This is a genomic window from Paraburkholderia hiiakae (assembly GCF_904848665.1).
Classification (GTDB): Bacteria; Pseudomonadota; Gammaproteobacteria; order Burkholderiales; family Burkholderiaceae; genus Paraburkholderia; species Paraburkholderia hiiakae.
The window spans coordinates 57672-113606 of record NZ_CAJHCQ010000003.1; the positions used below are offsets into that span (position 1 = coordinate 57672).

At 65.5% G+C, this 55935-nt stretch carries 51 protein-coding genes, 1 tRNA gene and 1 riboswitch (1 of these 53 cut by a window edge); of the genes, 19 read left to right on the plus strand and 33 right to left on the minus strand.

The window, feature by feature from the left end:
* The 12 genes from JMY28_RS07345 to JMY28_RS07400 form a co-directional block, all read right to left on the minus strand.
* Window positions 1-246 carry the 5' portion of a M48 family metallopeptidase gene (locus tag JMY28_RS07345; protein WP_201695599.1) on the minus strand. It extends 633 nt beyond the left edge of the window, so the window shows 246 of its 879 coding nt (coding positions 1-246); it begins with the start codon at window positions 244-246; its stop codon lies beyond the left edge, outside the window.
* A 178-nt stretch (window positions 247-424) separates the two neighbouring features.
* Entirely contained in the window at window positions 425-1186 is a 762-nt protein-coding gene (locus JMY28_RS07350) for a lysophospholipid acyltransferase family protein (protein ID WP_201695263.1), read from the minus strand.
* A gap of 41 nt (window positions 1187-1227) precedes the next feature.
* Complete coding sequence (gene gmhB / locus JMY28_RS07355) at window positions 1228-1791, minus strand: D-glycero-beta-D-manno-heptose 1,7-bisphosphate 7-phosphatase (RefSeq protein WP_201695264.1); 564 nt, start codon at window positions 1789-1791, stop codon at window positions 1228-1230.
* A 20-nt stretch (window positions 1792-1811) separates the two neighbouring features.
* Entirely contained in the window at window positions 1812-3911 is a 2100-nt protein-coding gene (glyS, locus tag JMY28_RS07360) for a glycine--tRNA ligase subunit beta (protein ID WP_201695265.1), read from the minus strand.
* A gap of 16 nt (window positions 3912-3927) precedes the next feature.
* Complete coding sequence (gene glyQ / locus JMY28_RS07365; protein WP_201695266.1) at window positions 3928-4935, minus strand: glycine--tRNA ligase subunit alpha; 1008 nt, start codon at window positions 4933-4935, stop codon at window positions 3928-3930.
* A gap of 238 nt (window positions 4936-5173) precedes the next feature.
* Window positions 5174-6865, minus strand: coding sequence for an apolipoprotein N-acyltransferase (lnt, locus tag JMY28_RS07370; protein WP_201695267.1), 1692 nt, complete (start codon window positions 6863-6865; stop codon window positions 5174-5176).
* 197 nt (window positions 6866-7062) lie between these two features.
* The gene (locus JMY28_RS07375) at window positions 7063-7956 is read right to left on the minus strand and encodes an HlyC/CorC family transporter (protein WP_201695268.1); all 894 of its coding nucleotides are present in this window, start codon (window positions 7954-7956) and stop codon (window positions 7063-7065) included.
* A 191-nt stretch (window positions 7957-8147) separates the two neighbouring features.
* Entirely contained in the window at window positions 8148-8837 is a 690-nt protein-coding gene (locus tag JMY28_RS07380; RefSeq protein ID WP_201695269.1) for a gamma-glutamylcyclotransferase, read from the minus strand.
* 9 nt (window positions 8838-8846) lie between these two features.
* Complete coding sequence (gene ybeY, locus JMY28_RS07385; RefSeq protein WP_201695270.1) at window positions 8847-9308, minus strand: rRNA maturation RNase YbeY; 462 nt, start codon at window positions 9306-9308, stop codon at window positions 8847-8849.
* Between the two features lie 35 nt (window positions 9309-9343).
* Entirely contained in the window at window positions 9344-10480 is a 1137-nt protein-coding gene (locus JMY28_RS07390) for a PhoH family protein (RefSeq protein WP_201695271.1), read from the minus strand.
* A 45-nt stretch (window positions 10481-10525) separates the two neighbouring features.
* Window positions 10526-11899 (minus strand): tRNA (N6-isopentenyl adenosine(37)-C2)-methylthiotransferase MiaB, encoded by a 1374-nt coding sequence (gene miaB, locus JMY28_RS07395; RefSeq protein WP_201695272.1) that lies wholly within the window; start codon window positions 11897-11899, stop codon window positions 10526-10528.
* 277 nt (window positions 11900-12176) lie between these two features.
* Entirely contained in the window at window positions 12177-13148 is a 972-nt protein-coding gene (locus JMY28_RS07400; RefSeq protein ID WP_201695273.1) for a LysR family transcriptional regulator, read from the minus strand.
* Between the two features lie 115 nt (window positions 13149-13263).
* On the opposite strand from JMY28_RS07400, the gene JMY28_RS07405 reads away from it, so the two are divergent.
* The 4 genes from JMY28_RS07405 to ribB all read left to right on the plus strand — a co-directional run bounded on the left by JMY28_RS07405 (window position 13264) and on the right by ribB (window position 17008).
* Window positions 13264-13668 (plus strand): VOC family protein, encoded by a 405-nt coding sequence (locus JMY28_RS07405; protein WP_201695274.1) that lies wholly within the window; start codon window positions 13264-13266, stop codon window positions 13666-13668.
* A 47-nt stretch (window positions 13669-13715) separates the two neighbouring features.
* On the plus strand, window positions 13716-14903 hold the full coding sequence (locus tag JMY28_RS07410; protein ID WP_201695275.1) for an MFS transporter: 1188 nt from the start codon (window positions 13716-13718) through the stop codon (window positions 14901-14903).
* A 177-nt stretch (window positions 14904-15080) separates the two neighbouring features.
* Window positions 15081-15794 (plus strand): helix-turn-helix domain-containing protein, encoded by a 714-nt coding sequence (locus JMY28_RS07415; RefSeq protein WP_201695276.1) that lies wholly within the window; start codon window positions 15081-15083, stop codon window positions 15792-15794.
* Between the two features lie 146 nt (window positions 15795-15940).
* Window positions 15941-16114: riboswitch (FMN riboswitch) on the plus strand.
* Between the two features lie 165 nt (window positions 16115-16279).
* Window positions 16280-17008, plus strand: coding sequence for a 3,4-dihydroxy-2-butanone-4-phosphate synthase (gene ribB / locus JMY28_RS07420; RefSeq protein WP_201695277.1), 729 nt, complete (start codon window positions 16280-16282; stop codon window positions 17006-17008).
* 101 nt (window positions 17009-17109) lie between these two features.
* Here ribB and JMY28_RS07425 read toward each other — a convergent pair whose 3' ends face one another.
* Together JMY28_RS07425 and glpK are read right to left on the minus strand one after the other, a co-directional pair.
* Window positions 17110-17796 (minus strand): HAD family hydrolase, encoded by a 687-nt coding sequence (locus tag JMY28_RS07425; RefSeq protein ID WP_201695278.1) that lies wholly within the window; start codon window positions 17794-17796, stop codon window positions 17110-17112.
* A 134-nt stretch (window positions 17797-17930) separates the two neighbouring features.
* Entirely contained in the window at window positions 17931-19466 is a 1536-nt protein-coding gene (gene glpK / locus JMY28_RS07430; RefSeq protein ID WP_201695279.1) for a glycerol kinase GlpK, read from the minus strand.
* Window positions 19467-19685: 219 nt separating this feature from the next.
* Between glpK and JMY28_RS07435 the strand changes: the two genes are divergently transcribed.
* Complete coding sequence (locus JMY28_RS07435; RefSeq protein WP_201695280.1) at window positions 19686-20063, plus strand: hypothetical protein; 378 nt, start codon at window positions 19686-19688, stop codon at window positions 20061-20063.
* A gap of 293 nt (window positions 20064-20356) precedes the next feature.
* Here the strand turns inward: JMY28_RS07435 and JMY28_RS07440 are convergent, their stop codons facing one another.
* On the minus strand, window positions 20357-20554 hold the full coding sequence (locus JMY28_RS07440) for a hypothetical protein (RefSeq protein WP_028205977.1): 198 nt from the start codon (window positions 20552-20554) through the stop codon (window positions 20357-20359).
* Window positions 20555-21186: 632 nt separating this feature from the next.
* Between JMY28_RS07440 and JMY28_RS07445 the strand changes: the two genes are divergently transcribed.
* A complete protein-coding gene (locus JMY28_RS07445; RefSeq protein ID WP_328809379.1) occupies window positions 21187-22020 on the plus strand; it encodes a ferritin-like domain-containing protein in 834 nt (277 codons plus the stop codon).
* A gap of 67 nt (window positions 22021-22087) precedes the next feature.
* Here JMY28_RS07445 and JMY28_RS07450 read toward each other — a convergent pair whose 3' ends face one another.
* From JMY28_RS07450 to JMY28_RS07465, 4 genes are all read right to left on the minus strand, one after another.
* Window positions 22088-23746 (minus strand): DEAD/DEAH box helicase, encoded by a 1659-nt coding sequence (locus JMY28_RS07450; RefSeq protein ID WP_201695281.1) that lies wholly within the window; start codon window positions 23744-23746, stop codon window positions 22088-22090.
* A 258-nt stretch (window positions 23747-24004) separates the two neighbouring features.
* Entirely contained in the window at window positions 24005-24625 is a 621-nt protein-coding gene (trhA, locus tag JMY28_RS07455) for a PAQR family membrane homeostasis protein TrhA (protein ID WP_201695282.1), read from the minus strand.
* 215 nt (window positions 24626-24840) lie between these two features.
* Entirely contained in the window at window positions 24841-26136 is a 1296-nt protein-coding gene (locus JMY28_RS07460) for a c-type cytochrome (RefSeq protein WP_201695283.1), read from the minus strand.
* Window positions 26137-26157: 21 nt separating this feature from the next.
* Window positions 26158-26925 carry a c-type cytochrome gene (locus tag JMY28_RS07465; RefSeq protein ID WP_201695284.1) on the minus strand — a complete coding sequence of 256 codons (768 nt, stop codon included), beginning with the start codon at window positions 26923-26925 and terminating at the stop codon, window positions 26158-26160.
* 641 nt (window positions 26926-27566) lie between these two features.
* Between JMY28_RS07465 and JMY28_RS07470 the strand changes: the two genes are divergently transcribed.
* Window positions 27567-28493, plus strand: coding sequence for a copper resistance D family protein (locus JMY28_RS07470; RefSeq protein WP_201695285.1), 927 nt, complete (start codon window positions 27567-27569; stop codon window positions 28491-28493).
* 28 nt (window positions 28494-28521) lie between these two features.
* Here JMY28_RS07470 and JMY28_RS07475 read toward each other — a convergent pair whose 3' ends face one another.
* Window positions 28522-28821, minus strand: a complete 300-nt coding sequence (locus JMY28_RS07475) for a hypothetical protein (protein WP_201695286.1) — start codon at window positions 28819-28821, stop codon at window positions 28522-28524.
* A 281-nt stretch (window positions 28822-29102) separates the two neighbouring features.
* The gene (gene dgoD, locus JMY28_RS07480) at window positions 29103-30251 is read right to left on the minus strand and encodes a galactonate dehydratase (RefSeq protein WP_201695287.1); all 1149 of its coding nucleotides are present in this window, start codon (window positions 30249-30251) and stop codon (window positions 29103-29105) included.
* 72 nt (window positions 30252-30323) lie between these two features.
* Here dgoD and JMY28_RS07485 point away from each other — a divergent pair, with 72 nt between their 5' ends.
* Complete coding sequence (locus JMY28_RS07485) at window positions 30324-31079, plus strand: FadR/GntR family transcriptional regulator (RefSeq protein ID WP_201695288.1); 756 nt, start codon at window positions 30324-30326, stop codon at window positions 31077-31079.
* Window positions 31080-31242: 163 nt separating this feature from the next.
* Window positions 31243-32259 (plus strand): sensor domain-containing diguanylate cyclase, encoded by a 1017-nt coding sequence (locus JMY28_RS07490; protein WP_201695289.1) that lies wholly within the window; start codon window positions 31243-31245, stop codon window positions 32257-32259.
* Window positions 32260-32379: 120 nt separating this feature from the next.
* Here the strand turns inward: JMY28_RS07490 and JMY28_RS07495 are convergent, their stop codons facing one another.
* The 3 genes from JMY28_RS07495 to JMY28_RS07505 form a co-directional block, all read right to left on the minus strand.
* A complete protein-coding gene (locus JMY28_RS07495) occupies window positions 32380-33471 on the minus strand; it encodes a M14 family metallopeptidase (RefSeq protein WP_201695290.1) in 1092 nt (363 codons plus the stop codon).
* 6 nt (window positions 33472-33477) lie between these two features.
* Entirely contained in the window at window positions 33478-34668 is a 1191-nt protein-coding gene (locus JMY28_RS07500) for a M20 aminoacylase family protein (protein ID WP_201695291.1), read from the minus strand.
* Window positions 34669-34750: 82 nt separating this feature from the next.
* The gene (locus tag JMY28_RS07505; protein WP_201695292.1) at window positions 34751-36076 is read right to left on the minus strand and encodes an MFS transporter; all 1326 of its coding nucleotides are present in this window, start codon (window positions 36074-36076) and stop codon (window positions 34751-34753) included.
* Between the two features lie 179 nt (window positions 36077-36255).
* Here JMY28_RS07505 and JMY28_RS07510 point away from each other — a divergent pair, with 179 nt between their 5' ends.
* Window positions 36256-37128 carry a LysR substrate-binding domain-containing protein gene (locus JMY28_RS07510; protein WP_201695293.1) on the plus strand — a complete coding sequence of 291 codons (873 nt, stop codon included), beginning with the start codon at window positions 36256-36258 and terminating at the stop codon, window positions 37126-37128.
* Between the two features lie 67 nt (window positions 37129-37195).
* On the opposite strand, the gene JMY28_RS07515 is transcribed toward JMY28_RS07510, so the two are convergent.
* The 4 genes from JMY28_RS07515 to JMY28_RS07530 form a co-directional block, all read right to left on the minus strand.
* Window positions 37196-37272 (minus strand) — tRNA-Met (locus tag JMY28_RS07515).
* 116 nt (window positions 37273-37388) lie between these two features.
* Entirely contained in the window at window positions 37389-39047 is a 1659-nt protein-coding gene (locus JMY28_RS07520) for an MFS transporter (RefSeq protein WP_201695294.1), read from the minus strand.
* A 322-nt stretch (window positions 39048-39369) separates the two neighbouring features.
* A complete protein-coding gene (locus tag JMY28_RS07525; protein ID WP_201695601.1) occupies window positions 39370-40965 on the minus strand; it encodes a sensor histidine kinase in 1596 nt (531 codons plus the stop codon).
* A 69-nt stretch (window positions 40966-41034) separates the two neighbouring features.
* Window positions 41035-41799 carry a response regulator transcription factor gene (locus JMY28_RS07530; RefSeq protein WP_201695295.1) on the minus strand — a complete coding sequence of 255 codons (765 nt, stop codon included), beginning with the start codon at window positions 41797-41799 and terminating at the stop codon, window positions 41035-41037.
* Between the two features lie 236 nt (window positions 41800-42035).
* Here JMY28_RS07530 and recA point away from each other — a divergent pair, with 236 nt between their 5' ends.
* The 8 genes from recA (at window position 42036) to JMY28_RS07570 (ending at window position 50632) form a co-directional block, all read left to right on the plus strand.
* Window positions 42036-43112, plus strand: a complete 1077-nt coding sequence (gene recA / locus JMY28_RS07535; protein ID WP_201695296.1) for a recombinase RecA — start codon at window positions 42036-42038, stop codon at window positions 43110-43112.
* 131 nt (window positions 43113-43243) lie between these two features.
* A complete protein-coding gene (gene recX / locus JMY28_RS07540) occupies window positions 43244-44056 on the plus strand; it encodes a recombination regulator RecX (protein WP_201695297.1) in 813 nt (270 codons plus the stop codon).
* 119 nt (window positions 44057-44175) lie between these two features.
* Entirely contained in the window at window positions 44176-44871 is a 696-nt protein-coding gene (locus JMY28_RS07545; RefSeq protein WP_201695298.1) for a DUF2889 domain-containing protein, read from the plus strand.
* A 50-nt stretch (window positions 44872-44921) separates the two neighbouring features.
* Window positions 44922-46088, plus strand: coding sequence for an ADP-forming succinate--CoA ligase subunit beta (sucC, locus tag JMY28_RS07550; protein WP_201695299.1), 1167 nt, complete (start codon window positions 44922-44924; stop codon window positions 46086-46088).
* A 97-nt stretch (window positions 46089-46185) separates the two neighbouring features.
* On the plus strand, window positions 46186-47067 hold the full coding sequence (gene sucD / locus JMY28_RS07555; RefSeq protein WP_069262862.1) for a succinate--CoA ligase subunit alpha: 882 nt from the start codon (window positions 46186-46188) through the stop codon (window positions 47065-47067).
* Window positions 47068-47230: 163 nt separating this feature from the next.
* A complete protein-coding gene (locus JMY28_RS07560) occupies window positions 47231-47953 on the plus strand; it encodes a TerC family protein (protein ID WP_201695300.1) in 723 nt (240 codons plus the stop codon).
* Window positions 47954-48079: 126 nt separating this feature from the next.
* Window positions 48080-48691, plus strand: a complete 612-nt coding sequence (locus tag JMY28_RS07565) for a pilin (protein WP_268960625.1) — start codon at window positions 48080-48082, stop codon at window positions 48689-48691.
* A gap of 99 nt (window positions 48692-48790) precedes the next feature.
* Window positions 48791-50632: a PglL family O-oligosaccharyltransferase gene (locus JMY28_RS07570; protein ID WP_201695301.1), complete on the plus strand. Its 1842-nt coding sequence runs from the start codon at window positions 48791-48793 to the stop codon at window positions 50630-50632.
* Between the two features lie 62 nt (window positions 50633-50694).
* Here JMY28_RS07570 and JMY28_RS07575 read toward each other — a convergent pair whose 3' ends face one another.
* The gene (locus tag JMY28_RS07575; RefSeq protein ID WP_201695302.1) at window positions 50695-51045 is read right to left on the minus strand and encodes a nucleotide pyrophosphohydrolase; all 351 of its coding nucleotides are present in this window, start codon (window positions 51043-51045) and stop codon (window positions 50695-50697) included.
* A gap of 4 nt (window positions 51046-51049) precedes the next feature.
* A complete protein-coding gene (gene moaC, locus JMY28_RS07580; RefSeq protein WP_201695303.1) occupies window positions 51050-51529 on the minus strand; it encodes a cyclic pyranopterin monophosphate synthase MoaC in 480 nt (159 codons plus the stop codon).
* Between the two features lie 184 nt (window positions 51530-51713).
* Between moaC and JMY28_RS07585 the strand changes: the two genes are divergently transcribed.
* A complete protein-coding gene (locus JMY28_RS07585; protein WP_201695304.1) occupies window positions 51714-53513 on the plus strand; it encodes a M48 family metalloprotease in 1800 nt (599 codons plus the stop codon).
* A gap of 8 nt (window positions 53514-53521) precedes the next feature.
* Here JMY28_RS07585 and JMY28_RS07590 read toward each other — a convergent pair whose 3' ends face one another.
* From JMY28_RS07590 to JMY28_RS07600, 3 genes are read right to left on the minus strand one after another with little or no spacing between them, the layout of a single operon-like run.
* Window positions 53522-54154, minus strand: a complete 633-nt coding sequence (locus JMY28_RS07590) for a DUF2946 family protein (RefSeq protein WP_201695305.1) — start codon at window positions 54152-54154, stop codon at window positions 53522-53524.
* Window positions 54147-55226, minus strand: coding sequence for a YheT family hydrolase (locus JMY28_RS07595; RefSeq protein ID WP_201695306.1), 1080 nt, complete (start codon window positions 55224-55226; stop codon window positions 54147-54149). The genes JMY28_RS07590 and JMY28_RS07595 overlap by 8 nt, the downstream gene beginning before the upstream one ends.
* Before the next feature lie 28 nt (window positions 55227-55254).
* Window positions 55255-55701: a nuclear transport factor 2 family protein gene (locus JMY28_RS07600; protein WP_201695307.1), complete on the minus strand. Its 447-nt coding sequence runs from the start codon at window positions 55699-55701 to the stop codon at window positions 55255-55257.
* Between the last annotated feature and the right edge of the window lie 234 nt (window positions 55702-55935).

Consider the following 55935-nt stretch of genomic DNA (forward strand, 5'->3'; position numbering starts at 1 on the left):
CGATTTGCGCGACGAACGCTTGAGCCGGTAATGCAGCGTGTGCGTGCCAAGCACGACAGTGCGCAGCCGCGTGCCATCCGGCGCGAGCGGTGCCTTGCCGGGCTCGCCTGGAGGTGTTCGAGTCGGTGGGAGGGAAGGGGATGGCGACGCAGGCGCCACAACAGGCGCCGGTTCAGCAAAGAGCGGCAAGTCGAGCTGCCGGTTGTCGAGTGCCGCGTTTGGGCGCGGCGCGGAGGACTTCTGCATCGTCAGGTCTGGTGCGGATGGGCGTGCGCGGCGTGGGCATTTGCCGCTTTTCGCAGGGCGTTTGCGCGGGGCTTCTGGCGCAGCGTTGCGCGGCGCGCTCAGCCGTGCGGCGAACAGCGCCAACACTCGCGCGCCAACCCTCCGCGCAACGCGAGCCAGCACTTCAAGCATCGGTGTCTCAAATCCGCGCTGCTTTCGCCGCTGCGCCATCCGTTTCGCGATACGCCTCAGGATCGATGCGTCGCATTTCCGCTTCAATCCACTGCTCCACGCGCGTGTTCACTTCGTCGGGCGTGAGTCCGGTCGTCTCGATCGGCTTGCCGATCGACACCGTGACTATACCCGGATATTTGATGAACGAGTTTCGGGGCCAGACGTGGCCCGCGTTGTGCGCGATCGGCACCACGGGCGCGCCCGTTTCAATGGCGAAGCGCGGGCCGCCGGTCTTGTACTTGCCCTGCTTGCCCACCGGTATGCGTGTGCCTTCGGGGAACATGATCACCCATGCGCCTTCGGCCATGCGCTGCTTGCCCTGGCGTATCACTGAGGTGAAGGCGTTCTTGCCTTCCTTGCGGTTGATGTGGACCATCTTCAGCATGCCCAGCGCCCAGCCGAAGAACGGCACGAACAGCAACTCACGCTTGAACACGTAGCACATCGGCCGCGGCATGAGCGCGGGGAACGCCAGCGTTTCCCAGGCGGACTGGTGCTTCGAGAGCAGCACGGCCGGCCCGTTGGGCAGGTTCTCCATGCCCTCGATGCGGTAGCGAATGCCATTGAGGTAGCGCGCGACGAAGAGCGTGGAGCGGCACCAGCCCACGGCCATCCAGTAGCGCCGCGTCGCACTCATGAACGGAAACGCGATAAAGCATGCCGTTGCGTACGGCATCGTGTAGACGATGAAGTAGATGAACAGCAGCAGGGAGCGGAGAAAGCGCATCGGTCGAGCCGGGTTAATGTACGCGTGAACTGCCTGCGTCTTCACGCAGGGGAGTTCGCGAGAAAATCGAGCGCGAAAGCGCGCAAGTTGTCGTGGATCATCGTGCCTTCAGGCAAGCCGCCGGCGGCTAGCGTTTTCTCGCCTTTGCCCGAGCGCACGAGGTGCGTGCGAAAGCCGAGCGCCGCGCCCGCTTGCAGGTCGCGCAGCGAGTCGCCCACCACCGGGGTATCGGCGGGTTCGATCTCGAAGCGTTCCGCGATCATCTTGAGCATGCCCGGCAGCGGCTTGCGGCACTCGCAATGATCCTGGGCCGTGTGCGGACAGAAGAACACGGCGTCGATGCGCCCGCCCACGGCCGCGGCCTGGCGGTGCATCTTCGTGTGCATGGCGTTGAGCGCGGCCGTGTCGAACAGTCCGCGCCCGATGCCCGACTGGTTCGACGCCACCGCGACGCGATAGCCCGCCTGGTTCAGGCGCGCGATCGCTTCGAGGCTGCCGGGAATCGCGATCCATTCGTCCGGCGACTTGATGAACGCGTCGGAGTCGACGTTGATCACGCCGTCGCGGTCGAGGATCACGAGTTTTCTGGTGGTGCTGTTCGGCATGACGTCTCGCTTAGTTCAGCTTATGCAGCGAGGCGCGAGATATCCGCGACGCTGTTCATCTGGCGATGCAGCGCCTTGAGCAGCGCGAGGCGGTTCGCTCGCAGCGCCGGGTCTTCGGCGTTGACCATCACGTCGTTGAAGAACGTATCCACAGTTTCGCGCAGCGCCGCGAGTGCGGTGAGCGCGCCCGTGTACTCGCGCGCGGCGAGTTGCGCTTCCACGCGCGGCGCGACCTGTTCGAGCTGCGCGTAAAGCGCCTTCTCGGCGGCTTCGACGAAAAGGGCGATCTGCACGCCGGCGTCTTCCGCACCCTCGGACTTTTTGAGGATGTTGGAGATGCGCTTGTTGGCGGCAGCGAGCGAGGCCGCTTCCGCGAGCGCTGCGAATTCGCGCACCGCGTCCAGACGCGAGACGATGTCGTCGAAGCGCGTGGGGTTCAGTGCGAGCACGGCGTCCACTTCGGTCGCCGCAAAGCCGCGTTCGCGCAGCATGCCGCGCAGGCGGTCCATGCAGAACTCGTAGATAGCCTGGGTCGATTCCGTCACCGCCTCGATGCCCGCGAATTGCGCATACGTGGCGCGCAGAAGCTCGACCAGGTCGAGCGGCAGTTGCTTCTCGACGAGAATGCGCAGCACGCCCAGCGCGTGGCGGCGCAGCGCGAACGGGTCCTTCTCGCCCGTGGGCGCGAGGCCAATGCCCCAGATGCCGACAAGCGTTTCCAGCTTGTCCGCGAGCGCGACGATCGTGCCCGTCGTGGTAGCGGGCAGGGCGTCGCCGGAGAAGCGCGGCTGGTAGTGCTCGGAGCACGCAATCGCCACTTCTTCCGGCTCGCCGTCGTGGCGCGCGTAGTACGTGCCCATCGTGCCTTGCAGCTCGGGGAACTCGCCGACCATGTCGGTGAGCAGGTCGGCCTTCGCAAGGCGTGCGCCACGTTTCGCGAGCGCCGCATCGGCGCCGCTCAGTTCGGCGATCTGGACGGCGAGCGCTTCGAGGCGCTCCACGCGCTGCAGCGTCGAGCCGAGCTTGTTGTGATAAACCACGTTCGCGAGCAGCGGCACACGGTCGGCCAGCGGCTTCTTCTTGTCCTGCTCGAAGAAGAACTTCGCGTCGGCCAGACGCGGGCGCACCACGCGTTCGTTGCCTTCGACGATCTCGTCGGGCGTATGCGTCGCGATGTTGGAGACGATCAGGAAGCGCGAGCGCAAGCGGCCCTGGTCGTCGGTGAGTGCGAAGTACTTCTGGTTCGTCTGCATCGTGAGGATCAGGCATTCCTGCGGCACTTGCAGGAACTCGTCCTCGAACTTGCACGCGTACACGACCGGCCATTCGACGAGCGAATTCACTTCGTCGAGCAGCGAATCGGGCATCACGACCTTGTCGCTGCCAGCCTGTTCGATGAGTTGCGCGCGGATCGACTCACGGCGGTCGGCGTAGCTCGCGACCACGAAGCCCTTGTGCTGGAGCGTGTGCGCGTACTCGTCGGCGTGCTGGATGGCGATCAGGCCTTCGGAGAGGAAGCGGTGGCCGCGCGTGGTGTCGTCGGCGTCGACGCCGAATGCCGTGACCGGCACGATCTGCTCGCCGTGCAGCACCGTGAGGCGATGCACCGGGCGCACGAACTGCACGTTGCTGCCGTCCGGGCGCTGGTAAGTCATGACCTTCGGGATCGGCAGCTTGCCGAGCGCTTCGTCGAGCACGGCTTGCAGGCCGTCGGCGAGCGTGGCGCCCGGCGCCGAGTAGCGCAGGAAGAACGCTTCGTTCTTGCCGTCGCTTGCGCGTTCGAGGTCGCTCACGGGGAAATCGGGAAAGCCGAGCGCCGCGAGCTTCTTCGCGAGCGGCGCGGTGGGCTGGCCGCTCGCGTCGAGCGCGACCGAAACGGGCAGCACTTTTTCGCGCACCTGCTTTTCGGGCGCGACGCTGCGCACGTTCTTGATCGTGACGGCGAGGCGCCGCGGCGTGGCGTAACGTTCGAACGAGAGATCGCCTTCGATCAGGTCGCGCGCGGCGAGGCGCTGCGCGATGCCTTCGGCGAACGCGTCGCCCAGGCGCGCGAGGGCCTTCGGCGGCAGTTCCTCGGTCAGCAGTTCGACGAGGAGAGTGGCGTGATGAGCTTGCGTCATTGTTCTTGAGATCCGGTCATTCCTCGTCGAACTTGCGTTCGACCTTCAGCGGCGGCGCCCAGGCGGGCATCGCGGCGTCCTGTTCGTCGGTGGTGAGGCCAGGCACGCCGTGCACGGGGTTGCCGAGCATCGGGAAGCCGAGCTTCTCGCGCGAGTCGTAGTACGACTGCGCCACGCTGCGCGAAAGCGCGCGAATGCGGCCGATGTACGCTGCACGCTCCGTTACGGAGATCGCGCCGCGCGCGTCGAGCAGGTTGAACGTGTGGCCGGCCTTGAGCACGAGCTCGTAGGCGGGCAGCGCGAGCTGCAGATCGATCATGCGCTTCGCTTCGCCTTCGTACGCGTTGAAGAACGTGAACAGCAGGTCGACGTTCGCGTGCTCGAAGTTGTAGGTCGATTGCTCGACTTCGTTTTGGTGATAGACGTCGCCATACGTGAGGCGGCGCATTTCCGGGCCGTTCGGGCCTTGTTCTTCCCACTCGGTCCAGACGAGGTCGTAGACGTTCTCGACCTTCTGCAGATACATGGCGAGACGCTCGAGACCGTAGGTGATTTCGCCGAGAACCGGCTTGCAGTCGATGCCGCCCACCTGCTGGAAGTAGGTGAACTGCGTGACTTCCATGCCGTTGAGCCACACTTCCCAGCCGAGGCCCCAGGCGCCGAGCGTGGGGTTCTCCCAGTCGTCTTCGACGAAGCGCACGTCGTTCTGCTTCAGGTCGAAGCCGAGCGCCGCGAGCGAGCCGAGATACAGGTCGAGAATGTTCTCCGGCGCGGGCTTGAGCACCACCTGGTACTGGTAGTAGTGCTGCAAGCGGTTCGGGTTCTCGCCGTAGCGGCCGTCCTTCGGGCGGCGCGAGGGCTGCACGTAGGCCGCGCGCCACGGCTCGGGGCCGATTGCGCGCAGGAAGGTGTGGACGTGCGAGGTGCCGGCGCCGACTTCCATGTCGATCGGCTGAAGCAGTGCGCAGCCCTGCTTGTCCCAGTAAGACTGGAGCGTCAGGATGATTTGCTGAAACGTGAGCATGTGTGCCTGCAGTGTCTTTCGGGCTTTCGTGAGCGGAATGTGGCGGGCCGCCCAAGCGAGCGTGCCGGCGGGGTGGCGATTCCCCGCCTTGCCCCTTCCCCCTGCGTGGCCCGGGCCGGGAAGCGGCCAGGTGCTAAAACCCTGAATTTTACCGGATTGCCGGAGCCTTGAAACCTGGACGGGGTTCCGGCGGCCGGCATCGGTGTGGTTGCGTCGTCGGCGTGACGTTGCGCGCGCGTTATTTTCCGTTAGCCGGCTTGCGTGCCTTCCTGCCCTTGAAGGCTGGTCCGAACGCAAAGCCGAGCGCCAGCAGCAGCAACGAAATGGCGATCACGGTGTTGTTGCCGCTCGTCACATAGGGCGTGAAGCCGCTCGTGCCTTCCACCTTCACGTCGAGCGAACCCACCGTGAACGTAGGCAGACGCGCGATCACGCGGCCTTTCGCGTCGATGGCGGCGGTCGCGCCCGTGTTGGTCGCGCGCAGCATCGGCCGGCCGGTTTCTAGCGAGCGCATACGTGCGATCTGCAGATGCTGGTCGAGCGCGATGGTGTCGCCGAACCACGCGAGGTTCGTCGAATTGATGAGGATGCCCGGCGAGGTCGGGCTCTCGCGCACCGTGCGCGCGACCTCCTCGCCGAAGATGTCCTCGTAGCAGATGTTCACGGCCACGAGCTCACCGTGCACGCGGAAGGGCGGCTGCACGGACGCCCCGCGCGCGAAGTCGCCGAGCGGGATATTCATGAGATTGACGAACCAGTGGAAGCCCCAGGGCACGAACTCGCCGAAGGGCACGAGGTGATGCTTGTCGTAGCGATAGAGGCCGTTCTGGCCCGGCGTGATGCCGAACAGGCTGTTGGTGTAGTCGATCACGCGTCCGTCGGACGTGATCGTGCCGCCCACGGCACCGAACAGGATGGCCGTGTTCGTGCCGTCGGCGAAGGCGCGGATATCGCGGCCGAACTTCTCGGGAATCTCCTGCACGAGCACCGGCACCGCGGTTTCGGGCGTGACGACGAGATCGGCGGGCTTTTCGGTGATGAGCTTCTGGAACTCGTTGAGCGCGTCGTTCATGCCCGACTCGGAGAACTTCATCTCCTGCTTGACGTTGCCCTGCAGCAGACGCACGTTGAGCGGCGTGCCGGAGGGTTGCGTCCACGAAACGAGCGAGAGCAGCAGGCCGGCTGCGATCACGGCGACAGCGAGCAGCGCTGGCGTCGCGACCGCGCTGCGCGAGGGCGCTGCGGGCGCCTGGCGATTCACGTCTCGCACGCGCAAAACCGCCTGTGCGATGAGCGCTGCGACGAGCGCGAGCACCCAGCCCACGCCATAAACACCGACGATCGGCGCGAAACCGGCGAGCGGACCGTCCACCTGCGCGTAGCCGCTCGAAAGCCAGGGGAAGCCTGTGAACACATAGCCGCGCGCCCATTCGCCGAGCGCCCACGCGCTTGCGAACGCGAAGGCGCCGTGCCACGTCGGCGAAAACGGCAACTCGCCGCTGCGTCCATTCTTCGCATGTCCCGCGCAGAACGACCAGATGAGCGCGGCGAGCGCCGGATATACACCAAGGTAGAGCGAGAACAGCACGAGCGCGGCGCCCGCGAGCACCGCGGGCATGCCGCCGTAGAAGTGCATGCTCACATAGAGCCACCACACGCCGCTCACAAAGTTGCCGAAGCCGAATGCCCATCCGGTGAAGAGCGCGCTCCTCCAGCCGGTTGTGCGCGTGAGCCAGACGTAGAACAGCGCGAAGATCGCAATGGCGAGCCAGCCGCCGTGCGGCGTGGGCGCGAACGACAGCGTGTTGAGCGCGCCCAGCGCGGCGGCGGCGAGATAGTGCCAGAAGGGCAGCGCGCGGCGCGCGGCGCCGGTGGTGGTTTCGGTCGCGCGCGTCTCGGTGCGCGAGCGGGTATCGATCGGTTCGGCCATGCGGTGCGGTGGAATGCGATGAAAAGCGCGATGAAGGGCGCGAGCGCGGATTGCGCGACGAGCGCAACGATAGCACTTTCGTGCGGCGTTACCGGGATGGTCTCCTGGGGACGGATCGGGGCTTCAGCGCGCTCGAAGCAAAAACGCCAGCCCGAAGGCTGGCGTCATCTGCGCATACGAGGCGCGCTCGCGTAACGTCAGGTGCCCGGCGGCTGCAGCACGGCTTCGCGCTGTCCTGCCATCGGGTCGCGCCGCACGAGCAGCATGTGGACCTGGCGCGCGTCGGCGCGCAGCACCTCGAAGATCAGATCGTCGATGCGTACTTTCTCCCCGCGATGCGGCACGTGCCCGAAGTGGTTCGTCACGAACCCGCCGATCGTATCGACTTCCTCGTCCGGATAATGGGTGCCGAACGACTCATTGAACTGCTCGATTTCGGTGAGCGCCCGCACGCGGAAGCGCCCGTCGGGCGAGGCGATGATGTTGCCGCTTTCCTCGTCGAAGTCGTACTCGTCCTCGATGTCGCCGACGATCTGCTCCAGTACGTCCTCGATCGTGATGAGACCGGCCACGCCGCCGTATTCGTCCACGACGATGGCGATGTGGTTGCGGTTCTGGCGAAAGTCGTGCAGCAGCACGTTCAGGCGCTTGGACTCGGGGATGAACACGGCCGGGCGCAGCATGCCGCGCACGTCGAATTCCTCTTCGGCGTAGTAGCGAAGCAGATCCTTCGCGAGCAACACGCCGATCACGTTGTCGCGGTTACCGTCGTACACGGGGTAGCGCGAGTGTTCTTTCTCCAGCACGAACGGAATGAATTCGTCAGGACTTTCGGCGATGTTGATCGCGTCCATCTGGGCGCGCGGGATCATGATGTCGCGCGCGCAAAGCTCGGACACCTGGAACACGCCTTCGATCATCGAAAGCGAATCGGCGTCGATCAAGTTGCGCGCGTGCGCGTCCTGGAGGATTTCGAGAAGCTCGCTGCGCGAATCGGGCTCGGGCGAGATGAAGTCGGTCAGCCGCTCGAGTAGAGAGCGCTTTTCCTGCGGTTTGTCGGTCTGGCGTCGACTGGGATAGGAGTCGTTCATGGTGGTGCGCCCGTTGCCGCTTGGGGGCAGGGCGCGCTGTTGCGGAGGGTTAAGGATACAACATGCCTGTGGCGCGACCGTGTAATGGCATACACACGGCACACGTACGGTAAGCACCGGCAGATCAATCCTAACGCAGATGCGGCGTGGCCGCCCGGTGGACGAAAATGGCCTGCGCCGTTACACGGAGCTTACGCGCAGCGCACGAGCAACCGCTCCAGCGCACGGTCGCGCATGCCGCTCTCGCGCAGCGCGTCCACGGTGCGGCGCACGTAGTCGAGCGTCGTGCCGTAGCGGCCCGACGCGCAGCCGAACACGGTGCGCACCGTCGCTTCGGAAAGCTTGCCGGTGTACGACGGCACATCGCGCCGCATGACGAAGGCGAGCGCGTCGATGTGGCGGCCGTCGGCGAGCACGCACGGCAGCCAGGCGGGGCGGTAGGAGCCCATCGGCATCTCGCGGCGCCAGAGCGCTTCGAGGTGCGGCATCACGCCTTCAGCCGCAAGACGGAACGCGACGCCCGCGCACGAGCCGCCGCGGTCGAGCGCGAGTACGAGGCCCGGTTGCTCGGGCGTGCCGCGGTTCACGCGCGACCACAGGTAAAGCCCGCGATGGTAGCCGTGCACGCGCGAACGCACGTTCTCGACGGTGGGCAGGCCTGGGTTCCAGATCAGCGAGCCATAGCCGAAGAGCCAGATGTCGCTTGCGCCGTCCCAGCCTTTCACTTTGAGCGTGCAGTCGAGTGAGGCGCGCAGCTCGTCTTCGCTCAGGAGCCGCGACTCGCCGAGCGCCGGCGGATAGCCGGGGCAGGGCACGCTCGCATCGCCCGCCTCGGGCAGTGCTGAGGGTTCGGCGAAGTCGGGCGTGCGTTTGTCGTTCATGGCGGGGGCTTACTTGTACGGATCAGGAAAGCCTAGTGAGTTGAGCACCTCGGTCTCGATGCCTTCCATCTCTTCGGCTTCGGCCTCGACCTCGTGATCGTAACCCTGCGCATGCAGCGCGCCGTGGACGAGCAGGTGCGCGTAGTGCGCGGCGAGCGGCTTGCCCTGCTCGGCGGCTTCCTTCTCCACCACGGGGCAGCACAGGATCAGATCGCCCGTGACCGGATCGTCCTCGCTCTCCGCATAGGCGAAAGTGAGCACGTTGGTCGCGTAGTCCTTGCCGCGATAAGTGCGGTTGAGCGTGCGGCCTTCCTCGGCGTCGACGAAGCGCACGGCCAGTTCCGCGTCCGCGAAGAGCGCGGCCTTGAGCCACGCCGCCACGGTGGCGCGCGGCAGCGCGGCCTTGTGCTTGGGGAACGCCTTCGCGGCGGGGAACTGCACGGTCAGTTTGAGTTTCGGTGCGCGGGGCATGGGGCTAAAACAATGAAACGACGCAGGCGGCGGCGTTACCGCGCGTCGCCAACGCCTGCGTCCTTTTTCGAATGCGCGTCATAAGCCTCGACGATACGCGCGACGAGCGGATGGCGCACGACGTCCGCACTCGTGAAGTGCGTGACGGCGATGCCGCGCACGTCCTTCAGCACATGCTGCGCCTCGATCAGGCCGCTCTTGTGGCCGCGCGGCAAGTCGATCTGCGTGGTGTCGCCGGTCACGACCGCCTTCGAGCCGAAGCCGATACGCGTGAGGAACATCTTCATCTGCTCGGGCGTGGTGTTCTGCGCCTCGTCGAGAATGATGAATGCGTGATTGAGCGTGCGCCCGCGCATGTAGGCGAGCGGCGCGATTTCGATCATCTGGCGCTCGAACATCTTCGCGGTCTTGTCGAAGCCGAGCAGATCGTAAAGCGCGTCGTACAGCGGACGCAGATACGGATCGACCTTCTGCGAGAGATCGCCCGGCAGGAAGCCGAGACGCTCGCCCGCTTCCACGGCCGGACGCGTGAGCACGATGCGTTTCACCTGGTCGCGCTCGAGCGCGTCCACGGCGCAGGCCACGGCGAGATAGGTCTTGCCGGTGCCCGCGGGCCCGATGCCGAACGTCACGTCGTGCGAAATGATCTGCTTGAGGTACTCGCGCTGCGCGGGTGTACGCCCACGCAGGTCGGCGCGGCGCGTGTAGAGCTTCGGGCCCAGTTCTTCGACATCGACGCCTTCGCGCGCGGGTTCGTCGAACGGATGATCGGGGTCGCCGCGGAATCTGACATCTCGCGGGTCGATCTCGGAGGCGTCGTTGCTGCCGTTGCCACCGGCATTACCGCGCACGCCGCCGTTGCCACTGCCGCGCGGATCGTTTGCCGAGTTGCTCCCGAAGTTCGCCGGGTGTCGTGCTTCGACGAGCGCGAGTTGAATGTCGTCGACGGAAAGCGGATCGCGCGACCGGTTGTAGAAGTTCTCGAGCGCCGCGAGCGCCAGCTTGGCGCCGCGCCCGCGAATGGCGATGCGATGGCCGCGCCGCGCGAGCGTCACGTCGAGCGCTTGCTCGATCTGCCGCAGGTTTTCGTCGAGCGGGCCGCAGAGGTTGGCGAGCCGCGCGTTGTCGTCGCGCGGCGCGGTGAATTCCAGATGCTGCTGATTAGGCTTCAAGGTGTCTCTGAACTCCTGAATTCCTGGCCGGGTGCGCCGAGCCGATTAATGCGCGAGCGACGAGGCGTCCTCGTGCGTGAGCACGAGTTCGCCGCGCAGCGAGTGCGGGTACGCGTGGTTGATCTTCACGTCGATCATCTGGCCGATCAGGCGCGCGTGCGAAGCGAGCGGGGCCGGGAAGTTCACGACACGGTTGTTCTGTGTGCGGCCCGACAGTTCGCTCGGGTCCTTGCGCGAAGGGCCTTCCACGAGAATGCGCTCGACCTTGCCGACCATCGACTGGCTGATGCGCGCCACATTCTCTTCGATCGTGGCCTGCAGGTGCTGCAGGCGCTTGAGCTTCACTTCGCGCGGCGTGTCGTCTTCGAGATTCGCGGCGGGTGTGCCCGGGCGCGGGCTGTAGATGAACGAGAAGCTCGTGTCGTAGCTCATCTCTTCGACGAGCGCCATCATCTTTCCGAAGTCCTCTTCGGTCTCGCCGGGGAAGCCGACGATGAAGTCCGTGGAGAGCGACAGGTCGGGGCGGATCGCGCGCAGCTTGCGGATGATCGACTTGTATTCGAGCACGGTGTAGCCACGCTTCATCGCCATGAGCACGCGGTCCGAACCGTGCTGCACCGGCAGATGCAGGTGGCTCACGAGCTTGGGCACCTTCGCGTAGGTGTCGATCAGGCGTTGCGTGAATTCCTTCGGGTGCGAAGTCGTGTAGCGGATGCGCTCGATGCCGGGGATTTCCGCGACATATTCGATGAGCGTGGCGAAGTCGGCGACGTCGTGTGCGCCGCTGGTCAGCGCGCCAAGATAAGCGTTCACGTTCTGGCCGAGCAGCGTGACTTCACGCACGCCCTGGTCCGCGAGGCCGGCGATTTCGGTGAGCACGTCGTCGAGCGGACGCGAGACTTCTTCGCCGCGCGTGTAGGGCACGACGCAGTAGCTGCAGTATTTCGAGCAGCCTTCCATGATCGAGACGAACGCGCTCGGACCTTCCACGCGCGCGGGCGGCAGATGGTCGAACTTCTCGATTTCGGGGAAGCTGATGTCCACCTGCGCGCGGCCCGAGGCGCGGCGCGCGTCGATCATCTGCGGCAGGCGGTGCAGCGTTTGCGGACCGAACACGAGGTCCACATACGGCGCGCGCGCGACGATCGCCGCGCCTTCCTGGCTCGCCACGCAGCCGCCCACGCCGATGAGCAGGTTCGGGTTCGCTTCCTTCAACTCGCGCACGCGGCCGAGGTCGGAGAAGACCTTCTCCTGCGCCTTTTCGCGCACCGAGCAGGTGTTGAAGAGAATGACGTCCGCGTCTTCGGGGGTGTCGGTCTTCACGAGACCTTCGGCGGCGCCGAGTACGTCGACCATCTTGTCGGAGTCGTACTCGTTCATCTGGCAGCCAAAGGTCTTTACATAAACTTTCTTGGTCATCGGGGTTCGCCGTTCGCAGTGGTTGACCTGGGGGCGTCGTCCGCTTGATGCACGCGCGTGATGCACGGTCTGCACGTCAGGACTACGGTGTTTTATGGGGCTGAATCGGGAGGCGGGAGACCGGCTATGAGACCGGCGTCGGCATCCTGTTTCTGGTAATGCGCGGTTGGCGACTTTTTGCCAACTTGAGACGTTCCGCTTTGCTTTCCGCTTCATTTGCCGACGCGCATTTACCCATGCTGATGCGGCTGCGGATCGCCTTCTGCGCAGTCGGACATTATATCCGTTTGCGCCTTCGGCTTTGCGTCTCAACGGCGGGATCCGTGCAGGGCGCGAGCGCCTCCAGTTCGCCCGAAGTCTGCGCGAAACGCTCGGTGAGGAAATCGAGCAACGCGCGCACACGCGGCGCGAGAAAGCGGTTGCGGTGATAGAGCGCGTGCAGCGGCGCGTCGGGGTAGCGCCACTCGGGCATCACCGTCTTTAGCCGCCCGGCGCGCAGATCGTCGGCGACATCCCAGATCGACTTCACCGCAAGTCCGTAGCCGCACAGCGCCCACTGGCGCACCACTTCGCCATCCGTGGATTCGAGCGCGCCGTCGAGCGGCACCGTGTAGGTCTGCGTTTCGTCGCCGCGCGTGAAGCGCCATTCGTTCACCGGCCCCGCCGCAGAACCGATCACGATGCAGTCGAAACGGGCCAGATCGTTCGGCTCACGCGGTTCGCCGCGGCGCGCGAGGTATTCGGGCGAGGCGCACAGCACGCGGCGGTTCGGTGCGAGCCAGCGCGCCACGAGCGAGCTGTCCTGCGGCGTGCCGAAGCGGATCGCGAGATCGATGTCTTCGAGCACGAGGTTCGAGAGCGAGTCGGTCAGCATCAGCGCGAAACGCACGTCGGGGTAGAGGGCGCGGAATTCGTCGAGCCAGGTCATCAGCAGGTTGCGGCCGAAATCCGAGGTCGCCGAAATGCGCACCTTGCCGCGCACCGCGTTCTGGCCCTCCTGCAACGCCGCCTTGGCGTCGTCGAGTGAGCGCAGCGCGTGCTCGCTGCAGGTGAGGTAGAGGCGCCCTTCGTCGGTCAGGCGCAACTGGCGGGTGGTGCGATCGAAAAGACGCGCATGAAGCTCCGCTTCGAGCCGCGCAAGCCGGGCGCTGGCCGCCGCGGGCGTGAGGCCGAGTTTGCGGCCCGCCGCGGAAAGGCTGCCGAGGCGGGTCGCTTCCACGAAAAGGCGCACGTCACCGAGGTTGTCCATCGCGTGATTATTAGAAATTGATTGAAAATGATTCAAATGCTACGCCAATTATCAAATTTGAGCGTAGCCGCGACAATGCGCGTGTTCTCAGGACAATCGCCTCGGCCCGCACGCCATGCAACTCGATCACGTCACCCTCGTCACGCCCGACCTCGAAGGCACATGCCGCTTCTTTTGCGACATCGTCGGTCTTGCCGACGGCCCGCGTCCGCCGTTTCGTGTGGACGGTCACTGGCTCTACGCAAACGGTCGCCCGGTTATCCATCTGGTCGATGCGACCGTGCCCGCGCAGTTGCCAAATGCGTCGTCCGCGCTCGTTGCGCCGCGCATCGATCACGTGGCGTTTCGCGTGGCGCCCGGCGAAGCGTGGCGCGCGCTCGTCGAGCGGCTTGCCGCGCACCGCGTGCCGTACCAACTGGCCGAGGTGCCCGCGAGCGCGCAAGTGCAGCTTTTCGTCGCTCTCGCGCCGGGCGTAGTCGTCGAGTTCGTGACGTCGATGCCCGCTGGCGCTGCGGCCTGATTGCCATAGAAGCCAACTTGAATCCAGGCTGATTTTCGGAGATTTCGATGCCTATCCCCTTGCTCGCGCTGGCCATCAGCGCCTTTGCCATCGGCACCACCGAGTTCCTCATCATGGGCCTGTTGCCCGACGTCGCGCGCGATCTGAACGTGACGATTCCCGCCGCGGGCCTGCTCGTGACCGGCTATGCGCTCGGCGTGGCGGCCGGCGCGCCGCTGCTCGCCGCGCTCACGAGCCGCATGCCTCGCAAGCTCGCGCTGCAACTGCTGATGGGCGTGTTTATCGTCGGCAACGTGATGTGCGCCGTCGCGTCGAACTATTCGCTGCTGATGGTCGCGCGCGTCGTCGCTTCGTTCGCGCACGGTTCGTTCTTCGGCATCGGCGCCGTGGTGGCGGCCTCGCTCGTGCCGCAGGAAAAGCGGGCGAGCGCCATCGCGCTGATGTTCACCGGGCTCACGCTTGCCACCGTGCTGGGCGTGCCGTTCGGCACGGCCATTGGCCAGCAGTTCGGCTGGCGCGTGGCGTTCTGGATCGTGAGCGGCTTTGGCGTGATTTCGCTGATCGGCGTGACCGCACTGGTTCCCAACCATCACGACAGCGGCCCCGCAGGCCTCGGCCACGAAGTGCGCGTGCTGCGCGACCCGCAGGTGTGGCTCGCGCTCGGCATGACGGTGCTGGGCTTTGGCGGCGTGTTCGTCGTGTTCACCTACATCGCGCCGATTCTCGAACAGGTGGGCGGCTTCTCTCCGCGCGGCGTGACGCTGATGCTCGTGCTGTTCGGCGTTGGCCTCACACTCGGGAACACGCTCGGCGGCAAGCTCGCGGACCGCGCGCTGATGCCTTCGCTCATGGGCATTCTCGTGATGCTCGCCGTGGTCATGGCCATCTTCACGAAGACGAGCCATGCCATGTGGCCAGCCGCGATCACCGTGTTCGTGTGGGGCATCGCCGCGTTCGCGACCGTGCCGCCCTTGCAGATGCGCGTGGTCGCGAAGGCTGCGGCGGCGCCGAATCTCGCTTCGACGCTGAACATCGGCGCGTTCAACGTGGGTAATGCGATGGGCGCATGGATGGGGGGGCTCGCCATTGCGCACGACGTGCCGCTCGATTCGCTGCCGTGGGTGGCCGCGGCTGTTTCGGTGGCGGCGCTCGCGCTCACCTGGGCGGCGGCGCGGCTCGACACACGCAACGCACCGGTGCGCCATGCGAGCGTGGCGGCGCGGCAGAATACGTGAGGGCCTTATGAAGGCAATGCGCCTTATGCGCCGCGCGCGAAAGCAATCCCGGATTCGCGCTCTGCAATGCTGATAACAGTGTGAAGATAACTTCGTTGGGCGCGGCAAATCGCGATGCTAGTCTTGCCTCCATTCATGCTCTTGCGCCGCAATGACGCGGCGCGCCTGGAGGCAGCCATGCATTCACCCCTCGCGCTCGTGCGCGACGCACAGCCCAATATTGCGCACATCGAAGGATCTTACGAGGCGCTCGAACATCTCGTAGGCGTGAACCTCGCCCGCCTGCGCGCCGAACGCCAGCTTTCGCTCGATGCGCTCGCTCGCGCCTCGGGTGTCTCGCGCGCGATGCTCGCTCAGGTCGAGTCGGCGCGCAGCGTGCCGTCGATCAAGGTGCTGTGCAAAGTGGCGGCGGCGCTCAAGGTTTCGGTCTCGGCGTTCCTGCGGCGGCATGCGGTGAACGGCTTCGAGCATTTGCCAGCCGAACGTGCGTCACGCCTCGTTTCCGCCGACGGCCGTTATTCGGCACGCGCGCTCTATCCGGAAGGGGAGCCTGCTGCAGTTGAGTTTCACGAGTTGCGCATTGCGCCGCTGCACACCGAGCCCGGTGTGCGCCGCCCGCCCGGCACGACGGTGAACCTCGTGGTGAGCGAGGGCACGCTCGAAGTGAGCGTGCACGATCGGCGCCAACTGCTTGCCACCGGCGACGCGATTCTTTTCGATGCCGATCAGCCACATAGCCTGCGCAACCCGGGCGACACCGAGGCGCGCGTGTTTCGCGTGACGCTCAACGCCGAGACGCCGCCGCGCTGGGACGTGCCCGCCGCGTCGGCTGGCGGCGAGGCGGCATCGGCAGTCGAAGCGGTCGCCGCAGTGGCGGCGCAGCCGGCATGAGCCGCGTCGCATCTCGCATGGCGGCACGCGTGCCGATGCGGCATCGCACAAAACCCGTTTCGAGAAAATTGTCTAGTCGTACTTTTTCGCGCTGCACGGTTTTGCGACCTGTTGTATTCTTTGCCCGCCGGATGATCCGGTAATCAGTGCGTCTTCAGGGCGGGGTGCAATTCCCCACCGGCGGTATGCCGGCCGCGCCGAAAGGCAACGCCGACGAGCCCGCGAGCGCCTGCGCGAGCCTCATGATGTGATGCGCAGGGTCAGCAGATCTGGTGCGAAGCCAGAGCCGACGGTCATAGTCCGGATGAAAGAAGATGTGCAGATGGTCATGTTTGCCCATCCGCCGCGGCGTTTCGGTCAATGCGTGTGCGTCCCCATTTTTTTGGACGTACCGCATGTTTGCCGAATGACGCGTGCCGGGGATTCCTGTCTGTTTGCAATGCCCTGAAACGTTTTTCGCCTAACTCTCGCGAGGAGCGTTTCACATGTCCCTTACTGCCAGTACCACTCTCGCCTCATCCCAAGGCGCGCCGCTCGACGCCGCCGTCGATCTCCCGTTCATCGATTCCGAGCCGGTGCCGCCGCGCATTGCCGCCGCGTTGCAAGCCATGCGCGAAGGCCGCCCGGTCGTGCTGCAGGACGACCACGACCGCGAGGACGAAGCCGACCTGATCGTCGCCGCCGAACGCCTCACGCCCGAAACGATGGCGCTTTTCATCCGCGAATGCAGTGGCATCGTGTGCCTGTGCCTCTCCGACGAGAAAGTGCGCGCGCTCGAACTGCCGCCGATGGTGGCCCACAACGAAAGCCGCAACCGCACCGCGTTCACGGTCTCGATCGAAGCGCGCGAGGGCGTCAGCACGGGCGTTTCGGCCGCCGACCGCGTGACGACGATCCGCGCTGCGATCGCTCCGAACGCGAAGCCTGCCGATATCGTGCGTCCCGGCCACGTGTTCCCGCTGCGCGCGCAGTTGGGCGGCGTGCTGGCGCGCCGCGGCCATACCGAAGGCACCGTCGATCTGGCGGTGCTCGCGGGCCTCGCGCCTGCCGGCGTGCTGTGTGAGCTGATGAATCCCGATGGCACGATGGCGCGCGGCAAGCAGGTCGACGACTTCGCGAAGCTGCACAACCTGCCGATGCTCACGATTGCCGAGCTGGTCGCGTTTCGCGAGTCGCTCGCCACGGCGCGCGAGCGCTGCGCCGAGCCGGCCTGAGGTGCGTTGAAGTAGCGGGGTGAGAGACGGGGCGCCGCCAGGCGCCGCGTCTCGTTTTCATTGCGGCTCGTGCGGTCTGCGCGCCTGCCGCACGCGCAGCCTTACGACTGCACGTCGCCGAATTCGCCGCGCACGCCGGCCTCGACGAGCGCCGGCAGTTCTTCCATGTGCGCCATGATGCGCGTGATGCCCATCTCGCGCAGCACGTCGGCGTAGCCCAACGGAATGTGGCTCGCGCCCACGAACGCGATCGTCTTCATGCCTGCCGCGCGCGCGGCGTTCAAACCCGAAATGCTGTCCTCGACGACGATGCAACGCGCCGGCTCCACGCCGAGTTGCTTCGCCGCGTGCAGATAGACGTCCGGATAAGGCTTGGGCCGCGCGACCTGCTCGGCGCTGAAGATACGCTCGCCGAAGATCGTGTCGAGCCCGGCGCGCCGCACCGAAGCGTGCACGCGCGTGAGCCGGCTGTTCGAAACGACGGCGGCGGGAAGCGTCACCTGCCGCAAGGCGTCGCGCACGCCGTTGATCGGGCTTACCGACTCGGCGATGGCCGCTTCGCAATGATGTTCGATAGTCTCGAGAAAGTCCTCGGGCATCGTGAGGTTGAAGCGCGCGGCAACGTCAGCGAGAAAGCGCGAGGTCTGCTGGCCAAACGCTGCGTTCACGGCGGCGTGAAAATCGATGCCGGGAAAGGTGCTGCTGAGCATTTCGAAGAGAACGCGGTCGGCGATGACTTCGCTGTCGACGAGCACGCCGTCACAGTCGCAGATGAGATGGTCGATCATGCGTGAAACGAGAGGTCGGGCAGCGCGCGGCCGGGGCCGGCGCGCGCGCCTGAGCCAGGCAGGCGGGAAGGTGGAAACCCCCAATCATACGTGCTTTTGCTTTTTGTACGCAGCGCACGCGCGGTCCACGACGCTCAGCCGTCGTCCGCTGCGTTTGCCTCGCCGGCGTTGGCCCACGCTTGCGCTGCGCCTATCGCGCGCTGCCAGCCGGCCAGACACCTCGCGGCATCGTCGCGCGCCAACGAAGGTGTGAAGCGGCGCTGGAGGCTCCAATGCTGCTGGAGTTCGTCGATATCACGCCAGAACCCCACCGCTAGCCCGGCCAGATATCCCGCGCCCAGTGCGGTGCTCTCGCTCGAGCGCGGCCGCAACACATTCACACCCAGCAGATCGGCCTGGAACTGCATGAGCAGATCGTTCGCGCTGGCGCCGCCGTCCACGCGCAGTTCGTTCACCTGCATACCCGAATCGGCTTCCATGGCGGCAAGCACGTCGAACGATTGATACGCGATGGCGTCGAGCGCTGCGCGTGCGATATGCGCCGCGGTGGTGCCGCGCGTGAGCCCGAACAACGTGCCGCGTGCGTGCGCGTTCCAGTGCGGCGCGCCGAGTCCTGCGAACGCAGGTACGAGGTACACGCCGTCGCTGTGCGCCACGCTGGCAGCAAGCGGTTCGATTTCCGCGGCGGTGCGGATGATGCCAAGCCCGTCGCGCAGCCATTGCACCACGGCGCCCGCGATAAAGATGCTGCCCTCCAGCGCATATTGCGTTTGCCCCAGCGCTTGCCACGCGATCGTGGTGACGAGGTTGTGGCTCGACTCGATAGGCTGCGCGCCGGTGTTCATCACGAGAAAGCAGCCAGTGCCATACGTGTTCTTCACCATGCCGGGCTGCAAGCACATCTGCCCGAAGAGCGCCGCATGCTGGTCACCGGCCACGCCGGCAAGCGGGATTTCAGCTGCGAAGAGCGACGCCGCCGTGCGCGCGTAGACCTCAGACGACGAGCGCACCTCCGGCAGCATGCTGCGCGGAATCTCGAAGAGCTCGAGCAGGTCGTCGTCCCAGCGCAGCGTGTGGATGTCGAAGAGCATCGTGCGCGCGGCGTTGGTGACGTCGGTGGCATGCAGCGCGCCACGTGTGAAGTGCCACAGCAGCCAGCTGTCCACCGTGCCGAACGCAAGCTGCCCGGCACACGCTTTTTCGCGCGCCCCTTCGACATGTTCGAGAATCCAGCGGATTTTCGTGGCCGAAAAGTATGCGTCGATCGGCAGGCCGGTTTTCGCGCGCACTGTCGGTTCGAGGCCGCGCGCTTTCAATTCGTCGCAATAGCCGGCCGTGCGGCGGTCCTGCCAGACGATGGCGTTGTACACGGGCTGACCCGTTGCACGTTCCCACACGATGGTCGTTTCGCGCTGGTTCGTGATGCCGATGCCCGCAATCGCGGCGGCCCCGACGCCCGCGCGCGTGAGCGCCTCCGCCGCGACGCCTGCCTGGCTTGACCAGATGTCGCGCGGGTCATGCTCGACCCAGCCGGGCCGCGGGTAAAGCTGCGCGAACTCCTTCTGCGCGAGCGCGACGATCGCGCCGCTACGGTCGAGCAGCAGGGCGCGTGAGCTCGTCGTGCCCTGGTCCAGCGCGAGGATGTACGACTCAGCGTGCGACTGGGACATCGCGCAGTCTCCTTGGGTGGCGCGCGGCGGTACGCATTGCGGCGACCGGCCAACGGCAGGATCGCGCCGAGGGGCGTGGCATCGAACCCAGCATAGCCCGAAAGCGATGTGCGCTCGACTCGGCCGAACGGCCAGGGTGTCGCTGGCGCGGCGCGGTGCGACAATAACCGAGTCGGGATGCAGTCGTTCCAACGAGTCGAAAACGATAACGAGGCAATCATGCGTGGAATTGCAATGTTCGGTGCGGCCGTGCTGCTTGCGGGGTGCGTGGGCGCGCCACCGGGCCCGGAAGGCGGGGGGCGCGCACCGTCGCTCGCCGCTTTGCAGCAGATGTGCGGCGGCCAGGCGGTCGATTTCGGTGCGTATGCGCCGGGCGTCTACGCGGCCATGTTCGACGCCTGGGTCGCCAATCGGCGCGGCAGGCTGCCCCAGGACCAGTTTTGCGGCTTCCAGGCGCAACTCGCGCAGCAATACACCAAGCTCGGCAAGAGCGGTAACGGGGAGGCGCGGGGCGAGTGGGTGAACTTCCTCAATACCCAGCGCGCGCAGGCGCTGAGCTGGCGCGCGGCTGCCGACCCCACGCTGCGAGCGGGGTAGGCGGGACGAGGCGTGGCAGGACGTATGCGTCCGCGCGTGCGTTGAGACACGCGTGGTGCGAGCCAACGTGCGCCGCGCGGGAGGGAATGCGAAGGCGCAAAAAAATGGTCACGCGGGCATGAAGCGCGCGGGTCCGCGTGACCATGCACTGCAGGCGCGTACGTCTACTGCCGTGCGCCTGCATCGGGGACGTGCCCGACTAGCCGGGCTGGCGGACGATCCATACGTCCGCGCAAATCGATAGAGGGCAATGGAGCCTGTGGCTGGGCGGGCACTTGGCCCGCGGGATCAGGCTACGAACACCGTTTGATGGCGCGCAACGCAGAGTCGCCGATTTCGGTTAGTCGCCATTGCTGAAGGCCGGATGCAAGGCGCTCCAGTTGGACGAGCTGTCGTTCGAGCAAGGCGTCCAGTTCTTCTCGCTCCATGTCGAGCTGGTTGGGGGCGTCCTGTACTAGCAGCAGGGTGGCGAATTCATGCGGACTCAGCATCGTTCTCTCCGTGTTGCCGCATCAGAGGTCGCTGGTTGCGGCCCGCAGGGCGGCGCAGCGACAAGAATGCGGTGGTATGAGCGAAAGCCTGCGACCGTGGCAGATCGACTGGCCGGCGGGACCGACCGCCTGGACCGCCTGTGCGTGGCCAAAACGGCATCCAGCCCGGGATCTACCTCGGGGAACTGGAGTGTAGTCAACGCCGCTGCGTTGTACAAACCACGCCCCCAAAATATTCCCTTTGACATTCGATCACGCTTGAAGCGGTGGTGCGAGCCGTCCTGATTCACGAAATCACTTGAAGTTCTTACCGCACCGCGGCACGCAGCGAGCGAATCCACGTCGATCTGCTATGCATCACGCGCTCGCTATCTCCCGCAGGTATTCCGTTTGCGCCGCGGCCCGTGAGCGTCACATGACGTAATGCGGGGAAGTCGTCTATTCCCGGAACTGTGGGGCCCGGGCCCGGTCTGTGCTTTGTGACTGCAGCTACGCGAAACTACGGCTAAGATTCAAATAGGGATGGCTGGTAATGCTCGCCACGCGTGACTGGCGCAGTTCGCCGGGCCTCTGGGCTTCCGGCCATGCGCCGCGCGTCGTAAGCGAAGATACCGCTTCGGGAGTCGGACACAATGCGTAACGAAAACGAGCCTCGCCATGTGATGCCATGGCGCATCGAAGACATCGATCTCACACGTATCGACCGTCAACGTGCCGCCGCCAACGAAGATCTGATGCTGCTGCTGAGCGCCTCGTCGTTCATCGAAAGCGGTTCCGATCTTTACACCAGCAACCTGAACGTGTTCTTCAACGGCGACCCCGAGGTCTCCGAGTGGCTCAACCGCGAATGGGAGCCCGAGGAGCTTCAGCATGGGCGCGCGCTGAAGACGTACATCCAGTACGTGTGGCCCGAGTTCGACTGGGACGCGGCCTTTCAGAACTTCATCGAAGAGTATTCAAAGACCTGTTCGTTCGAGGAGTTCGAGAAAACGCGCGCGCTCGAAATGGTCGCGCGCTGCGTGGTCGAAACCGGCACCGCCACGCTTTACCGCGCGATCGGCGAATACTCGGATGAGCCCGTGCTCAAGGAAATCACCGACAACATTCGCAGCGACGAAGTGCGCCACTACAAGCACTTTTTCCGCTATTTCAAGAAATACAACCAGATTGAAGGGCACGGGCGTCTCGCCGTGCTCGGCGCGCTCATGCGCCGCGTGATGGAAATCAAGAACGAGGATTCCGAGATCGCGCTGCGTCATGTGTACGCGTGCCGCTACCCCGACCGTGTGCGCGACGAGGCCTACAGCCGCGAACTCACCGCGCGCGTGAACAATCTGGTGCGCCACAATCTTTCCGCCGACATGTGCGTGAAGATGCTGCTCAAGCCGCTCAACCTGCCCGCGAAGATTCGGCCGGGCGTGCACTATCCGCTCGCGAAGATCACGCAGCACGTTTTCTTCCGCTAAGCGTCGGCGCGCGCGAAAACAAAAAGCCCGCTGCTAGAGCGGGCTTTTTCGTTTCTGGACGCGAAGATCAGCGATCGCGCTGGCCGTTGCCGTCGCGGCGCGAATTGCCGCCTGGGCGGCCACCGAGCAGCGCGCCCGGGTTGCCTTGTGGCTTGCGTTGTTGCGGGCGGCCCAGTGCGCTTTCGTGCGTAATGCCGCGCTGGCTTTCGCGACGCGTATGCTCGCCGCGCGCGCCTTGTGCGCCGTGATTCGCGCCTTGCTGTTTCACGGGCTTGGCGGTGCGCACACCGCCATTCGAGGCCGGCTTGGCCGGGCGCTGGCCGCTGTTGCCGCCGCCATTGGCTGCTTGCGCGCGGTTGTTTTCACGGCCGCCTTCGCGGCTGCCTTCGCGATTACCGTCGCGATTACCGTCGCGGCCACCTTCACGATTCCCGCCGCGCGGCTCACGCGATTCACGTGCCTGCGCGGGCCGACCGCCGTTCGTGGCATTCGCGCCATTCGACGCACCGCGGCCGGGGCCTTGCCCCTGGCGCGGCGAGCGGCCTTGCGGCTGGCTGCGACGCTGGATCGGCTCAGGCTTCGCGTTCGGGTCCGGCTCGAAGCCCGGAATGACCTCTTGCGGCACCGCACGCTTGATAAGCTTTTCGATGTCCTTGAGCAGTTGATGCTCGTCCACGCACACGAGCGACACGGCTTCGCCCGTCGCGCCCGCGCGGCCGGTGCGGCCGATGCGGTGCACGTAGTCCTCGGGCACGTTCGGCAGATCGTAGTTGACGACGTGCGGAAGCTGGTCGATATCGATCCCGCGCGCGGCGATGTCCGTGGCGACGAGCACCTGGAGCGTGCCGTCCTTGAACTCGCTCAAAGCGCGCGTGCGTGCCGACTGGCTCTTGTTGCCGTGAATCGCGAGCGCACTGATGCCGTCCTTCGCGAGCTGCTCGGCGAGGCGGTTCGCGCCGTGCTTGGTGCGCGTGAACACGAGCACCTGAAACCAGTTGTGCTGGCGGATCAGGTGCGTGAGCAGGTCGCGCTTGCGGTCGCGGTCGACGGGATAGATCTTCTGCGCGATGGTTTCGGCCGTCGTGTTACGGCGCGCGACTTCGATGAGCGCGGGCGAGTCGAGCAGGTTGTCGGCGAGCGCCTTGATCTCGTCGGCGAAGGTGGCCGAGAAGAGCAGGTTCTGGCGCTTGGGCGGCAGCTTTGCGAGCACGCGCTTGATGTCGTGGATGAAGCCCATGTCGAGCATGCGGTCGGCTTCGTCGAGCACGAGAATCTCGAGTTGCGAAAGGTCGATCGTCTTTTGCTGCATGTGGTCGAGCAGGCGCCCCGGCGTCGCGACCACGATATCCACACCGCGCCTCAGGGCGTCGATTTGCGGATTGATGCCCACACCGCCGAACATCACCGTGGACTTGAGCTTCAGATACTTGCCGTAGGCACGCACGCTTTCTTCGACTTGCGCCGCGAGCTCACGCGTGGGCGTGAGGATCAGCGCGCGTACCACGCGCTTGCCCGTAGCGGCCGGCGGCATGTCCGTGAGGCGTTGCAGGATTGGCAGCGTGAAGCCGGCGGTCTTGCCGGTGCCGGTTTGCGCGCCGGCGAGCAGGTCGCCGCCGCCGAGCACGGCGGGAATCGCTTGCGCCTGGATAGGCGTAGGCGTGGTGTACCCGAGTTCGTTGACTGCGCGGACCAGCGGTTCGGACAAGCCGAGAGAATCGAAAGACATAAACACCTGTTGTGTTGCAGTAGCGCGGGCGTCGCTTCGCGGCCCGAGGGCGCGCTGCGCAGCCAAAGCGGTGTTGCCGGGTTCAAATGCGCCAGGCGTTGCCGCTTCTTCGCGTTGTTCGGACGGCGCGCCAGTGCGCGCGCCGCGTTTTTTTCTTCATGGAACGGACGGGTCTAACAAGACACGTCGTCTGGCGTTAAGTTGCATCGTGCGGCCGCGGACACTGCGGCGGCCGTGCGATGCCTTCACATTGACGCGTCACGCGACATAGCGCGCGACGCTCACGAATTGACAGACGCTTCCGACGAGCACGAACAGATGCCAGATTCCATGTCCGTGCCGGATGCGCTCGTCATTGACGAAAAAATAAATGCCGACGCTGTAAATGACGCCGCCGGCCAGTAACCACGCCGTGCCGGCGGCCGGCAAGGCCTCGACGAGCGGGCGGACCGCCACCACCGCGAGCCAGCCCATCACCACGTAGAGCACCATCGAAAGCACTCTCGTGCGGCGCCCGAGCGTGAGTTCCTGCACGATGCCAAGGGCTGCGAGCCCCCAGCTCACGCCGAAGAGCGACCAGCCCCAAGGCCCGCGCAGCGTCACAAGCGTGAACGGAGTATAGCTTCCCGCGATGAGCAGATAGATCGCCGCGTGGTCGCACTTTTGCAGCACCGCCTTCAGACGCATGCCGCGCACGCCGTGATACAGCGTCGAGATCGTGTACAGCGCGCACAACATCGCCCCGTATACCGCAAAGCTCACGACCTTATAGGCGTCGTGATCCAGCGCCGCGAGCGTCACGAGCGAGACGAGACCCGCTACCGACAACATCGCGCCCACGAGGTGAGTAATGCTGTTCAGACGCTCACCGGCGTGCATGACGACCACTCCTTGTTCTTCTTGAGCGCGACGCGTGCCGGTGGAACGTTGTTCCACCCCGTACCGCGCCGTGCTCGACCGCAGCGTTCAAAACCAGGCCTGACGGGCCACGGAACCGTTTTCACCGCACGGCCCGGCGCCAAATAGCGAAGGGCGCAGCCCGCGCTCCGCGGACTGCGCCCTTATCAGGCAACCAACACTATAACAAACGAGCGTTAGTCGAGCGGAGACGACCGCAGGTCGGCAACCTGCTGCGGGGACACCGGCGTGCCCTTGTTGCCCCAGGACATGCGGATGAACGTCACCACCGCCGCAACCTCCTGGTTCGAGAGCGCCTGCGCGAACGGCGGCATGCCGTACGGGCGCGGGTTGCCTCCCGTGCTCGGCGGATAGCCGCCGTTGAGCACCATGCGGATCGGGTTCACGGCCGAATGCATCTGGATCGACTGATTGTTCGCAAGCGGCGGGAAGTTCGGCGGCATGCCGAGACCGTTCTCCGCGTGGCACTTTGCACACTGGTCATGGTAGATCTTCTGACCTTGCTGCAAGAGTTCGCCACCGAACGCTTCCGAAGTCTCCATCTGCATCGTTTCGGGCGCTTCCTTCTTCTGCGGGATGGTCTTCAGATACGAGGCCATCGCATGGATATCGTCGTCCGAGAGGTATTGCAGGCTGTTGTGGATCACGTCCGCCATCGGGCCGAACACCGCGCCGCGCTCGGAAACGCCGGTCTTCAGGAGGCTCGCGATGTCCTTGATGTCCCAGTCGCCGAGGCCGCCTTCGCTGCCCGTGAGCGACGGCGCGTACCAGTTCTGCAGCGGGATCAGGCCGCCCGCGAAAGCCGCCGAGTTGACCGGGCCGCCCACCGCGTTGATGGACGTGTGGCACATGCCGCAGTGGCCGAGGCCTTCCACGAGATACGCGCCCCGGTTCCATTCGACCGACTTGGTCGGATCGGGCTTGTATTCGCCTTCGCGGAAGAACAGCGTGCGCCAGCCGATCAGCAGGTTGCGGTTGTTGAACGGGAACTTGAGCTCGTGCGGACGGCTAGGCACGTTGACCGGCGGGACCGAGCGCAGATAGGCGAAGATCGCGTCGGCGTCGGCGCGCGTGACCTTGGTGTAGCTCGCGAACGGGAACGCCGGGTAGAGCAGGCTGCCGTCCTTCGATCGGCCCGTGTGCATGGCGCGATAGAAGTCGTCCGCGCTCCACTTGCCGATGCCGTACTGGTCGTCGGGCGTGATGTTGGGCGTGTAGAGCGTGCCGAACGGCGTGGCCATCGGCAGGCCGCCCGCGAACATCTGGCCGCCGCGCACGGTGTGGCAGGCGATACAGTCGCCGGCGCGCGCGAGGTACTCGCCTTTCTTGATGAGATCGGCCTGGTCGACGGGCGTCGCGGCAAGCGCTGCGCCATTTTGCAGATAGTGGGTGCCCGACCAGAGCACCGGTACGAGGGCCGCGGCGGCGGTCACGACGACGGCGGAAAGTGCGAACAGGGACTTGCGGTTCATATTGGCTGTCTCCCCGGCGCCTTATTGCGGTTCGCTGCCGCAGGCAAGCGGCGTCTTGAGTGAGCCAGCCGGCGCCGGCACGGGGTTCTGCGGGGCGCTCTGCGTCGAGAGCCAGGCCGCGACCGCGTTCACGTCTTCGTCGGTGAGGCGCGTGGCGATCTCATGCATGCAGTCGGGCGCCTTCGCATGCCGCGAGCCCGAGCGCCAGGCGCCGATCTGCGCGCTGATGTAGTCCATGTGCAGACCGACCAGACCCGGAATGGCCGGTTCCATGCCGGTGAGCTTCGCGCCGTGGCAGGCCGCGCAGGCGGGCACCTGCTTGGCCGGGTCGCCGTGCAGCACGATCTGCTGCCCGCGCGCGAGCGTGTCGCTGCCGACCGAAGGCTTCGCGGGCGGCGGGTAGGGCGGCCGCTGCTGCGAGAAGTACGTCGCGATCTCGTGCAGGTAGTCGTCGGAGAGATAGGTGACCAGATAATTCATCGGAGGGTACTTGCGGCGACCCTCGCGGAAGTTCATTAGCTGGTTGAACAGGTACTCGGCCGGTTTGCCGGCGAGACGCGGGAAGTAGTCGTTGTCGGTGCCCTCGCCGTGCGCACCGTGGCACGCGATACAGCCCTGCACGCGTGAGGCGATCGTGTCGGGGGCTTTGGGCTGCGGCGCCGAGGCCGCCGTCTGGGCATATGCAGCGCTGAGAACGCCGGTCGACCCGAGCAAAAGTGCTGCTGCCAGAGGCGCGACGAGCGGAATGAGCGGCCGGAAGATACGTCTTGGGGACACGCGTAACTCCATCTTTATCGTGGACCTGACCAGGCTTCGAACGGCCCGGCTTCAAGGCTGCGCGCGATGAAAACAGAAGACCGTGCGCGCTGCGGCGACGCAGCAGATTCTAGCATCGGGAACTCATAGTGACCATTTGCCACATGCGCCACAAGAGCCCTCCGACGCGTACGAGGCGACATCGCGACGTGCTTGCGGCCGATAGTCGCGGCGGTGCCGGTTATGATTCTGCACCTGTTCGCCGATCGGTGACACGGGGTTGTCCCGCACCCGCGCCACACCCGGCGAGCCGCTCGTTGCTGAGTTCATGCATGACCTCATGCCAGGCGCATGCCGCAGCCTCGTTCAGTTTCGTGCCCCGGCTCGATGCTCGCGCATGGAATCCGCGTTGAACCCGCTTCGAATCCGCATGAAAGCCGCTTCAAAGCCGCATTGAACCGAATGGTGCGCCGGCTATCGAAGCAGGCACGCTTGCGGACGTGCGAAGCGATGCGATGTGATGCGTCTGTGTCCGGCCGTTGCTGTTTTCATGTTGTTTCCTTGCCACTTGTCTCGATGACTCCAATTGCACTTTCCCTATCGTTGCATCCAGCCGACCGTTCCACTTCGCGCGAGGTCCGCGCGACCCGCAACACGCGGGAGGGCGAGGTCCGATGAAAGCTGACTGGCTCTGGATCGGGCAGGTCGCCATGGCGGCCATTGTCAACGTTGCCTACGCCTTCGCGCTCGGCTCGGCGTTCTATGCCGCGTGGCTCGATAAGGACGGCCGCACGGCCGTCGCGCCCGCGCGCCTCGCGTGGCTGCGCGCGCAACGCTCGCTGCGCGCCTCGGCACTCGTGCTCGTCGCGGCGCTCATCATGTGGATGCTGTACGAAAGCGCGTCGGTCAGCGGCGAGTCGTTGCCCGGCGCGTTCGGCGTGGTCGGCACGGTGCTCTCGCAAACGCATGTTGGCCACGCGTGGTCCGTTGCTTTCGCGGGCGCGCTCGTGCTGCTCGGCTGCGCGTTCGCGGCCTCGAGCGTGGCGCGTGACGGCGTGCTGTGGCTCGCGCTCGTCGCCATCGCCGCGGGGCGCGCGGGGCTCGGGCATGCCGCCGATGCGGGCTTCGCCTCGGCGGCGCTCGGCCTTCATACGCTGCATGTGCTGAGCGCCAGCGCATGGAGCGGCATCGTCATGGCGGGCGGCCTGGCTGTCCTGCCGGCACTCGGCGCATCGACGGCGCGCGGCGTGTTGATCCGCACAGCGGGCCAGGTCTCGAACGTAGCGTTCTTCGCAGTGGGCTTCGTGATCGCGACGGGCGTGTTCAACGCACTGCGCGGCAGCGGCGGTTCGCTCGACGCCATCATGCACAGCACGTGGGGCCGAGTGCTGCTGCTCAAGACCGCCCTCGTCGTGCTCGCGCTCGTGATGGGCGGATTCAACCGGCTCGTGGCGATGCCGGAGTTGCGGCGCGCGGCGTCGACAGCGGCGGCGCGCCGCTTCGTCAACGTGATCCATCTCGAAGCGATCGTGATGATCGGCGTGCTAGTGACGGCCGCTGCGCTCGCGCACAGCGTGCCGGGCTACGTGTTGCAGGGCTGAAACGTCGCCGGTGCAGCTTCGCTGGAACTTACTCGTAGCCGAGCCGGTGACTCAGGATGGGTGCGCAGAAGAGGGCGATGGCGCAGCCCGCGGCGTTGCCTTCGAGTTCCGCGAGCGCGGTCACGGACGAAGGATTCGCGATCAGCGCGAGCAGTTGCGGCGCGCACCATAAGGCCGCGGCGCCGATCGCGGCGTATTCCACCCAGCCGATGCGCCAGCCGCGCGTGAAGGCAACGGCGCCAGCGAGCACGCGCATGAAGCCGAAGGCGACGAGCGCGCCTACGGCGGCTTGTTCGCGGATGAGATAGTCGGGAAGCGACGCGTCCATGGAAACCTTTGCAATACCGAAGTTGGGTTGCAAAGGAATCAGCAAGGAGCAGGCCAGCGAGTGGCGTTCGCTGGCTCAGATTACGCTCGATGATGGCCGCGCCTTGAGCCGCGCGGCTTTCCACGAACTGGCTGTGTGCGCAAACGACGTAAGCCGATCGCGCGATTCGCTGGCGCGCGCCGGAGCGCGCAAAGGCGCGCGAAATGTTACGTCGCCGAAACGCGCGGCGTTGAGCGTGTCACGTTACGTGGCGTGCCGCGCGTTTGACGTTCACCCGCGCATCACCATTCGGCGACGCTGCCATCCTCGTGACGCCACACCGGATTGCGCCAGCGGTGACCGGTCTTCGCCATCTCGCGCACCTTCTCCTCGTTCACGTCGATGCCAAGACCCGGGCCCTGCGGAATCGAGACGAAGCCATCTTCGTACTTGAAGACCTCGGGATTCCTGATGTAGTCGAGCAGGTCATTGCCCTTGTTGTAGTGGATGCCGAGGCTCTGCTCCTGGATGAACGCGTTGTAGCTCACCGCGTCGATCTGCAGGCACGTGGCGAGCGCGATCGGCCCGAGCGGGCAGTGCAGCGCGAGCGCGACGTCATAGGCTTCGGCCATTGCGGCGATCTTGCGGCACTCGGTGATGCCGCCCGCGTGCGAGGCGTCGGGCTGGATGATGTCGACGTAACCGCCCGCGAGAATGTGCTTGAAATCCCAGCGCGAATAAAGACGCTCGCCCAGCGCGATCGGCGTGCTCGTCTGGTTGACGATGTCGCGCAGCGCCTCGACGTTCTCGGAAAGCACCGGCTCCTCGATGAACATGAGCTTGAACGGATCGAGCTCTTTCGCGAGTACCTTCGCCATGGGCTTGTGCACGCGGCCATGGAAGTCCACGCCAATGCCGACGTTCGGGCCCACGGCCTCGCGCACGGCCGCGACGTTGTTGATGACGCCTTGCACCTTGTCGAACGTGTCGATGATCTGCAACTCTTCCGAGCCGTTCATCTTCACAGCCTTGAAGCCACGCTCGACCACGGCGCGCGCGTTGTTGGCCACGTCGCTCGGGCGGTCGCCGCCAATCCACGAATACACCTTGATCTTGTCACGCACCTGGCCGCCGAGCAGCGCGTGCACAGGCACGCCATGATGCTTGCCCTTGATGTCCCACAGGGCCTGATCGACGCCGGCAATGGCGCTCATCGAGATCGGGCCGCCGCGGTAGAAGCCCGCGCGGTACATCACCTGCCAGTGGTCCTCGATCAGCAATGGGTCCTTGCCAATCAGGTAGTCGGCGAGTTCATCGACGGCGGCGGCCACCGTATGCGCGCGGCCTTCGACGACCGGCTCGCCCCAGCCGACGATCCCCTCGTCGGTTTCGATCTTCAGAAAGAGCCAGCGCGGCGGGACGACGAAGGTTTCGAGCTTGGTGATTTTCATGCGGTGTCTCCATGACCTGAGCGGTAGGGCGGCGCTCGCACCCCACGCGAGCAGCCACGTCTTCAGCCGCACATGCTACTGCAAAATTCGCCTTTAAGTGCTATTAATAGTATTATTTCGCAGCGCTTCCCAATATCCAGGAGAACAGCGATTCAACGCGATCTGCATGGCACGGTGGCCTACGAACTCGGCAGCGCGATCCTGCGTGGCGACTATCCGCCCGCGACGGTGCTGCCGCGCGAGGCCGAACTCATGGCGATCTTCGACGTAAGCCGCACGGTGTTACGCGAGGCGCTGCGCACGCTCACCTCGAAAGGGCTCGTGGAGTCGCGCCCGCGCGTGGGCACGCGGGTGCGTGCGCGCGAAGCGTGGAACCTGCTCGATGCCGACGTGCTCGACTGGTACGCGCGCGTGGCGCCCCCGCTCGCTTTCGCGCTCAAGCTCCAGGAAATGCGCGAAATGATCGAGCCTTTCGCAGCAGGACTGGCCGCAAGCGCGCACGATGCCGACGCGCTTGCCTCGATCGCCGCCGCGCACGAGGCCATGGCGGGGGCGCGCAATGTGGACGAATGGGTGCGTGCGGATCTGCGCTTTCATCTCGCGGTGTTGGGCGCTTGCCGCAACGAATTGCTGGTGCCGCTAGGCACGCTGATCGAGCGCACGCTCGAAGGCCAGTTGCGCGTGAACGCGAAGCGCGCCGACGTGTTCAACGCGGCGCTGCCCGACCACACCCTCGTGTACAAGGCGATTGCGCACCGTGACGCCCTTGCGGCGAGCCGCGCGATGGCGGCGTTGTTGCGTGTGACGCGCGAGCGTATCGAGTGCTGAGTTGGATGCGCCCGCAACGAATCGCAAAAAAGCGAAGCGAATTGAAAATGCGAAACGTTTGCGCTGGCGCAATCAACAACGTTTGCTATGCTTTAGACCGATCCGACGGCGCTTCGGCTTTCAGTGCCGTCAGTCAGTCAAAGGCAACGCTAACGGTTGAGCGATGAAGAAAAACGAAGCGAAAGAGACGCCACTGGACAACGCAACCCTGCTGGAAATCATCAAGGCGCAGTCGGACATCGCGAAGCTCGGGCTCGATCTCGGCGGCGTGATGGCCTACGTCGCCGAGCGCACCGAGCAGCTCACACGCGCACAAGGTGCAGTTGTCGAACTCGCCGAAGGCGAGGACATGGTGTATCGCGCGGCTTCGGGCAGCGTCGCGGACTTGCTCGGGTTGCGTCTTGCACGCGAGACGAGCCTTTCGGGCATGTGCGTGCGCGAGGGCGAGATTCTGCGTTGCGACGACTCCGAAACCGACCCGCGCGTGGACCGCGAAGCCTGCCGCCGCGCCGGCCTGCGCTCGATGATCGTCACACCGCTCAAGCACCTCGAGACAACCGTCGGCGTTCTGAAAGTCACGAACTCGGAAGTCGATGCTTTCAACGACGAGGACATCCGCACGCTCGCGCTGATGTCCGAGCTCATCGCCGCGGCCATGTTCCATGCCGCGCGGCACGAGACGAGCGAGCTCTATCTGCGCGCGACGCACGACGCGCTCACGGGCCTGCCCAATCGCGCGCTCTTTTACGATCGCTTGCGCCAGTCGGTGGATCTCGCCGTGCGCTCGTCGGGCGGACTCGGCGTGCTCAATCTCGACATGGATGGCCTCAAGCCCATCAACGACCGCTACGGCCATCGCGCCGGCGACGCGGCGATCCGGGAGACCGCCACGCGCATCGCTCGCCGCAGCCGCCGCGTGGACACGGCCGCGCGCGTGGGCGGCGACGAGTTCGCTGTGATCTTGCCCGGCATCGCGGGGCGCGGGGACGCCGAGGCATACAGCCGCCGGCTCGTGGAGACGGTGGGCGAGCCGTACGAGTTCGAAGGACACCGCATCGATCTCGGCGTGAGCGTGGGCGTTGCCGTCCTGCCCGAAGACGGCACCGAGATGACGGCGCTGATCGAATCCGCAGATCGTTCGATGTACGAAACGAAGCGGGAGCGCAAGCGCATGCGATGAGCGCCGCAGTGGGCGCGCAGTGGACGCACGGTGTACGACTACGCAGACGCCGCGGCGATCAGTGTTGCCACGGTGCCTGAGCCGTTGCGGTCGATACTCGCGAAGACGAGCTAGCGGCGCTCAGCGCGCCTCGACAGGCATCCGCGAGAGGCCGAGCACCCCTTGCAGGACGGCCGCGCGCGACTGGCCGAGAATCTGCCCTTGCCAGAGCGGGTCGTCGAAGCAGAATGCGGCGCGGATCTGCTCGCGAATGCCGGCGGCTTGAGGCGCGTCCGGATGGCGGCGCACCCACACATCGGCGCGCAACATGTGCAGCATCGGCACGAGCGGCACGGTGCCGAACTCGATCGCGATCGCCGTTGTCTGCGCATGCGGGCAAGTCGTGCGCAGCGTATCGAGAATCGGGCCCCCCACATTCGACGCGATCGTCGAGCCGTCGAGCGGGCTTGCCACGTCGGCGCCCCACCAGGCACGCGCGCGCCCAAGCTCCGCTGCATCGATGCGGCCCACGCAGATCTTCTCGCCATGCCCGGCCGGACCGAGGCCGGTATGGAAGTCGATCCAGCCGATCTGCTCGCATTGGCTCGCGTGTTCAGCGAGCGACGTCTGCAGCAGGCGGGTGCTCCATACGTGCCGCGCGCCGCCATAGAAAAGGCCGTCGGGATGATGGTACTGGCCCGTCGTCAGCGCGCGTTGATAGGCCGGTTCGCCGTGGCGTGAAATGTAGCTGGCGATTGCCTCCGCGTTGCCGGCCGAAGGCGGCCATTGCGGCGGCACGAGCAGCGCGTGCAGCGCCTCATAGTCCTCGTTGTGTGGAACAGGACACGCGAAATCGATGCTGTTGCGATTGAGGTCGACGTTGTCCTCGTTCGTGCGCGAGAGCCACGAGAAGCCATACGGGTTGATCGCGTGCACGACGAGCACGGCCACGCCGAGCGTGGCGAGGCGCGCCTGCAGCGCGGCGTCGCCGAGCAACGCCGTTTGCGCCGCGCTCCCGCAAAAGCCTTCGACACCATGCGTGCCGGACGTCAGCACGAGCAGGCGCTTCGCGTTGGCGGGGCCGAGCCGAACGACATCGGTCGCGAGTGCCTCACCTTCGCGTCCTTCCATCTCGGGAATCACATGGCTCGCGAGCGCCAGGCCGCGCGCGGCGGCAGCGCCCACGAACCGGGCGCGGGCCTCGCTGTAGGTGGTGGAAAACAGGGAAGACATGAGCGCTTATTTCGTGAGGAAGGCTTCGACCAGGCGCACCCAGTACGTCGACCCCAGCGTGAGCACGTCGTCATTGAAGTCGTAGCTCGTGTTGTGCAGCATGCAAGGGCCGAGGCCGTGGCCGTGTGCGCGATGACCGCCGGTGCCATTGCCGATATAGGCGTAGCAGCCGGGACGCTCTAGCAGGAAGAACGAAAAGTCCTCCGCGCCCATGGTCGGGTCGATATTGCTCACCACGTGGCTGGAACCGACGACGTCCTTCATGACGTCGAGCGCGAACTGCGTTTCGGCTGCGGTGTTGACCGTCGGCGGATAGTTGCGATGGAAGGAGAACTCCACGGTGCAGCCGTAAGCGGCCGCCGTCGCCTCCGAGAATTCGCGCATGCGCTTCTCAATCAGGTCGAGCACATCGATCGAGAAGGTCCGCACCGTGCCGGCCAGCGTCGCCGTGTCGGGAATCACGTTGACGGCCTCGCCGGCCTGCATCTGCGTGATCGAGAGCACGGCGGCGTCGATCGGGCGCTTGTTGCGCGTCATGATGCTTTGCAGGCCCGTGCCGATCTGCATCGCAGTCAGCACGGGATCGATGCCGTCTTGCGGAATGGCGGCGTGCGCGCCCGTTCCCTTCACGACGATGCGAAACTCGTTGCTCGACGCCTGGGTTGCACCCACGCGCGCGCCAAAGCTGCCCGCGGCGAGGCCCGGCCAGTTGTGCAGGGCGAAGACCGCATCGACGGGAAACTTTTCGAAGAGGCCGTCTTCGAGCATGGCCTTTGCGCCGCCGCCGCCTTCCTCGGCGGGCTGGAAGATGAACACCACGGTGCCGTCGAAATTGCGATGCTGCGACAGATGCTGCGCCGCGCCGAGCAGCATTGCGGTGTGGCCGTCGTGCCCGCACGCGTGCATCTTGCCCGCGTGCTTCGATGCGTGCGCAAACGTGTTGAGTTCCTGGATCGGGAGCGCGTCCATATCGGCGCGCAGGCCGATGGTTTTCGTTCCGGCGCCGTTGCGCAGCACGCCGACGACACCGGTCTTGCCAAGACCGCGCGTGACCTCGATGCCCCAGGACGCGAGCCGTTCGGCGACGAGCGCGGACGTGCGATCTTCTTCGTAGCGCAGTTCGGGGTGGGCGTGGATGTCGCGGCGAATGGCTTGCAGTTCGGCTTCGGCTGCGGCGATTTCGGCGATGATGGTCATGAGACTCCCTTCGTTTCGGTGATGATGCGCGGCAGCCGTACGCGGGACGGCTGCGCGATGGATGGCGAATGCGTCGCGCCGCCTACAGTAAAGGCTGGCGCGAGCGGTCCTTCAGAAAGAGCAGGGTGATGAGGCCCACGGCGGCGCCAAACAGGCCGTAGTACACGACAGAGAGCTTGTCGCCGGTCCAGCCGATCAGCAGCGTGGCGATCGCGCCGGCGAACCCGCCGAAGATCATCACCGCGAAGTTGTAGCCAATGGCGAGCGACGTGGCGCGCACGCGCGCCGGAAAGAGCTCGCAGACGAAGGCGCAGTACGCGCCCTGGAACAGACCGAGCGAGAGCATCAGGCAGCACTGCACGAAGATCAGCACAGGCAGCGTGGGCACCGCGCTCACGAGCCGGAAGAGCGGATACGCGACGATCAGGCTGATCAGCGCCGAAGCGACCATCGGCTTCTTGCGGCCGACGGCGTCGGAGATGCGGCCCGAAGCGAGCGTGCCGACGATATACGCGAGCGCGGCGCACAGCGACGCGATCACGGCGCTTTGGAACGACACGCCGAGCGAGCGCGTGGCGTAGCTCGGCATGTAGTAGTAGAAGAGGTAGGTGCCGATCGTGCCGTACACCGTCAGGCCGAAGCCCGCGAGCACCTGGCGCCAGTGCGAAACCAGCGATTCGAGAAAAGGTGAGCGTTTCGCGCGCGTCTCGTGGCGAGCGTCGCTGAACACGGGCGACTCATCGAGGCGCGAGCGCACGTAAAGCCCCACGGGCACGATGAGGAGGCCGATCGCGAACGGGATGCGCCAGCCAAACGCGCTGATCTGGTCGGGCGTGAGCATCTGCGTGATGGCGACGCTCACCGTCGCGCCGAGCAGCATGGCGCAGGCCTGCGCGATCATCTGGAAGCTGCCGTACACGCCGCGGCGTTCGACGGGAGCGTGCTCGACCAGAAACGCCGTCGCGCTGCCGACTTCGCCTCCCGCCGAAAAGCCCTGCAGAAAGCGCCCGACGAGCATGAGGACGGGCGCCGCGAGGCCGATCTGCGCGTACGTGGGCGCGAGCGTGATGACCGCCACGCCGAGCGCCATCACGAAGATCGTGATGAGCAGGGCGGCCTTGCGGCCGTGCCGGTCCGCGTAATTGCCGAGCAGGATGCCGCCGAGCGGACGCGTCAGGAAGCCGACGCCGAATGTGGTCCACGTTGCGAGTAGCGCGGCGGTGGGATTCTCGCTCGGGAAGAACTGCTTCGCGATCACCGCGGCGAAGAAGGTGAAAACAGTGAAGTCGAACCACTCGAGTGCATTGCCGATGGTTGCGACCGCAATCACACGCAGGTCGATGCCGCGTGCTGTGCTTCGGGTGTGTGCCGGCGTGGCTGCACCGGTCGTATCAATTGAGAACCCCATCCGGACGTCTCCTCCAGTTGCTGGTTTGACTGGCTGATGCCTTGCCTTGTGGCTTCTGTCGACTGGCTTTCGCGTCGAATCATTCTGGTTGTGCAGCCAATCAAAAAAAAGTGATATTTTCTGAAACGTAACTTCAGGATATTTGATGAATTGGATGAGAAAACGGGAGGCGTGAACCTGTGAGTACGTTGCGATTTCTGCGCGCGTTCGACGCCATTGCCCGATACGGCTCGTTTGCGCTCGCCGCCGAGCATCTGTCGCTGACCCAGTCGGCGATCAGCATGCAGATGCGCTCGCTCGAGGAAACGTTCGGCCAGCAGCTTTTCGACAGAGCGGGGCGCACCGTCGTCCTCAACGCGATGGGCAAGGCGCTGCTGCCGCACGCCCAGGAGATGCTCGCGCAGTACGAGGCGATGCGCATGCTAGCCGCCGGACTCGAAGCGCAGACGGGGCCGGTCACGATCGGCGCGGTGGAATCGGCCGTGAGCGCGCTCGCCCAGGCCGTGGCGAAGCTCAAGACTGCGCGGCCGAGCCTGGAGATCCGCATCGTGACGGCGAGGTCGATCGAACTCGCCGCGCAACTCGATGCGGGCGACGTCGATTGCGCCGTGCTCGTCGATACACCGGGACGGCGCTCGGCACGTGTGCGCTGGACGCCGCTTTACACCGAGCCTGTTGTCGCACTGGTTCCTGCGGGCGTGAAATCGGGCTCGGTGGCGCAACTGCTGAACGACGAACGGTTCCTGCGCTTCGACAGCACGCAGCGAACGGGCATTCTGATCGAGCGCGCTTTGCGCCGGCGGCGCTATAAGGTCAACGTGTTTCTCGAACTCAGTTCACTGGAAGGCGTGGCGGCGCTGGTGAGGCAGGGCGTGGGCGTGACGGTCGTGCCGCTCTTGCGCAACTCCAGCTGGGCCCACGATGAAGCCCTGCGCGTGCTGCCCTTGCCGGGCGAGACGGAATTTCGCAGCGTGGGGATGCTGGAGCGCGCGGAGCACGAGAAGAAGCACATCACGGCGTTGATCGCGCAACAACTCGTGGCGGCGGTTTGATGGCGTTTAAGCGTGGAAAATGAAAAAGGCCGCTGTCCTTGCGGGACAGCGGCCTTTTTTTTGCAACTGGTGGCGAATCAGGGATTCGAACCCCGGACCTGCGGATTATGATTCCGTCGCTCTAACCGGCTGAGCTAATTCGCCGAAGAAAAGAATTATCGCGGTACAGTCCGAAGCTGTCAACCCCCTTCGTCATCTTTTTTGCAGCCAGGGCCGCCACCGAGCGAGAAGCCTCGGCCGAGGTGGCGGCGCTCACAGCCTCAATCCTGCGCGTAAATATCCGAGTCCTTGGTTTCCTTCACGAACAGCATGCCGATCACGAAGGTGCCCAGCGCGATGATGATCGGATACCAGAGGCCCGAGTAAATATCCCCTCGCGCCGCGACGATCGCGAACGCCGTTGCCGGCAGGAAGCCGCCGAACCAGCCATTGCCGATGTGATAGGGCAGCGACATCGAGGTGTAGCGGATCCGTGTCGGGAACATCTCCACCAGCATCGCCGCGATTGGCCCGTACACCATGGTCACGAAGATCACGAGGATCGTCAGCATCACCACGGTCATCGGCCAGTTGAGTTGCGCGGGGTCGGCTTTCAGCGGATAGCCCGCCGCCTTCAGCGTGGCTGCCAGCGTCTTCTCGAATGTCGCACCGGCTTCCTTGGCGCCCGGCGCCCGGCCGTCGAACGTGTCGATGGTCGTGTCGCCCACCTTGATCTGCGCGAGCGTGCCTGCCGGAGCGGCCACGTTCTCGTAGTTCAGGCCAGCCTTCGAAAGCGCGCTCTTGGCGATGTCGCACGAGCTCGTGAACTTCGAGGTGCCTACCGGGTTGAACTGGAACGAGCATTCGTCCGGATTCGCGATCACGACGATCGGCGCGCGCTGCGTGGCGGCTTCGAGCGCCGGATTCGCGTAGTGCGTGATCGCCTTGAAGATCGGGAAGTAGGTGAGCGCCGCGATCAGGCAGCCAGCCATGATGATCGGCTTGCGGCCGATCTTGTCAGAAAGCGCGCCGAAGAACAGGAAGAACGGCGTGCCGATCAACAACGCCAGCGCGATCAGGATGTTGGCGCTCGAACCGTCCACCTTGAGCGTTTGCGTGAGGAAGAAGAGCGCGTAGAACTGGCCCGTGTACCAGACCACGGCCTGGCCGGCCGTGAGGCCGAAGAGGGCGAGCAGCACGACCTTGAGGTTCTTCCACTGGCCGAACGCTTCCGTGAGCGGTGCCTTCGAAATCTTGCCTTCCGCCTTGATGCGTTTGAACGCCGGCGATTCGTCGAGTTGCAGACGGATCCACACCGAAACGGCGAGCAGCAGGATCGAGGCGACGAACGGAATGCGCCAGGCCCATGCGGCGAACTGTTCTTCGCCAACGAAGGTGCGCACGCCGAGGATCACGAGCAGCGAGAGGAACAGGCCGAGCGTGGCGGTCGTCTGGATCCACGACGTGTAGAAGCCGCGGCGCCCGGGCGGCGCGTGTTCAGCGACATAGGTCGCTGCGCCGCCGTACTCGCCGCCGAGCGCGAGGCCCTGCAGCAGACGCATGCCGATGAAGATCACCGGCGACGCGATGCCGATCGCCGCGTAGCCGGGCAGGAAGCCGACCACGAAGGTCGAGAGACCCATGATGACGATCGTGACGAGGAACGTGTGCTTGCGGCCCACGAGGTCGCCGAGGCGTCCGAACACGATCGCGCCGAACGGGCGCACGGCAAAGCCCGCGGCGAAGCCGAGCAGCGTGAAGATGAAGCCGGCCGTGGGATTGACGCCGGAAAAGAAGCTCTTGCTGATGAAGGCCGCAAGCGATCCGGCCAGGTAGAAGTCGTACCACTCGAACACGGTGCCGAGCGACGACGCGAAGATCACGCGTTTTTCGTCGCTGGTCATCGGCGTGTGCGAGACTTGTCCGCCAACGGTTGCCATATTTGTCTCCAGTATTGATATGCGTGTGGTCCGTCGGGCAGGCGACGCTTAAGACCCGCGGTCCTGCGGAGCATTATTGGAATGGAAACTTACGGGCTTCTGACGCGCGCGTGGGTTTCTGAGCGAGGTATCGGAGTGGGGTCTAATCAGCTATGTTCGTTGAATTCGCCGACAAGTGCGTGCAGCGTCGGTCGAACGTCTTTTAACGCGCGAATTTTAGTTTGCGTATTGCGTATCGGATAAGGGTAAGTCCCATCCCGATTTTCTGACGCGATCCGTCAGTTTCGCTGTGGCTTCGCTGTCCAGGCGGCGGCGGCGTCGCTCAAGCGTGCGCGCGCAGCCGCAGTGTCACGCGCACGAGCGTCCCGGCGAGGCGCGGCGTGTCCTGGTAGACGTGATCGTCGATCGCGAGCGTGCCGGCGTGCATCGTGGCGATCTCGCGCACGATCGCGAGCCCGAGCCCGCTGCCTTCGCCATCGCGTCCGAGAATGCGGTAGAAGCGCTCGAGCACGCGCTCGCGTTCGGCGGGCGGAATGCCCATGCCCGTGTCTTCCACCTCGAGATGGACCACGCCCGCCGCGGGCTCGGGCCGCACGCGCACGGTGATGCGCCCGCCCGCGGGTGTATAGCGGATCGCGTTGTCGATGAGGTTCGAGAGCATCTCGCGCAGCATCACCGGGTTGCCTTCCACTTCGACACGCGCCGCCGCAACGCCCTCGTCTTCCTCGCTCCCGTACGCCACTTCGGGGCCTTCGTAGCCGAGGTCCATCTGTTTGGCGAGCGCCGGCTGCACCCAGTCTCGCACGGCGTGGCGCGCCACGTCCGCCACATCCACTGGCGTGAAGATCTGCCCGGACATGCGGTTTTCCGCGCGCGCGAGCGCGAGCAGTTGCGTGACGAGCCGCGCGGCGTGCTCGGAGCTCGTCGCGATCTGCTCGAGCGAGCGGTGCACTTCGGCGGGCGCGTTTTGGCGCAGCGCGAGTTCGGCCTGAGTGCGCAGGCCCGCGAGCGGCGTCTTCATCTGATGCGCCGCGTCGGCGATGAAGCGCTTTTGCAGCTCCATGTTCTGTTCGAGACGCGTGAGCAGGTCGTTGAACGAGGTGACGAGCGGCTCGATCTCGGGCGGCGCGCGGCGTGCTTCGAGCGGCGAAAGATCGTCGGGGCGGCGCATGCGGATGTTCGACTGCAGCGCGTGCAAGGGCGCCAGGCCCCGCGAGAGGCCGAACCACACGAGCAGGATCGCGAGCGGCAAGATCACGAACTGCGGCAGGATCACGCCCTTGATGATGTCGTTGGCAAGCTGGCGGCGCTTGTCGAGCGTTTCCGCGACCTGCACGAGCACCGGTTGACCTTGCCGATCGCCGGCGCTGAGATGCGTGGGCTCCACTGTTGTATAGGCGACGCGGATGTCGATGCCACGCAGCGTGTCGTCGCGAAACTCGACGAGGCCGGGCGGTGGGCGGTCGTCGTCGTGCGGCAGCGGCATGTCGCGATCGCCGCCGATTAGCTCGCCGCGGCTGCCGAGCACCTGGTAGAACACGTTGTCGACGTTGTCGGCGCGCAGGAAATCGCGCGTGGACGCAGGCAATGTAAGCTCGGCCACGCCGTTCACGGGCTGGATCTGGCGCGCGAGTACATAGGCGTCGGTTTCGAGCGCGCGGTCGAAGGGACCGTTGGCGATCGACTTCGCCACGAGATAGGTGACCGCGATGCTCATCGGCCAGAGCAGCAGCAAGGGCGCGAGCATCCAGTCGAGAATCTCGCCGAAAAGCGAGCGCGGGCGCGCCTCGGCGGCGGCTTCGGCTTCGTCGGGCGGGGCGAACGGGTTGGCGTAGCGGGCGTCGCGCGCGTTGTCGTCGAGGGCATCGGCCGTGAATGCGGACGCGCTGGAGGCGCTGGAAGTGCCTTCGCCGGCCATGCTCGCGGCGCCCTTTGGGGGGGGCACCGCGCGCGCGATGGGAGGACGCCCGGCCATCGTCGATCTCGCTTACTTGAAATAGTGGCTGGCGGGCATCGCCGGCGCGGCGTCGGGTGCGCCGGCCTCGGCCCGGGCGCTCGGCTGACTGGCGCCGGTTTGCGTTTCCTTCGCCTCCTTTTCGAGGCAGTAGCCGAGTCCGCGCACCGTCACGATGCGCACGCCGCCGGCTTCCAGCTTCTTGCGCAGCCGGTGCACGTAGACCTCGATGGCGTTGTTGCTGACTTCCTCGCCCCATTCGCACAGATGATCGACGAGCTGTTCCTTCGAGACGAGCCGCCCGAGCCGCTGCAGCAGCACTTCGAGCACGCCCAGTTCGCGCGCCGAAAGATCGAGCACCTGGTCGTTGATGCGCGCGATTCGCCCTACCTGGTCGAACGCAAGCGCGCCATGACGCACCACGGTCGGGCCGCCGCCCGCGCCGCGCCGTGTGAGCGCACGCACGCGCGCTTCGAGTTCGTTGAGCGCGAAGGGCTTGGCCATGTAGTCGTCGGCGCCGAGGTCGAGGCCTTTCACGCGCTCGTCCACGCTGTCGGCGGCGGTGAGGATCAGCACGGGCAGATTGGAGTTGCGCGCGCGCAAACGGCGCAGCACTTCGAGGCCCGGCATTTTCGGCAGGCCCAGATCGAGGATCAAGAGGTCGAACGACTGCATCGACAAGGCAGTATCGGCATCCACGCCGCTGCGCACGTGATCAACGGCATAGCCCGATTGGCGGAGTGATCTCACGAGCCCGTCCGCGAGTATGCTGTCGTCTTCGGCAATGAGGATTCGCATGTTGCGCCAACGTCGCCTTCGAGGCTTTTGGGCCTCGTAGCACCCGCGCCGCGCCGCGTCTTTGAAGGCGCGGCCAGGCGACGCGCGGCGGTCTCCCGAAATTCGCGGTTCTGGATCGCCAGAAAGGCTTGCCAAAACCACTGTTTTTTTATACAGTGTCTGAGTTCGTGTGCATTAGCCCGAATGAGGCGTGCGCATGGTCACGAGACGCCGTTCATCATAGCAAAGGACGATTCATGGAAGATAGCAAGAAAGGCTCGGCTGGGCTGACTGCTGAAAAGAGCAAGGCGCTGGCCGCCGCGCTCGCGCAGATCGAAAAGCAGTTCGGCAAGGGGTCGATCATGCGACTCGGCGACGGCGACGCGGTCGAGGACATCCAGGTAGTCTCCACCGGTTCGCTCGGCCTCGACATCGCGCTCGGTGTGGGCGGTTTGCCGCGCGGCCGGGTGGTCGAGATCTACGGTCCGGAATCGTCGGGCAAGACCACGCTCACGCTGCAGGTGATCGCCGAAATGCAGAAGCTCGGCGGCACGGCGGCGTTCATCGACGCGGAACACGCGCTCGACGTGCAATACGCTTCCAAGCTTGGCGTGAACGTGCCCGAGCTGCTTATTTCGCAGCCGGACACGGGCGAGCAGGCGCTTGAAATCACCGACGCGCTGGTGCGCTCGGGCTCGATCGACATGATCGTGATCGACTCGGTCGCGGCGCTCGTGCCGAAGGCCGAAATCGAAGGTGAAATGGGCGACTCGCTGCCTGGTCTGCAGGCGCGTCTGATGTCGCAGGCGCTGCGCAAGCTCACCGGCACGATCAAGAAGACGAACTGCATGGTGATCTTCATCAACCAGATCCGCATGAAGATCGGTGTGATGTTCGGCAACCCGGAAACCACCACGGGCGGCAACGCACTCAAGTTCTACTCGTCGGTGCGTCTGGACATTCGCCGCATTGGCTCGATCAAGAAGAACGACGAAGTGATCGGCAGCGAAACGCGCGTGAAGGTCGTGAAGAACAAGGTCTCGCCGCCGTTCCGCGAAGCCGTGTTCGACATTCTCTACGGCGAGGGCATTTCGCGTCAGGGCGAAATCGTCGACCTCGGCGTGCAGGCAAAGATCGTCGACAAGGCGGGTGCGTGGTACAGCTATAACGGCGAGCGCATTGGCCAGGGCAAGGACAACGCACGCGAATTTCTGCGCGAGAACGCGGACATCGCTCGTGAGATCGAAAACCGCATCCGCGAGTCGCTTGGCGTGAGCGCGATGCCGAACGGCGTCAAAGAATCCGGCGAAGTCGAAGTCGCCGACGAAGAGTAAGTCCTCCAGGCTCTCGTAGATAAGGCAAGCTAATGCGCAAGGGCGGGTCACCTATGTCCTCGCCTTCTGGCGATCAGGCTAACTCGCGTGCGGGTTCGCCTGCGGACAGGAGCGCCGAGCGGCGCCCTGCCATGAAGCCTGCCAACTCACGCATGAGCCGTTCAAGCCGCGACGCCCAGGCGGGCGATCGCGGCTTTGCGCATTCTGGCGCAGCATATTCTTCGCCTGCCGATCTCAGCGACGATGGCGGCGCGGTCTTCGAAGTGCCGTTCGAGGCCTTCTTCAGCGGGGACGATGAGTCGGCGGCAAACGTGTCGTCAGAGCCGCCGTTCGAAACATCAATCAAGCGATCGTATTCATCCCCGCCGCGCGCGCCTGGCGAAACAGCCGGCGAATCCAGCGCACCGCAAGCCGACCACTACGAGCGCAGCTCGGCCACCCGCGCCGCACGTGCGAGCGAGCGCGAAAAATCGTCCACGGCAAAGCAGCGCCCCGAGCGCTCCCTGAAGGGCCGCGCGCTCGGCTATCTTTCGCGCCGCGAATACAGCCGCGCCGAACTTTCGCGCAAGCTCGTGGCGTACACCGAAGACGCTGACGCACTCGAAGCGCTGCTCGATTCGCTCGAACGCGAAGGCTGGCTCTCCGACGCGCGCTTTGCTGAAAGCGTCGTGCACCGGCGCGCGGCGCGCGTGGGGGCGGGGCGTATCGTCAGCGAACTCAAGCGCCACGCAGTGGGCGACGCGCTCATCGAAGAAGTGAACACGCAACTGCGCGAGACCGAGCTCGTGCGCGCCCGCACGGTCTGGCAGAAGAAGTACGGCCAGTTGCCCGAGACGCCTGCCGAACGCGCGCGCCAGGCGCGCTTTCTCGCGGCGCGCGGCTTCTCCATGTCGATCATCAGCAAGATCCTCAAGGGAATCGAGGAAGACTGGTCCGATAATTGAGCCGGTCGTCTCGAAAAATCCGCGTAGACAAGTTCACGCCCGGCCTGTGTGTTCGCGGCTGTCTCAAATACCCGGTATGTTAAAATCACGAGGTTTTCCAATCCGGTCTTACCTTTAGCATGCCGCTTTCTCCGCCCGTGCCCCGCCAGTTGCGCCATCAGCGCGCCATCCGGGCGGTTGCCTATGAGCGCGAAGACGGCCTGTGGGACATCGACGCGTGTCTGACCGACCACAAGCCACGCGACGTGCCGCTCGCCGCCGGTGTCCGGCCCAATGGTCTACCGATCCATGAACTCTGGCTGCGCATTACGATCGATCGCAAGCTCAACGTCGTCGACGCAGAAGCGTCATCCGACTGGGTGCCTTATGACGGTCAGTGCCAGAACGCTCATCCCGCCTATCGGGCCCTTATCGGGCTCAATCTCCTCCAGAATTTCCGCCGCGAAGCGGGCCGGCTCCTCGCCGGCACGGTCGGCTGCACGCATCTCACAGAAATGTTGGGCGTATTGCCGACCGTTGCGATCCAGGCGTTCGTTGGAGAAGTGTGGGACACATCGAATGGCTCGCCGGGTGAAGCGCCCGGACCGGAACTCGGCAAGACCGCCGGAGGCAATGAGGCCGCCGGTGAAAAGCCGCCCTTCCAGCTTGGCCGCTGCCACGCGCTGCGGTTCGACGGGGAGGCGGTTAAGCAGTTTTATCCGCGCTGGTATGGCCATGTGCCGCGTTCAATAGCACGCGGCGCGGAAACCCCCAGCGTGCGCGACAGCCGGAGCCCGGGCCAAGAGGGCAGGGCCGACGCCGTCTCGCATGAATAACAACAGCGGAATCGAAGTTCACTCCAACTCTCAGACTGAAGGAATCACGCATGAAGATTCACGAGTACCAGGGTAAGGAAATCCTGCGGAAATTCGGAGTCGCCGTCCCGCGCGGCATCCCGGTGTTTTCGGTGGATGACGCGGTCAAGGCCGCTGAAGAGCTGGGCGGTCCGGTTTGGGTCGTCAAGGCACAGATCCACGCGGGTGGTCGCGGCAAGGGCGGTGGCGTGAAGGTTGCCAAGACGCTCGAGCAGGTCCGCGAATACGCGAACCAGATCCTCGGCATGCAGCTCGTCACGCACCAGACCGGTCCGGAAGGCCAGAAGGTCAAGCGTCTGCTGATCGAAGAAGGCGCTGACATCAAGCAGGAACTGTATGTCAGCCTCGTCGTCGATCGCGTGTCGCAGAAGATCGTTCTGATGGGTTCGAGCGAAGGCGGCATGGACATCGAAGAAGTCGCCGACAAGCACCCGGAACTGATCCACAAGGTCATCGTCGAGCCGTCGACGGGTCTGCTGGACGCCCAGGCAGACGACCTCGCCGCCAAGATCGGCGTGCCGGCTGGTTCGATCCCGCAAGCGCGTGAAATCCTGAAGGGCCTGTACAAGGCATTCTGGGAAACCGATGCATCGCTGGCCGAGATCAACCCGCTGAACGTCTCGAGCAACGGCACCGTGACCGCACTCGACGCGAAGTTCAACTTCGACTCGAACGCGCTGTCCCGTCATCCGGAAATCGTCGCTTACCGCGACCTGGACGAAGAAGATCCGGCCGAAATCGAAGCCTCGAAGTTCGACCTTGCGTACATCTCGCTCGACGGCAACATCGGCTGTCTGGTGAATGGCGCGGGCCTCGCAATGGCGACGATGGACACCATCAAGCTGTTCGGCGGCGAGCCGGCGAACTTCCTGGACGTGGGCGGTGGCGCCACGACCGAGAAGGTCACCGAAGCGTTCAAGCTCATGCTCAAGAACCCGGATCTGAAGGCGATCCTCGTGAACATCTTCGGCGGCATCATGCGCTGCGACGTGATCGCGGAAGGCGTCATCGCCGGTTCGAAGGCCGTGAACCTGAAGGTGCCGCTCGTCGTGCGCATGAAGGGCACGAACGAGGACCTCGGCAAGAAGATGCTGGCCGATTCGGGCCTGCCGATCATCTCGGCAGACAGCATGGAAGAAGCCGCGCAGAAGGTCGTCGCGGCTGCCGAAGGCAAGTAATTTTCACCGGACACGAATGGCGGCGCGAGGGCGCGAAGGCTTCGGCACATGCCGCGGCTGACGCGACACGCGACGCCAAACGAACAGAGGTCAATACATGTCGATTCTGATCAACAAAGACACCAAGGTCATCACGCAGGGCATCACCGGCAAGACCGGTCAGTTCCACACCCGCGCTTGCCGTGAGTACGCGAACGGCCGCGAAGCGTTCGTCGCTGGCGTGAACCCGAAGAAGGCCGGCGAAGATTTCGAAGGCATTCCTATCTACGCGAACGTGCGTGAAGCTAAGGACGCCACCGGCGCGACCGTTTCGGTCATCTACGTGCCGCCGGCAGGCGCTGCTGCTGCGATCTGGGAAGCCGTCGAGGCCGACCTCGATCTCGCGATCTGTATCACGGAAGGCATCCCCGTCCGCGACATGATCGAAGTCAAGGACCGTATGCGCCGCGAAGGCCGCAAGACGCTGCTCCTCGGCCCGAACTGCCCCGGCACGATCACGCCGGACGAGCTGAAGATCGGCATCATGCCGGGTCACATCCACCGCAAGGGCCGCATCGGCGTCGTGTCGCGTTCGGGCACGCTGACGTATGAAGCGGTTGCGCAGCTGACCGCGATCGGCCTCGGCCAGTCGTCGGCAGTCGGTATCGGCGGCGACCCGATCAACGGCCTGAAGCACATCGACGTCATGAAGATGTTCAACGACGATCCGGATACGGACGCCGTGATCATGATCGGCGAAATCGGCGGTCCGGACGAAGCCAATGCCGCCGAGTGGATCAAGGACAACATGAAGAAGCCGGTGGTTGGCTTCATCGCGGGCGTCACGGCGCCTCCGGGCAAGCGCATGGGCCACGCCGGCGCGCTGATCTCGGGCGGTGCGGATACGGCCGACGCGAAGCTGGAAATCATGGACGCGTGCGGCATCAAGGTCACGCGCAATCCGTCGGAAATGGGCCGTCTGCTGAAGGCGATGCTGTAAATTCGAAATACGCTGCCGGTCGTGCATCACGTATGCGCGGGCGGTCAGCGTTTTTTGATATGCTTGCGGAATCCTTTCACGAGGTTTCCGAACAAAAAGCGAGGGAGCCAGTCATGGCCTCCTCGCTTTTTTTATTTGGCTCACCGCCTGAGCCTCCGTTTCCATGCTCGAATTTTTCGCGACGCTCCATTGGGGCGCTGTCATCCAGATCATCGTTATCGACATCCTGCTCGGCGGCGATAACGCGGTGGTGATCGCGCTCGCCTGCCGGGACCTGCCTTCGCAGCAGCGCATGCGCGGCATTCTGTGGGGCACCGCGGGCGCGATTGCGTTGCGCGTGGTGCTGATCGCCTTTGCCGTGGTGCTGCTCAATGTGCCGTTTCTCAAGTTCACGGGCGGCTTGCTGTTGCTCTGGATCGGCGTGCGGCTGCTCGCGCCCAGTCATCTCGAGCACGCCAACGTGAAGCCCGCCGACAAGCTGATAGGCGCGATCAAGACGATCATCGTCGCCGATGCGGTGATGAGCCTCGACAACGTGGTCGCGATTGCGGGCGCTGCCGAAGCGGCCGATCCGCGCCATCGCATCGCGCTCGTGATCTTCGGGCTGATGGTGAGCATTCCGCTCATTGTGTGGGGCAGCCAGCTCGTGCTCAAACTGCTCGACCGCTACCCGGTGATCGTGACGCTCGGCGCGGCGCTGCTCGGCTGGATCGCGGGCGGCCTCATCATCAACGACCCCGCCGGTGACCGCTGGCCACTGCTCGATACGCCGCTGGCCGAGTACGGCATGTGCGTGGCCGGGGCGGTGTTCGTCGTCGCGCTCGGGTCCTGGCTCAGGCGCCGCAACGCGCGGCGCGGCGAGGCGCAAGGACCGCAGTCGCACTGAGCGCACATGGCTGTGCCATTGCGCCTAGGCCATTTGGCCGACTGATGCGCAAGCCGGGCCGCCGATACGATCAAGACGCCTGTTCACGACTGCGAGCAGGCGTTTCTTGTTTCAGGAGCCCTGACGATGACCGTATCTGCATTTCCCATGAACCCGCCGCCGCGCAATGGCTGCCCGTGTTTCGCCCGACTTTCGCGTCTCGCAAGCGTTGCCACGCGCTGGACTGCGCGCGGTTTCACGCTGATCGAATTGATGATCGTGCTCGCGATCGTCGGCGTGATCGCCGCTTACGCCATCCCTGCGTACCAGGATTACCTTGCCCGCAGCCGCGTGGGCGAGGGCCTCTCGCTCGCGGCTTCCGCGCGCCTTTCCGTGGCGGAGAACGCCGCTAGCGGCAACGCGTTCGGCGCGGGCTACACGGTGCCGCCCGCAACGCGCAACGTACAGTCGCTGCATATCGACGATACGACCGGGCAGATCACGATTGCCTTCACCTCGCGCGTGGCGCCCGAGGGCAGCAATACGATCGTGCTCGTGCCTTCGGTGCCCGACAACGCCGATGCGCCTACCGCGCGCGTCGCGCTCGCGCAGGGCAGCGTGCAAGGTGGCACGCTCACGTGGGAGTGCTTCGCAGCGGGCAAGACGGCTTCGTCGCTCGGCGCGCCCGGCGCGGGTCCATCTCCAGTGGACGGCGCGACGCTGGCGGGCAATCTCGCGCCGCCGGAGTGCCGCGCATAGGGACTGCGCGTTGGTGCGGATGCGACCCAAGCGGCCGCACCCGCACAGCGGGGGAAAAGTTTTGTATAGTGCCCCGTTGCTGAACGCCCCCGCCCAACCATGCCTTCCAATTTTGCACGTTACCTTACGTTCGTCTTGCTGGCCCTCGCGCTGACGCTGCCCTATGCGGTCGTCAGCCACACGTATCCGATTCCCACGTTCTACGCGGAATTCGTTGCGCTGACACTTTATGTACTGATGGGGGCCGCGACGCTGCTGCTCGTTCGCCCGGCACGCTCGGGCGAGGGCTTCGCATCGCCCGCGGTCGCGCTCGTGCCGCTTTTCTTCGGCCTGCTGCTGATCGTGCAGACGTTCGCCTTGCCACTTGCCGAGCCCTCGATGAACTGGCTCGGTGCAGGCTATCTGCTCGCCGCCTTCCTGGCGACGCACGCGGGCTACACCATCACGCGCGCGCGCCTCATGCAGTCGGCGCTCGTGTGGGGGGCGTTCGCGCTGCAGTTCGGCGGCCTCTTCGCCGTGTTCAGCCAGGTGATCCAGCTCTTTCACCTGGAAACGAAGGTCACGCCGCTCGTGGTCGCGTACAACGTGACCGTGGAGCGCCGGCCGTTCGGCAACATGGCACAGGCCAATCACCTGGCCACGTATATCGCCTTCGCGATGGCGGGTGCGATGTACCTCGCGCTTACGCGGCGTCTGAACATCTTGCTCTGGGGCGTGTTGACCGCGATCTATTCAGGTGGCCTCGCGCTCACGGTATCGCGCGGGCCATGGCTGCAGATGGGCGTGATTTTCGTCGCGGGGCTGTGGATCGCGCTCACGGGCTGCCGCAGCGAAGCAGGCGAGGGGCGTAGCGTGGGCGCGGAAGGCCTGACATCGGTGGCGGGCTCGGGTCGGAAGGGCGGCGGCGTGCGCGCCTGGATCATCCCGGTCGTGCTCGTGCTGATCTTTTTCGGCATGAATGCGTTCGTGCGCTGGGCCAACATCCACTACGGCCTGGACCTTGCACAGTCGGCCGCTGAGCGCATGAAGGACGCGAGCCAGATCGCGCCGCGTCTCGCGCTGTGGCGCTACGGCTGGACGATGTTCAAGTCGCATCCGGTGCTGGGCGTCGGCTGGGGCGATTTTCCAGTGCATCAGTTCGAGTTGGTCCGCTCGCTTGGCGGCGTCGAGATCGCCAATAACGCGCACGATATCTTCCTCGACCTGCTTGCGAAGACCGGGATCGTCGGCCTTGCGATCGTCGTGATCGGGCTCGTCGCGTGGTTCGTGCGCGGGCTGCGCGCGCCGCACACCGCAGAGCGCGTGTTCGGCTTCATGCTGATCGGCGTGCTCGTCATGCATGCGCTCGTCGAATATCCGCAGCAGTACATGTTCTTTCTGCTGCCGGCGATGTTCGTTTTTGGCCTGCTGGAGACGAAGCCGCTGCGCATCGTGCCGTCGCGCGTCTCGCTCGGCGTGTATGCGGTGGTCGCGCTCGGCGGCGTCGCGGCGCTGTACCCGGTTCTGCGCGACTACAACCGCGCCGAGGTGCTCTATTACGGACAGCATCCGGCGCGCGACTACGGCGACGACCCTTCACGCCTGTTCGGCGCCTGGGGGGACTACGGCATGGCGACGCTGTTGCCCATGAACGCCGCGAGCCTTTCGAGCAAGCTTTACGCGCACCAGCGCGCCATCGCGCTGCTGCCCGGCGAGACGGTACTGCGCCGCTACGCCGTTTTGCAGGCGCTGGATGGCGATACGGCGGGCGCATCCGATACGGTGGAGCGCCTGCGCATTTTCGCCACGGAGTTACACGACTGGTCGACTCAGCTCGCTTCGCTCTACGGCCTGCTCGACGAGCAGCCCACGCTTGCGGACTTCAAGGCGCAACTCGTCAAGAAATACGGGACGCCGGCGAAGTCGATCGAAGAAGACGACGAGGACGATTCGGACGATTGAGCGTCATGGTTCGTGCATGAAGCGGCGGCTCGCCGCCGAGTTCTGCGCCGCACCGTTGGTAATCAAAGCTCGGAGTATTTCGCGGCGGTGCCTTTCGCCTTCTCCACGGGGTAGCGCTGGGCGTTCAGCTTGAGCTTTTCGGCTGCCGCATCGACCAGATCGATCCCCGCGGTATGCGCGACCAGCAGAAGGTAGATGAACACGTCCGCGCATTCGTGCTTGAGGTGCGTGAGTTGCGCGGGATCGGCGAGCAGGGCGTCGATCTGCGCGTCGGTCTTCCACTGCACCGTTTCCAGCAGCTCGCCTGCCTCGATGCTCGTGGAGACGATCAGGTTGCGCAACGTGTGAAACTGTTTCCAGTCGCGCTCGTCCCGGAAGGCCAGAACCTGCGCGCGCAGTTCGTCGAGAGTCATGGCTTCAACGCTCCGCCACCCAATCCCCCGACTTCCCGCCGTGCTTCTCCAGCACGCGCACATCGGTGATCGTCATGCCGCGGTCCACCGCCTTGCACATGTCGTAGACGGTCAGCAGTCCGACCTGCACGGCGGTCAGCGCTTCCATCTCCACGCCCGTGCGGCCGAGCGTTTCCACCTGCGCCGTGCAGTGGACGCCAGGCAGCGCTTCGTCGAGCGCGAAGTCCACTTTCACGCGCGTGATCGCGAGCGGGTGGCACAGCGGAATCAGATCCGAGGTGCGCTTCGCCCCCTGGATCGCGGCGATGCGCGCAACGCCGATCACGTCGCCTTTTTTCGCGTGGCCGTCGCGGATCAGCGCGAAGGTTCCCGGCAGCATGCGGATCGTCCCGCTCGCGAGCGCAATGCGCTTCGTCTCTGCCTTGCCGCCAACGTCGACCATATGGGCGTCGCCGGCTGCGTCGAAATGCGTGAGTTCAGGCATGGTGGGTTCTTCCTTGAGGGGTACCTATCTTAACAGTGCGGCAAGCAGCGTTTTCTGCGTGTCTTGCCGGGTCGCAAGGGTTGTAAGGCGGGCTACAATCATTCGGTTAGCACTCGCGAGCGCAGGCGGTCCGCACTGGGCGCGCCGCCGCGCCAGTGTTCCGCATTCCCCGATCCTGTCATCAATGCGTCTGAAACGACTGCTTGCTGCATGGTTGTGCGCGTCGCTCGCGGCTTCCCCGCAAGCGTACGCGCAGGCGTCGAATGGCGCCGTGCTCAATCTCGGCGCAGCTTCGCCGGCAGCCACGAAGCCCGGCTCGGCCTCCTCCGGCCGCGCGCCGAATGCACCCAGTGCGGCACCCGCACTCGTCAGCGGCCCGTTCGACGACACTGCAGACCCCGTCATCCCCGCCTCGATCGCGCAGGGCGTGTTCGGCACATACGGCGGCGCGCAGAGCCGCTTTTCGGCACCAGGCCAATCCGGTGCGTCTTCCTCGAGCGGCAACGCCAGCGTGCGCCCCCCCGCCTGGGTGCCGCAACTGCCCGATCTCGGCGACGGCTCGGGCGGCGCGCTCACGCCGCAGGCCGAGCGGCGCATCGGCGAGCGCGTCATGCGCGAGATTCGCCGCGACCCCGACTATATCGGCGACTGGCTCGTGCGCGATTACCTCAATTCAGTCGCCGCGCGCCTCGCGGCGGCCGCGAGCGCACAGTTCATCGGCGGCTATCGGCCCGACTTCGATCTGTTCGCGATCCGCGACGGCCAGATCAATGCGTTCTCGTTGCCGGGCGGCTTCATCGGCGTGAACTCGGGGCTCATCGTCGTTACGCAAACGGAATCCGAACTCGCCTCCGTGCTCGGTCACGAGATGGGTCACGTATTGCAGCGGCACATCGCACGCATGCTTTCAGAGAGCGAGCGCACCGGGCTCGCAGCGCTGGCGGGCGTGCTGTTCGGCATTCTCGCTGGCGTGCTCGCGCATAGCGGCGACCTGGGCGCTGGGATTGCGCTCGGCAGCCAGGCGTATGCCGTGGACAGCCAGCTGCGTTTCTCGCGCGCCGCGGAGCACGAGGCCGACCGCGTGGGTTTCCAGCTGCTCACGGGCGCGGGTTACGACCCGTGGGGCATGGTGGCGTTTTTCGAGCGGCTCGAGCGCGATTCGATGGAAGACACGGGCGTGCCGGCCTACGCCCGCACGCACCCGCTCACTGGCGAGCGCATCGCCGACATGCAGGACCGCGCGCGCCGCGCCGCTTACCGGCAGCCGCGCCAGGCACCCGAGTACGGTTTCGTGCGCGCGCGCGTGCGCGTGCTTCAGGACCGCACGCGCAACGAGTACATCGACGATGTTTCGCGCCTGCGCTCGGAACTCGAGGACCGCACGGCGCTCAACGTCGCCGCGAACTGGTACGGCATTGCTTACGCGCAAACGCTGCTCGAGCGCTACGACGATGCCACGGCGTCGCTCGCGAACTCGCGCGCGGCGTTCGCGCAGTTCGAGGCCGCAGACGGCAGCAAAACACGAAACTCGCCGAGTCTCGACGTGCTCGCCGTGGATATCGCGCGCCGCTCGGGCCGCGTCGACGACGCCGTGCGGCTAGGCGAGGCCGCGCACAAGGCGTGGCCAGGCTCGCACGCGGCCACCGATGCGTTGCTGCAGGCGTTGATCGCGGCGCGCCGCTTCAAGGAGGCGCAGGCGCTCGCGCGCAGCCAAACCGAGGCCGAACCGCAACAAGACGCATGGTGGCTCTATCTGGCGCAGGCGAGCGCAGGACTCGGCGACGCGCTCACGCAGCATCGGGCGATGGCGGAGAAGCTCGCGCTCGACGGCGCGTGGCCCTCGGCCATTCGGCAGCTCAGGGAGGCACGCGACATGAAATCGGTGGGCTACTACGATCTGTCGACCATCGAAGCGCGCCTGCACGACTTCGAGGCGCGCTACAAGCAGGAGCGCGAGGATGAGAAGGATGAGGGCCGCGGCTGAGCCGGCACTCAACCTCTCGAGACTGGCGACGTGCCGCTGGGCTCCGCTGCCTGCGCTTCGCGCTCGGCGAGCGCCGGGCTCGTCACGAAGGCAAAGCGCGCGCCCACGTCGGCGCGTTTGATCGGCTGCAGCGGCAGCGCGGCGCCGGCGCGCCAGTGGAAGGTGCCGCTGTGGGCGTCGTCCGCGAGCGTGGCGTGGTCGGTGAAGAGGTCGAGGTCGTGATCGTGCAGCAGCGCCGCGCGCGGCGGCGTGCTCGCATCGGCAAAGATCACGCTGCCCGCTTCGTCGAGGTAGGCGGCCACGGGTTCGAACGCTTGACCGCCCTGATCGGTGAGCGTCAGCGCGCCATCGCTACCGTCGTGGCCAGCCGCGAGGCGCACGATCCACGGCGTGTATTCGAGTTCGACATACACGCGCTGCGGCCCGTTCTGGAAGTACCACTGGCCAAATTCATCGCGCTCGTAATTGCGGTTGATGAAGCCGAGCAGGGCTTCGTGGCGGATCGCCGTGCCGGGGGCGTTCTGTGCCTGGGCGGCCTCGTCGCGCATGCGCCAGTTGCCGCGTGCGTCGAGCAGCAGCCAGCCCGTGCAATGCGGGACGTTGGGCCAGCGCGCGAGCGCCTGTTTGACGATGTCATCCATGAGAAACGAAAGGCGAGAGATAAGTGAGCACGCGCTGCGCGAGCCAGTCGCTGCGGCCAGGGAACGGTCCGGTCATGAAGCCGACGTGGCCGCCGTGCTCGGGCTGATCGAGCTCGACGGCGGCGCTCACTTCGTGGCGCGCGGGCAGCGCTCGGCCCGGCAGGAACGGATCGTTACGGGCGTTCAGCACGAGCGTGGGGACGACGATCTCGCCGAGCTTCGGACGGATCGTCGCCTGGGTGTAGTAATCGTGGGTGTCGCGAAAACCGTGCAGCGGCGCCGTCACGACGTTGTCGAATTCATACATCGTCCGGCTCGCGAGCACGGCTTGTGCGTCGAAGAGACCGGGGTACTGCTCGAGTTTCTGGAGCGCCTTGACTTTCAACGTCTTCAGGAAGCTGCGCGTGTAGATCATGCCGAAGCCCTGCGTCAGCATCTCGCTGCCCGCATGCACATCGAGCGGCGTGGAGATCGCGGCGGCGGCCGAGACGATCGCGGCGTCTTCGCGGCGCTGCGCGAGCCAGTGCAGCAGCACGTTGCCGCCGAGCGACACGCCCGCGACGACGAGCGGCCCGGCGTGGCGGGCGGCGAAGCGGCGCAGGACCCAGTCGACTTCGGCGGCGTCGGCGAGATGGTAGAAGCGCGGCAGCAGGTTCAACGGACCGCTGCAACTGCGAAAGTGGGGAATCGCCGCGTGCCAGCCGCGGTCGTGCGCCGACGCGGCGAGCGCGCGCGCGTAGTGCGAACTCGAGCCGCCTTCCAGGCCATGAAACAGCACGAAGAGCGGTGCGCTATGCGCGTTGCGTGAATCCGCGCCGCTGCTCTTGCCGTCCAGCCAGTCCACTTCGATGAAGTCGCCATCCGGCGTGTCCCATCGCTCGCGCCGATAGGCGGGCGCGGGCAGGCGCGAGAAGAGCGCCGGCACGATGGTCTGGATGTGCGCACCGGGTAGCCAGAACGGCGCGCGGTAGTCGGTATCGTAGTTGGCGCCGAGCACGGCAGCCTGAGCCTCGAGCGCGGCGGCGACGCGGGCCGCCTCGCTGGGCTTGCTGGTGTCGTCGGTCGTACTCATGACTGCCCCCTGCTTTGCGCCCCTTTTGTCAGTGCAGCGCGCCCTGGCCATGGCGCAATTTGGCCGAGAACTGGGTGGCTGCGTCGTCGGGCATGCGGCTCGCGTGAATGTGTGCGATACGCCACTCGCCGCGCTCGTGAACCATCACATAGGTCGTGAAGACCATGGCGGGAATCGCGCTGGGATCGACCGGACGATGCGCTTCCACGATCGCGTAGACCACGGTGCCGAGGCTGTCGTACACGCGGATGTCGAGCGGCTCGATCGACACCGGCGCCGCTTCGAGCTGCGCGGCGAGGCCCGCGCGGATGCTCGACAGGCCGTGAAGGTGCGCGCCTTCCGCGGTGATGCAGCTCACGAATTCTTCATCGATCCACAGACCCATCAAGCTGTCGATGTTGACTTCCGCGACGGCCTGATAGTACGCGTTGAGGGTGTCCGCGGCGGCTTCGAAGATGTGGGCAAAACGTGGCATGGCTCGTTGGTCTTGTGCGCTCGGTGTTGCACTCGGCGTGTACCTGGGCGCGGGTTGGCGGATGATCGGTTGCGTCGCTTCGCGTCTGTCGCTGCGCGCGTTTTGCCGCGAGCATGCCGCTTTCGCGAGACAGGCCTGTGACGTGCTCCGATGTGGCGCTTTGGTCCCTCCCGCGCCTTGTTGCCTCTATTGGGCGCGCGCAACGCGCGTGGCGTCCGTTGCGTGGCGCACATC

Excerpts from the sequence above, each read along its gene's own strand:
- JMY28_RS07425 (WP_201695278.1), bottom strand. The coding sequence starts at position 17,796 with ATGATCGACCATCTCATCTGCGACTGTGACGGCGTGCTCGTCGACAGC.
- JMY28_RS07435 (WP_201695280.1), top strand. The coding sequence starts at position 19,686 with ATGCGTGGAATTGCAATGTTCGGTGCGGCCGTGCTGCTTGCGGGGTGC.
- dgoD (WP_201695287.1), bottom strand. The coding sequence starts at position 30,251 with ATGAAAATCACCAAGCTCGAAACCTTCGTCGTCCCGCCGCGCTGGCTC.
- JMY28_RS07350 (WP_201695263.1), bottom strand. The coding sequence starts at position 1,186 with ATGCGCTTTCTCCGCTCCCTGCTGCTGTTCATCTACTTCATCGTCTAC.
- sucD (WP_069262862.1), top strand. The coding sequence starts at position 46,186 with ATGTCGATTCTGATCAACAAAGACACCAAGGTCATCACGCAGGGCATC.
- JMY28_RS07460 (WP_201695283.1), bottom strand. The coding sequence starts at position 26,136 with ATGAACCGCAAGTCCCTGTTCGCACTTTCCGCCGTCGTCGTGACCGCC.
- glyQ (WP_201695266.1), bottom strand. The coding sequence starts at position 4,935 with ATGCTCACGTTTCAGCAAATCATCCTGACGCTCCAGTCTTACTGGGAC.
- JMY28_RS07470 (WP_201695285.1), top strand. The coding sequence starts at position 27,567 with ATGAAAGCTGACTGGCTCTGGATCGGGCAGGTCGCCATGGCGGCCATT.
- JMY28_RS07405 (WP_201695274.1), top strand. The coding sequence starts at position 13,264 with ATGCAACTCGATCACGTCACCCTCGTCACGCCCGACCTCGAAGGCACA.
- JMY28_RS07545 (WP_201695298.1), top strand. The coding sequence starts at position 44,176 with ATGCCGCTTTCTCCGCCCGTGCCCCGCCAGTTGCGCCATCAGCGCGCC.
- JMY28_RS07560 (WP_201695300.1), top strand. The coding sequence starts at position 47,231 with ATGCTCGAATTTTTCGCGACGCTCCATTGGGGCGCTGTCATCCAGATC.
- JMY28_RS07490 (WP_201695289.1), top strand. The coding sequence starts at position 31,243 with ATGAAGAAAAACGAAGCGAAAGAGACGCCACTGGACAACGCAACCCTG.
- moaC (WP_201695303.1), bottom strand. The coding sequence starts at position 51,529 with ATGCCTGAACTCACGCATTTCGACGCAGCCGGCGACGCCCATATGGTC.
- JMY28_RS07475 (WP_201695286.1), bottom strand. The coding sequence starts at position 28,821 with ATGGACGCGTCGCTTCCCGACTATCTCATCCGCGAACAAGCCGCCGTA.
- ribB (WP_201695277.1), top strand. The coding sequence starts at position 16,280 with ATGTCCCTTACTGCCAGTACCACTCTCGCCTCATCCCAAGGCGCGCCG.
- JMY28_RS07595 (WP_201695306.1), bottom strand. The coding sequence starts at position 55,226 with ATGAGTACGACCGACGACACCAGCAAGCCCAGCGAGGCGGCCCGCGTC.
- JMY28_RS07400 (WP_201695273.1), bottom strand. The coding sequence starts at position 13,148 with ATGGACAACCTCGGTGACGTGCGCCTTTTCGTGGAAGCGACCCGCCTC.
- JMY28_RS07465 (WP_201695284.1), bottom strand. The coding sequence starts at position 26,925 with ATGGAGTTACGCGTGTCCCCAAGACGTATCTTCCGGCCGCTCATTCCG.
- JMY28_RS07375 (WP_201695268.1), bottom strand. The coding sequence starts at position 7,956 with ATGAACGACTCCTATCCCAGTCGACGCCAGACCGACAAACCGCAGGAA.
- JMY28_RS07575 (WP_201695302.1), bottom strand. The coding sequence starts at position 51,045 with ATGACTCTCGACGAACTGCGCGCGCAGGTTCTGGCCTTCCGGGACGAG.
- JMY28_RS07600 (WP_201695307.1), bottom strand. The coding sequence starts at position 55,701 with ATGCCACGTTTTGCCCACATCTTCGAAGCCGCCGCGGACACCCTCAAC.
- JMY28_RS07450 (WP_201695281.1), bottom strand. The coding sequence starts at position 23,746 with ATGTCTTTCGATTCTCTCGGCTTGTCCGAACCGCTGGTCCGCGCAGTC.
- JMY28_RS07445 (WP_328809379.1), top strand. The coding sequence starts at position 21,187 with ATGCGTAACGAAAACGAGCCTCGCCATGTGATGCCATGGCGCATCGAA.
- JMY28_RS07440 (WP_028205977.1), bottom strand. The coding sequence starts at position 20,554 with ATGCTGAGTCCGCATGAATTCGCCACCCTGCTGCTAGTACAGGACGCC.
- JMY28_RS07380 (WP_201695269.1), bottom strand. The coding sequence starts at position 8,837 with ATGAACGACAAACGCACGCCCGACTTCGCCGAACCCTCAGCACTGCCC.
- JMY28_RS07530 (WP_201695295.1), bottom strand. The coding sequence starts at position 41,799 with ATGCGAATCCTCATTGCCGAAGACGACAGCATACTCGCGGACGGGCTC.
- JMY28_RS07500 (WP_201695291.1), bottom strand. The coding sequence starts at position 34,668 with ATGACCATCATCGCCGAAATCGCCGCAGCCGAAGCCGAACTGCAAGCC.
- miaB (WP_201695272.1), bottom strand. The coding sequence starts at position 11,899 with ATGACCAAGAAAGTTTATGTAAAGACCTTTGGCTGCCAGATGAACGAG.
- ybeY (WP_201695270.1), bottom strand. The coding sequence starts at position 9,308 with ATGCCCCGCGCACCGAAACTCAAACTGACCGTGCAGTTCCCCGCCGCG.
- JMY28_RS07410 (WP_201695275.1), top strand. The coding sequence starts at position 13,716 with ATGCCTATCCCCTTGCTCGCGCTGGCCATCAGCGCCTTTGCCATCGGC.
- recA (WP_201695296.1), top strand. The coding sequence starts at position 42,036 with ATGGAAGATAGCAAGAAAGGCTCGGCTGGGCTGACTGCTGAAAAGAGC.
- lnt (WP_201695267.1), bottom strand. The coding sequence starts at position 6,865 with ATGGCCGAACCGATCGATACCCGCTCGCGCACCGAGACGCGCGCGACC.
- gmhB (WP_201695264.1), bottom strand. The coding sequence starts at position 1,791 with ATGCCGAACAGCACCACCAGAAAACTCGTGATCCTCGACCGCGACGGC.
- JMY28_RS07495 (WP_201695290.1), bottom strand. The coding sequence starts at position 33,471 with ATGTCTTCCCTGTTTTCCACCACCTACAGCGAGGCCCGCGCCCGGTTC.
- JMY28_RS07565 (WP_268960625.1), top strand. The coding sequence starts at position 48,080 with ATGACCGTATCTGCATTTCCCATGAACCCGCCGCCGCGCAATGGCTGC.
- sucC (WP_201695299.1), top strand. The coding sequence starts at position 44,922 with ATGAAGATTCACGAGTACCAGGGTAAGGAAATCCTGCGGAAATTCGGA.
- JMY28_RS07485 (WP_201695288.1), top strand. The coding sequence starts at position 30,324 with ATGCTACTGCAAAATTCGCCTTTAAGTGCTATTAATAGTATTATTTCG.
- recX (WP_201695297.1), top strand. The coding sequence starts at position 43,244 with ATGAAGCCTGCCAACTCACGCATGAGCCGTTCAAGCCGCGACGCCCAG.
- JMY28_RS07505 (WP_201695292.1), bottom strand. The coding sequence starts at position 36,076 with ATGGGGTTCTCAATTGATACGACCGGTGCAGCCACGCCGGCACACACC.
- JMY28_RS07415 (WP_201695276.1), top strand. The coding sequence starts at position 15,081 with ATGCATTCACCCCTCGCGCTCGTGCGCGACGCACAGCCCAATATTGCG.
- JMY28_RS07520 (WP_201695294.1), bottom strand. The coding sequence starts at position 39,047 with ATGGCAACCGTTGGCGGACAAGTCTCGCACACGCCGATGACCAGCGAC.
- trhA (WP_201695282.1), bottom strand. The coding sequence starts at position 24,625 with ATGCACGCCGGTGAGCGTCTGAACAGCATTACTCACCTCGTGGGCGCG.
- JMY28_RS07570 (WP_201695301.1), top strand. The coding sequence starts at position 48,791 with ATGCCTTCCAATTTTGCACGTTACCTTACGTTCGTCTTGCTGGCCCTC.
- JMY28_RS07585 (WP_201695304.1), top strand. The coding sequence starts at position 51,714 with ATGCGTCTGAAACGACTGCTTGCTGCATGGTTGTGCGCGTCGCTCGCG.
- JMY28_RS07590 (WP_201695305.1), bottom strand. The coding sequence starts at position 54,154 with ATGGATGACATCGTCAAACAGGCGCTCGCGCGCTGGCCCAACGTCCCG.
- JMY28_RS07525 (WP_201695601.1), bottom strand. The coding sequence starts at position 40,965 with ATGGCCGGCGAAGGCACTTCCAGCGCCTCCAGCGCGTCCGCATTCACG.
- glyS (WP_201695265.1), bottom strand. The coding sequence starts at position 3,911 with ATGACGCAAGCTCATCACGCCACTCTCCTCGTCGAACTGCTGACCGAG.
- glpK (WP_201695279.1), bottom strand. The coding sequence starts at position 19,466 with ATGTCCCAGTCGCACGCTGAGTCGTACATCCTCGCGCTGGACCAGGGC.